The sequence below is a fragment of the Rhizobium sp. J15 genome (genome assembly GCF_002531825.1).
In the GTDB taxonomy this organism is placed as follows: domain Bacteria; phylum Pseudomonadota; class Alphaproteobacteria; order Rhizobiales; family Rhizobiaceae; genus Rhizobium.
The window spans coordinates 1-43,501 of the sequence record NZ_NWSX01000052.1 but is presented as its reverse complement, the minus strand read 5'-3'; the positions used below and the strand labels follow the sequence as shown (position 1 = coordinate 43,501).

Here is a 43,501-nt window from a genome sequence, read left to right as displayed (position 1 = left end):
TCTTCACGTTGTAGTCGACAACCCGTTTGACTGGGACCAGAACTCTCATTTACGCAATCCTCTCTCGATCCGCCATTGCTTGTCTATTTCGGCCAGTTCGTGGACGAGCCATGGACGCACGCATTGCGCACCCATCGTCATGGATTTCTGGACACCTCGGCTCATGACACGGGCGATACTAAGCTCCTTGGATTGACCGCCGCAGTATCCCTTCGTCAGCGAACGGTGTTGCGCAGGATACCTACATTCTCCAGCTCGACCTCTACAATGTCACCCGGCTTCAACCACAATGGCGGCTGCCGCTTGGCGCCAATACCCTGAGGGGTTCCGGTCGAGATGATATCGCCGGGAGAAAGGGTCAGGAAATGCGATATGTAGCTGACCAACTGATGCACTGGAAAGATCATGAGATGCGTATTGGATGATTGGACCTCCGAACCGTTGACGCGCGTCCGAATATCGAGATCTTGGATATCGCCGACTTCTTCCAGCGTAACAAGAGCGGGACCCACTGGCGTCGAACCGTCGACGGCCTTGCCTGCCAGCCACTGCGTTCCGCGATACTGGAGATCACGCGCCGTGATGTCGTTCAAAACGGTCACGCCGGCCACGAAATCCAGCGCGTCGTCAGCAGAGACGGAGCGGCATTCCTTACCGATGACGATTGCGAGCTCGCCTTCGAAATCCAGGTTTGGTGTAATGTTCGAGCAGCATATCTCCTCGAAAGGACCGATAAGCGTGCTGGCGAATTTCGCGAAAATGTCGGGATGTGTCGGGAGTGCGCGTCCCGTCTCGGCGACATGGTCGTTGTAGTTGAGACCGATGCAAAGGATTTTCGAAGGATCGGTAACCGGCGGACCAAGCCGAACCTTGCCAAACGGCCCTACTTCGGCTTTCGGATTCTTCCGAGCAGCAGCAGCGAGCTGTCCGGCGAGCTCTGACAGTGCTGCTCCGTGCTCCCGCAGCAATTCACGCACCGACAAGACAGATTTCGTGTTCTCGCCGCGTTCGCTTTTGAGGAGCGTATCCACGTCGAAAATCGAGGAATCCACCACAACACCTGCTCGCCAAGAGCCAGCCGAGTCATACGTCACCAGTTTCATTGGTCCTCCCCGCACCATGTTGGTGCTTTCGATTCAAGAGTGAGAAAAAAGCATTCAGCTGTCGGCAAAGACCGCAGACCGGAACCTCTCCGTTCACGGTCGACCTGTGAGGGCCTCGCGTCCCGTAGCTAAATTCGGTTCCCTTTCACAAAGTCGGCAGCGCGCTCACCGATCATGATCGCAGGAGCATTGAGATTGCTCGACGACACGAACGGCATAACGGAAGTATCGGCGACCCGGAGTCCGTCGATGCCATGCACTCGCAACTGAGGATCGACCACGGCCAACTCGTCCGTTCCAATTTTGCAGGCACCGCTCAGATGATACGCTCCTTGCGTATATTTCCTGACGAAAGCCTCAAACTCTGCGCGGGTTTTCAACGGCTTGGCCGGCAAATGCGATCCGCTTACAAACTTCTTCATCGATGACTGTTCCATGATCTCTTGTCCAAGCCGGACCCCATCGACAAGCCGATCAACGTCATACTGATGACTGAGATAGTTAGGATCCACTATTGGCGGAACGTTCGGGTCCGCTGAGCGAAGAGCAATTCGGCCGCGCGATTTTGGCCGGCAGGCATATACGTTCAAAGTGCATCCGTTGCCACTCGCCGTGGTTTCTACACCCTCCTCGATGCCGGCGCCGGCGAAGAAGTGATATTGGAGATCCGGGGTGGGGTCCGATTTGTCGCCCCACCAGAAGGCTCCGCCCTCGCAAATGTTCGATGTAATCGGCCCTGAGCCGAAAAGCGCATACTGAGCCGCCGCGGCAAGCTGCCACCGCAGTTTCTTGTACTTGTCGTAGCTCGTGTTCGACTTCAGATTATAAATCAGGAAGCAATCGGTATGATCCTGCAGATTCTGCCCAACGCCTGGCAGGTCGTGAACCACTTGAACGCCTGAGCGCTGAAGCTCGGCGGCAGGCCCAATTCCTGAGAGCAAAAGAAGGCGAGGAGATCCAACTGCCCCGGAGGATATGATAACCTCGCGTTCCGCCCGCATCGTTTCAACGCGGCCGTTTTCCACGTATTGGACGCCAACGGCGCGCCCGCCGTCAACCAGGATCTTCGTAACCTGTTTGTCGGTGACAATGTTGAGATTCCGGCGCTTTCGGGCCGGACGAAGATAGGCATCGGCCGAACTGCACCGACGACCATTCTTCGTCGTCAGCTGGTAAAGCCCCGCTCCTTGTAGCTCACCGGAATTGAAATCCGGATTATAGGGCATGCCTGCCTCTTGGCAGGCCTTTACCCAGGCTTTGGTCAGCGGCAACGTATATTGCTGGTTCGAAACGCTCAATGGCCCGTCCTGACCATGAGCATCGTTCGAATAAACCTCGTTGTTCTCTGCCTTGCGGAAGTACGGGAGCACATCCCCGTAGCCCCAACCTTCTGCTCCATGGGCGACCCAACGGTCGAAATCCGACGGCGCGCCCCTCATATAGATCATCGCGTTGAGCGAGCTGCCGCCGCCCAGAACGCGTGCCTGTCCGACCTGTGGCTCAGTATCATTTTGATGCTTGAGCTTCTCGACCTTGTACCAATGAAGCAAGGAACTCTTGAAGGATTTATAGAATGTTACCGGAAAACGGATCCAGATATTGTTGTCCTTCGGCCCGGCCTCAAACAGGGTCACAGATACATCTGGATCCTCGCTTAGCCGACCGGCTATAGCGCACCCGGCAGATCCCCCGCCTACCACGATAAAATCGGGCATTACACTATCCTAATCTGAGTAATAATACCGCATACGGCCCCGCCCATGATTATGAGGAGACGCTGACAAGGGCTGTTCCGCCTATCGGATACCCGAGAAAAACGCATCAACTTCTGCCTGACGCATGTCGCAGAACCAGCACTCCACGATCTGCTCGTTCTCGAAGCGGTAAGCTGCGAGACGGTCGGTGCGAACCTGCTTGTCACCGCGCGCCCAAATCTCATGAACCATGATCAAAATAGCCTCGTCCGACTCTGCGATCAGTTCATCATGTCCGGCTTCGCCGCCGACGATCCACTTGTCGGTATAGGCGGCGACCTTGTTCACCCAGCCTTCGACAAAGCCCTTGGCACCATGGAAATCGCGGGAAAGAACGGGGTGCGTTCCGCCCATGTGCACGACGAGGTTATCAGCATAGTAGCTGCAGCCCTTTTCTACATCGCCGCTCGACCAGGCTTCGTGATACTCACGAAGAATATCCTTTGCACGCTTCTTACTCATGTTGTTCCCCTTGAACGTTATATTGGACTTCATCGCACGGAACCATCAGGCAAACTATGCTGTCATGAGTCTCGCTTCGGTCGACAGAATGGATTTTCCGTCGGCCGAGATCGCGACTCCGTAGATATCCAGTGCCGCCTGTCGGGACACGACGCCGTCGCGGACATCCCGCAGGACGGAGGCGGGGTCACGCTGGTGTGGGTGTCCCCAGCCGCCACCGGCCGTAGCTTCAATTACCAGGTGGAGCGGTCTGACCTCTTCGACACCATAGGGCGGGCAGTATAGCTCTTCACCTGTCGCCAGATCGAAAGCCTTGATAGAGCCCTTCTCGCCCCAGTGTCCGCCGTTGACCCCCGCGGCTGTCTTCTTGCGCGCGCCCTCGCCTCGCAGGAGGTGTTCTCCACCCGCCAAGACATCGACCACGTAGTCGACGCCGGTTCCACCACGGTACTGACCAGCACCGCCGGTGTCGCATCGCATTTCGTAGCGATGCACGCGGATCGGATAGGACTGTTCGTAGGTTTCGACATTCGGGATGAACATCCCGCCCAGGGTCATCTGGTGGCTGGACGTTGGAAACCCGTCACGCCCCTTGACTGCGCCGCCACCGGAACTGCCGTGCCAGTGATAAAGAACAAAGACGTTTCCGTCAGGCTTCGTGCCCGACGAGATGCCGAACACCGACTTACCCCATCCCGCGCAGGCACGCTCGGGATCGGCCTGTGCCAAAGCTCCCCAGCATGCATTCATGATGTCGATCGCCGGAAACACCGTATTCATCGTCATTGGTGCTGGTGGTCGCGCGTTCACGACGCTTCCTTCAGGCGCGATGATCTTGACGCAGCGGTAGGTGCCCTCGTTGTGCGGAATGGCAGGGTCGAGAAAGGCGGAAAGAGCGCAATAGACAGCCGAATGTGTGTTGGCGATCCCGCTATTCTTGAAACCTTTGATCTGCGGCGACGTACCCGTGAAATCAAAGGTGATCGTGTCCTCGTCGATGGTCATCTTGATACGTGTTTCGATATCGACAAGCTCGAAGCAGTCGGTATCGCTGAAGTCCGATGCATGCCATACGCCATTAGGAAGCTCCGCGATGGCCTGACGCATCCGCCGCTCGCCGTAGTCAAGAAGAGCATCGAGATAGGCGCGGCCCTTCTTGAGTCCAAGTTGGGAGATGACGTCAGCCAAGCGCTGGCCGCCAATCCGTGTGGAGCCGATCATCGCGCCAAGATCGCCTTCCAGCAGGTCCGGGCAACGCGAGTTCAGAAGCAGCATGCGCCACAGGTCATCGCGCAACTGGCCCTTTTCGATCAACTTGAGGACGGGCAGGCGAATTCCTTCGTGGAAAATCTCGGTCGCCTTGGCATTGTAGGTACCAGCCGCGCCGCCGCCGATATCAGACTGGTGAGCACGATTACTGCAGAATCCGACCAGTTCGCCTTCCACGAAAACAGGGCGAATAAGGGTCCAGTCCGGCAGGTGGTTACCGCCAGCCGCATAGGGATCGCTGAGAATAAAGACGTCTTCCGGCTCGATACGCCCGGAAAAATCCCGCAAAACCGCGCGCACCGCAAATCCGCCACTACCGGAATGAATCGGCAAACCGTCCGCCTGCGCGATCGTCTCGCCATCCGCATTGCTCAGGAAGCACGAAAAGTCATGGCTTTGGCTGAAGATTGGACTGCGCGCAGTCCGAGTCATGATTGTGCCCATTTGCAGGCTGATATGATCCAGCTGTCGCTGCAGAATTGCAATGAGAACCGGATCGTATTCTGGAGACAAAACAGTACTCATGGTTTGACCTCATCAATTCTTGTAATAAACCATCCGTGTTTCGGGGCATTTGACTGCGGTCGCACAAGAGACGCAGCAGCTTTCGAAATGCGCCCAGGGACGCTTCGCTTGTTCATGCTGCCTCGCTCAGCAGAATGTCGACGTGATAGTTGCCTGCTTCGGTCATCGTCAGCTTGTCGCCGGCCCCAAGAATGAGCGTGGTCGTTGCTTCTTCGATGATCGCAGGTCCAGTCAGTTGCTGGCGCGAGGTCAGAGCCGTGCCATCGTAAACAGGCGTTTCGACGAAGCCTAACTCCTTGTTGACCCATACCGGGCGGCGCGAAATGGCCACTGGATCGGACACCGCGGCGGGAGCAGAAGCAACTTCCAACGCATCAAGCCTGCCGATCGCTGCCAATCGCAGATTGACGATCTCAATCGCACCTGCGGGCTGCACATAACCGAAAAGCCGTTGATAAACCTGCTCAAATGCTGCACGCATCGTCCCCGCATCCGTCGAGGCGCATTCCACGGGTATAGTCCACTGCTGGCCAAAATAACGAAGATCGTAGGCGCGTTTCAGAAGCGCCTTATGGCCTGTGAAGCCTTCGCGCGCAAGAACATCACTCGCTTCCGCTTGCATCTCGATAAAAGCGGCTTCGAGCAGATCCGGGCCTGAACTTTCGCGATTGTCCAGATCCTTGAGCCAGCTTCGCACGTAGTCATGGCGAAGGTCGGAATTACACATCCCGAATGCGCAAAACACACCGGCAAGGCGCGGGATATAGAGGCTTGAGCATCCGAGCAGCCTTGCAGTCGATGGACCGTGGAGCGGGCCTGCCCCACCGCAGGCCACAAGTGTAAATGCCTGTGGATTGTAACCCTTTTCGAGCGAGGCTTGCTCTACCGCGTGGAGAATATTTTGCTCGACGAGCTGTATGATACCGGCCGCCGCGTCGTTGACGCTGAGGCCAAGAGGCTTTGCGACATGCGTCTCGATCGCTTCGATGGCCTTCTCGAGATTCAAGGTGATCACTCCGCCAGCATATGGACCTGGCTTGAGCCGGCCGAGCACCAACTGCGCATCGGTCACGGTCGGCCGTGTACCTCCGCGGCCATAGCATGCCGGTCCGGGGGTGGAGCCCGCGCCTTCCGGTCCGGCCTTCAGGAGCCCGGCGCCGTCGACGGATGCAATCGTGCCTCCGCCTGCGCCGACGGTGTGGATATCAACGGACGGAATGTTCAAATGGTAGCCGTCAACCACGATCTGGTCAGTCATTGAGACCATCCCGTGTTCCATCAGCGTAACGTCGCAACTCGTTCCACCGATCTCAATCGACATAAGGTGCTCGGACCCGGTGTCCTGACCGAAAAACTTCAACGAACCCACACCGGCGGCCGGGCCTGACAGAACGAGGCTGGCCGGCGCTTGACCGATCTCATCTATGGAAATCGCTCCGCCGTTCGACTGGATCATCAGCAGCTTGCGCTTCAGTCCAAGCGAGGAAAGCCGCTGCGAAAGGCTTTCGAGATAAGGAACGACACGACGCGCAACATAAGCATTGACGACGGTCGTTGATGTGCGTTCATACTCGCCAATCGTCGGAGCGATTTCCGACGACGCGGTGACCCAGACGTTCGGGAGAAGCTTCTTCAGCTCTGCCTTGGCTGCTCTTTCGTGGGCCGGATTTGCGTAGGAATGCAGGAAGCAGATCGCAACCGTCTCGACGCCCTCGTCCTCGAAGACGCGCGCAGCGGCCGCGACAGAATCCGGATTGAAAGGTATCCTGACCGTGCCATCTTGCTCGAGTCGTTCGACGACCGGGAGGCGCAGATAACGGGGAACCAGGACTTCCGGGAACGGCTTTCGATGGTCCCAAACATACTCACGCATGGATCGTCGGATCTCCAGCGAATCGCGGAAACCGTCCGTGACCAGAAGCCCGACCTTTGCACCCTTCTTCTCAAGCAGGGTGTTTGTCGCAATGGTCGAGCCGTGAACAAACAGTTCAGTGTTGGAAAGGAAGGTTTCAACGTCGATTGCCAACGCATCGGCCGCCAGTCGAATCGCCGAAAGCACGCCTTCCGTTGGATCCGATGGGACCGAAGGCGCCTTGAACGCACGCACGGCCCCTTTGGAATCAACCATGACAAGGTCGGTAAAGGTACCGCCGATATCAACTCCGACGCGGTAGGGTGCAATTAACATCGGCTGTCCACTCATCGTTGCTTCACCATTTCCCTTATATCTCTGTCAGAGGCTGCTGAACCCTTTTGTCTCAGTTGGACGAGCCTTGGTAAGCGCCAAGTTCCTTTTCGACGACGTGCACCAGCTTGTCCGCTATCGAAAAGACCTCGACTTCGGTCATCGGGCTGGAAAGCGACCCGGAGCAGTTCGGCGTGAGCAGGACGTTTTCGTTCAACATGGCCAGCTGAATCCGACGGATGAGCTTTGCAGCCTCCGCAGTCGGAAATGCGCTCCGATAGCCGGTAACCTTTCCCGCGCCTATGTGAAGCCGAAACAGCGATCCCATTCCAGTGACCGTTGCGGCCACGCCAGCATCCGCAAGTCCATTGCTAATTCTATCGCGCAGGGCGTCGCCAAGTTTATTCAGCCGTTCCACGACCGGCCGCGAGTAGTGCTCGAGAGAGGCCAGTCCGGCAGCCATGCTGAGCGGATTAGCGCTGAACGTGCCGCCCATTGACACTTTCGGTTTGCCAGCGGAGTGATCGAAGACCGCCATATATTCGGCGCGCCCGGAGACAGCGCCGATCGGCAACCCGCCGCCAATGATCTTGGCCGTCGTAATCAGATCCGGCTCAAGACCGAAAAGCGGGGAAGCTCCTTCATAGGACAGACGGAAGCTGATCACCTCGTCGGCAATGAGAATGATGCCATCACGACGGCAAGCATCCTGGATGACTGCAGCTGTTTCTTTCGACATTGGTACCGTGCCGGCACGCGAGGCATTCGGATCGACGATAACTGCGGCCAGCGTAGCCCCTTCGCGGCGAAGGATGTCCGCGCAACGCTGCGGATCGTCGTAAGGGAGGACCACCACTTCTTGCAAAACCGATTCCGGTGTGCCGGCATTGCAGCGAACAGATGCAGGGTTGCCATTCTCGTCGTCCCAATTCGACGGCGTTGGATCAAGGCTAACCTCGACCCAGTCGTAGGCTCCGTGATAGCAGCCCTCGAACTTGGCAATCCTATACCGGCCGGTCAGGCCCCGTGCACCCTTGATTGCGGCTAGCACGGCCTCGGTTCCCGAGTTGCAAAAACGGGTCTGCTCCATCCGTGGGCTTCTGGCGGCGAGCGCTTCGGCAAGAAGGATTTCGCTCTCCGTCGGCATTCCGAACGCGGTGCCGGTGGTCATCGCGTCGCGCACCGCATCTAGAACCGGGCGAAAGGCGTGGCCATGGATGAGCGAGAAAAAGTTGTTTGCGCAATCGAGAAGCCGCCGCTCATCGATATCGATAACCCAGCATCCTTCGCCACGCGCGGCGTAAGGTGGGTGCGGCTGGAGCCAAGATGCCGCTCGCATTGACCCACCCGGGACCACCTTCCGTTCTCTCATATAGGCGGCTTCGGAGCGCTTGCCGATAACGGAGCCTGCTTCGTCAGTGCTCTGCCCTGAGCCAAGTTTCATCCTGTTCTCCATCCATTCTTGAGTGAGGAGCAATAAACACTATGATCCAATTCAATGTCAACAGGATCATGTGATCCAGATTCGTTTTTGATAATTGGGGGTGGGAGAGCTCCCATTCCACCATCGCAATGACGGAAGGGATTGCACGCGTCTCGAGCGGCTGCTGCGCTCATCTGGCGGTCGACCTGATTGACCGCTCTCTTGCACGTCATATGATCCGACCTGCAGTTACCTATCGCAGCTTCACGTCATGGATCGACCGTCGATTCTAAGCCATGAGCTAGACGACCCTGCAGCTGAACAATGGAAGCTACGGAGCGTGCTCCTGGATATTTTGATGAGCGCGGCCGCTGGTGCTCCAGCGGCCCAAGTTTCAAATCAAAATATTTGATAGGATCACTTGATCCTGTTGACACAATAATGGATCATAGTGTTCACTATGGCTTGCCGAACTCGAAATGGAGCGCAGTTGCCGTTAGGACGTCAAGGAATCGGGAGGCTACGGATCAGCCGACTTATTCAATGACATCGCGCTGCAAGCTCCCGAATTAGACGGCGGTTAAAATCGGCGTTTCCACGGCGACGCGAGATGTTACTCGGCATATGAAGCGCCGCCGGGCACGTACTGGACAGATATTAAGGAGTCAGGCAAATGGCCAACGAAAGCCGAACATCCGTGTATGACGTTGTGATTGTCGGCGCCGGGCCTTCCGGAGCGGTGGCTGCAAAACGGCTCGCAGAAGAAGGTATGTCCGTCGTTTGTCTCGAGCAAGGTGGTTATCCCGACTACACGAAACTTCGACACTCCGGCCTCGAGTTCGAACTGACAAAACAACAGCATTTTGCCACAAACCCAAATCGTCGCAAGGCGCCCTCAGACTATCCGATCGACGTCAGCAATGCCGATATTGAGCCATTGATGTGGAACGGTGTCGGCGGCAGTTCGGTACTCTACGCGGCTGCCTGGCATCGACTTAAGCCGAGCGATTTTCGAGTGCGCACGGTGGACGGAATCGCCGACGACTGGCCTCTCAGCTATGCGGAGCTCGAACCTTTTTACGCCCGGGTCGAGAACGACTTCGCGGTATCCGGTGTCGGGGGAGACCCGGCTTATCCGCCAGGTTTCGACATCCCGCTGCCGCCCTTTCCCATGGGAGCGATGGAACGGAAATTCGCCGCGGCCCATGACCGGCTTGGCTGGCATTGGTGGCCAGGCAGCAACTCCATCGCGACCGTGAAACATAATGGGCTGTTGCCTTGTGTGCGGCGCGGTGCGTGTACGTGGGGCTGTTTCGATGGAGCCAAAGCGTCAGTGGACCGGACGCATTGGCCCGCCTGTATCAAGCTTGGTGTGAAACTTGTCCAGAACGCACGAGTTTTGCGCGTGGAAACAGGATCCGACGGTCTCGCCACGGGTGTCACCTATGTGGATCGGGAAACAGGAACCACGCATTTTCAGCCGGGCCGTACAGTTATCGTTTCGGCTAACGGCGTGGGCACGCCGAGGCTGCTCCTCAATTCCGCCTCGAACGACCATCCAAATGGATTGGCGAATTCGTCCGGGCTGGTGGGCAAGCGGTTGATGATGCACCCATATGGTACCGTGAGCGGTCTGTTCGACGATTTCTTCGAGAATTGGCAAGGACCCTACGGTCAACGCGCCTATTCGCTGGAATTTGCTGAGACCCGCAAAGAGACCAATTTCTACCGAGGAGCAAAATGGCAGCTCATGGGAATGGGTGGTCCCCTCACGTCGGTAGGCAGTTGGCCTTGGGGCGGCAATGCCGACGTCTGGGGCGATAACTTCCATGCAACGGTACACAAGCGGTTCGGTCGTTCGGCTTATTGGGGAATCATGGCAGAAGACCTACCGAGTGAGGACAACATGATTACCCTCGATCCCGATGTGACCGACGCCCAGGGCATGCCCGCAGTGAAGGTGACATACAAGGCATCGCAAAATACCCTAGATCTGTTGGATTTCAATCTGTTGCGCGCTTCAGAGTCGATGAAGGAAGCGGGCGCCTATGAAGTGTCGGGAACACCGCTGATGCGCGAGACCGGCTGGCACATACTCGGAACGGTGCGAATGGGCAACGATCCACGCACGTCGGTCGTCGACTCGTTTGGACGCTCGCATGATGTGCCAAACCTCTTCGTCATGGACGGAAGCGTCATGCCGACCTCGGGTGCGGTCAACCCTACCGGCACCGTGACCGCGCTGGCATTGCGGAATGCTGAATCTATCATTGAAAACAGACGCTCCCAGCCGGTCAGTCGGACTGCTGAAGCGCGGAAAGCTGGACTCTAATCCATGACTAACATTGATGACTTTAGGACCAGAATCGCGTGGGTAGCAGATGCCCTGATCCCCTCAGACCCCAAGTTCGGCATGCCCTCGGCCACGGAAGCCGGCATGTTGGATCGTCTGCTACCCCGGGCGCTGAAGGAGCGCGACGATATGGCGCCGTCGTTCTTCAAGGCGTTGTCGCGTCTGCCTGAGGACCGTCCACGCGACCCGTTGGGCACCATCCGCGCTCTCGGTGCCGACGACTTCTACACGATATCTTTCCTGATCGCGGGGGCCTTCTTTCTGGACGAAGCCGTCACCCGGAAGTTGCGGTATCCGGGACAGGAAGCTTTGTACGAGACCCCGGATTACGACGAGATCATGGAGACGGTTGAGCGAGTGCAAGCAAGAGGAGCGGTTTACCTTGACGTACCGGCAGGGTGCGAGTCCATCTAACCGGTGTGGCAAACGTTGAACCCCGTACTTGCGACTTCCGTTCGATCCACTCAGCGGCAGAAAGCAAAGAAGGCGTTAGCCGATTGCAACGCCTCTGAGCGTAATTTTGAAATCAAGGAATTACTTTTCCAGGGTTGAGCAGGTTGTACGGATCGATCGACGTTTTTATCCGCTTCATCAGCGCGATCTTTCCTTCAGCACCGTAGTGCTGAAGCAGGTCGAGCTTGGTGCGCCCTATCCCATATTCAGCGCTGAACGTCCCCCCCATTTCGAACGCGAGCCTATAAATTTCCGGAGAAATGTCCTCCTCCACGCCGCGTTTGAAAATTGTCTTATCTGTCCCATCAGGAGGAACGATGTTGAAGTGAACGTTACCGTCGCCGACATGGCCATAGACTGACAGAATGGAACCTCTCCGATAGCTGTGAACGAGCTGGCACGCCGTTTCGATAAACTCTGCAAGGCGGGACGTTCGCACGGCGATATCGTGCTTGACCGATCCGCCGTGATAAACCTCGGCCTCAGGAATGTTTTCGCGCAAATGCCAGAGGTCCGCCCGTTGCCGCTGGCTTGCGGCAATTGTGCCATCGCTGATCAAATCGGCTTCGAAGAGCTCGGCAAGTAGCGCGCTAATACATTCTTCGAGGTTTAAAATTGGAGAGGCAGTCGCGGCCTCGAGAATGATATAATGCGCGCTTTCCTGCTGGAGCGGATTTCGAAGGTGGCGATTGGCATCGAGGAGTAGTTTCAAAGACGTGCTGGAAATATATTCAAATGATGTAATCGCTTCTCCACTTTGTGTTTGGGCTGCATCGAGGATGGTGGCGAGCGAAGCAATGTCGCGTATGGCCAGAAAGGCAGTAATCGTCTGTCGCGGTTTCCTAACCAGTTTAAGGGAAACGCCCGTGATGATCCCGAGCGTTCCTTCAGCCCCAATGAAAAGCTGCTTCACGTCATAGCCTGAATTGTTTTTCCGGAGCGGGTTTAATTCGCTAAACAGAGAGCCATCCGGCAACACGGCTTCAAGCCCGAGCACCAAGTCGCGTGCCATGCCATATCGGATGACGTTAATGCCGCCGGCATTGGTGGAGAGATTGCCGCCAATGCGGCAGGATTGCTGTGAGCCCAGAGCGAGGGGTAGCAAGAGACCCGCGACATCGGCAGCTTGCTGCAGATCGCTTAGGATCATGCCTGCATCTGCAGTGACCGAGAGGTTTGCAGGATCGAGCTCCCGGAGCTTGTTCATTCTTTCCAGACTGATGAGCAATTCCTGCCCATCGGCGCTCGGGGTCGCTGCCGTACAATAGCTCGTGTTGCCGCCTTGGGGTACAATACCAACCTTGTGCTCGGCACACGCACGGATAATCGCCTGAACTTCGGCCGTATTGCGTGGACGCAACACGGCGGTCGTCGATCCGATATACTGTCGGCGAAAATCCGTGAGGTATGAGGATATGATATCCTGATCCGTGGTCACCACCTCCCCAGGCAGCGTCGATAGCACGCTGTCGATATGTTGCATCACGAACTCCCCGCTTGTCGAAGTTTGAGCTTGCACCTGCATTCCAGCTATATCGCGGGCGACAATCGCAGGCCGTGCGGTGTACCCTTAAACGCAATACGGCCGCCACCAGCGCCGGCCGTATTCGTGGTCTGTGGCCCGCCGCGTCCTGGAGCTTGAGCCAATATCCTCCTGAGGAGGACGAAGCTGTTCATGAGCGGCCAGAACATCACCCCGTTACAAGATCTGGAAGGGCTTCTCCCTGGAGCGCCCGCCGCGCCCTCTCCACGGCTTGTTCCTGCAATGCATCCAATGACGTGGTGGAACGCCAGGCAACATGCGGGGTGAATATCGTGTTCGGCGCGTCGCGCAACGGATGAGCCGCCGGCAAAGGTTCCTGTGCAAACGTGTCAAGTCCTGCGCCGGCAATAGTGCCTGCGCGAAGAGCAACGGCGAGCGCTTCCTCATCGATCAAGCCCCCGCGGGAAACGTTTATGATCACTGCATTGCGACGCATCCGCTCCAATACGTCGGCCGAGATCAGGTGGCGGGTGTCCGCGGTAAGAGGCAGGTGAAGTGAGACGACATCCGACTCTTCGAGTACCTGCTTCAGGTTAGCTACGGCGACGTCTGAAAAGGTCGACATCGGGTCAAAGGCATGGACCTTCGCGCCGATCGCGCTCCACCATTTCGCGACTAGCCTCCCGATGCGGCCCATCCCTACTACGCCGACCTGAAGGTTCGACAGTTTAGGCGCATCCAGGCCGATCACTCCTGCCCACTCGCCCGCGCGGATGGCTGCCTGACCGTGCGGAATGCGCCGCGCCAGGCTTAACCCCATTGCCAATGCATGTGACGCGACTTCTTCGGACGCCGTGTCGGGAACAATGGTCACGGGCACGCCGACTTCGTTTGCTGCCGCGACGTCAATGTTATCGTAGCCGACGCCGTAGCGCACGACCGCCTTGCAGCGCTGCAACATTCCGAATTCCTCCGCCGTCATCTTGGCGTAAGGTGTGACCATGACAATCTCCGCGTCCGGCATGTGACTGCGGAATGACGCCTGATCCTCGGCAACCACAATCTTTCTGCCGAAGCGCTCAGCTAATGCACGCTCCCTGTTCACGTTCGGGAAGCGATGGGGAGCGACCAGGATGATCCCCGCCTCGTTTGCCATAGTCATCTTATCTTTTCTCCGCATTTTGACATGATTGGGTAGGCGCGGTCGGCTGCGTTTCGCAACCGATGCCGGGACTCGCACAACGACCGTTCGAAAGTTGATTGAGCTTCTGGCGAAGCTCAGCTCATTGTATCGAGGTCGATAAGTTCGATCTTGTACCCATCGGGATCCTCGACAAAGGCGATCACGGTCGTGCCGTGCTTCATGGGTCCTGCGGGTCGAGGAATCCGCGCTCCATTCGCCGCCAACTCATCGCAGATGTTGTAGATATTCCTGACGCCGAGTGCGATGTGCCCATAGCCAGTGCCGAGATCATATGCGGCTTCTTGATCCCAATTGTGGGTCAGTTCGATAACCGCGTGGGATTCTTCCGGACCATAACCCACGAATGCGAGTGTAAACTTGCCTTCGGGATACTCCAACTTGCGCAGCAACTTCATTCCCAGGAGCCGCGTGTAGAAATCAATCGACCTGTCAAGGTCCCTTACTCGCACCATTGTATGCAGTACCCGAAACTTGGGCTCACTCATCGTCTTTTCCTCTCGATTTTTTCGTATTGCTTGTCAGAAAAAGGCCTGCGTCCCAAGCGCGCCTTGGCGACGCTAAACGAAATCTCGCCTGCGCCGAAAAACCATCGCTACGGCCGCACAAACTTGAACTCAGTGAACACTATGATCCATTGTTGTGTCAATGGGATCATCTGATCCATGCTTCTTTTCTGCTCTGTCGCCAATGGCAGGGGGAATGTAGGCTGTCATTCGCAAGATCCTCTCTGCTCTGGAGTCGCATCTAAAGAGAGACGAAATCCCCGAAAGCCATTGCTGTGATTGGCCATGCACTAGCCATGGCTGAGAGTCTTGCCCGCTTTCGAAGCCCCTCTCCCAATCGCTTCACGATCGTCCTGCATTGCCCCTGGAGGCGACAGCGCGCAGCCGAAGCAATAAAAAATAAAGTGGATCACATGATCCTCTTGACATTAGATTGGATCATGTTGTTCACTGCATCCAATAAAAGGGGAATGAGGGCGAGAGAAGTTGGGTCTTACGCCTTATGGCGACTTAGCTGGGCACGCATCCGCAAGCGCTCCAAACGCAGGTTGGCCTTTCGGCTCATTCAGTTTCATCAACAAGACGACCCTCTGAAGGAGAGCCTATGACTTCCGTCACCTTCGCGAATGTCTGGAAGCAATTTGGTGCACACACAGCCATCGAAGACCTTAATCTTGAAATCAAGGACGGCGAGTTCATGGTGTTCGTTGGGCCTTCCGGTTGTGGAAAGACGACGACCCTGCGTATGCTTGCGGGTCTGGAAATCCCGACATTCGGTAAGATTTTGCTTGGCAACGAGGACGTCACGCTAACGTCGCCCGGACGCCGCAATATCTCGATGGTTTTCCAGAGTTACGCGCTTTACCCGCATATGACGGTTCGCCAAAATCTGGCATTCGGTCCAGAAATCCGTCACGAAAATAAATCCGAGATCGCCGCGGGCATCGACAGGGTTGCAAAACTTGTCGGCCTTCAGGCGCTGCTGCACCGCTTCCCGAGCGAGCTTTCTGGCGGACAGCGTCAACGTGTGGCTCTCGCTCGCTCGATGATCCGCCGGCCGCGCATTTTCCTTCTCGACGAACCTCTTTCAAATCTCGATGCGAGCCTGCGAACGCATATGCGCACCGAGATTGCGGAGTTGCAGCGGCAGCTGGGTGTCACGGCAGTCTATGTCACGCATGATCAGGTCGAAGCGATGACCATGGGACACAGGATAGCGGTATTCGATCACGGCCGCATACTTCAGGTTGCAACCCCCGCGGAGCTTTATCGCGCACCGGCTAGCAAAGCCGTGGGCATGTTCATTGGTTCCCCGCGCATGAATGTTCTTCCGGCCAGGGTAAGCGATGACGGAGGCCTAGTGAACATACATTGCTTGGGCACGACCTTCTCCATGGAAGCACGTCATTTTGTTCGGGATCGAGTGTCGGACAATATCGAATTGGGTATCCGTCCAGATGAAATTCAATGGGTGAAAGATGCCCCCTCTCGATGCACCCAAAAGATCACGGGCGTCGTGACATCTCTGGAAACGACGGGATCCGATACGTTCGTTGTAGTCGACGTTGAGGGAACAGAAGTGAATTCGAAATTTCCGAGCTTTGCTCCTGTAAGGCGCGGAGACACGGTCGATTTGATCTTTGATCCTGCGGATCTGCATTTCTTCGATGCGGGAACCGGAGCGAGCCTAAAGGTCAGGCCGGCCAACAATAACTAAACGGAACGCAAATCAAACTGGGAGAATGAGTTTATGTTGACATACCGAATTGGATCGGCTTCCTGCGGAAGGGATCATCAGGCCGCGGATCAGCCAAATGGCAATCGAACGGCTGTCAAACGAGCATTGCGTAACTACGCCTTGGCCGCTCTGATGGCCACAACGGGCTTTTCCAGCGCATGTGTTAACGCCGCCCACGCTGCAAATGTGAAGGTGGCCTTCAGTCTGAACTGGACCTTCGCTGATCCCAAACTTGCTCAAAAATGGTTCGCCGATATTAAGGCTCAATTCGAGAAGAAGCATCCGGGCGATACAATGGAGCTGATACCAGTTCCCGGCTCTTATGATGACTTTATCACCAAGTTGAGCCTGCTCTACAACTCGCCCGACACCAAACCTGATGTGATCCAATATTTCGACATCAATGTAGGTCAGTTCGCCGGGAGCGACCTTCTTTCGCCTATGGATGACAAAGTTGCCGACACACCATGGTGGAAGGATACCCCGGATGCCGTGAGGGATGCGGGAAAGTATGACGGCCAAGTCTACTCGGTCGCGCAAGGCATCAATACCTATGGCATTCTTTTTGACCGCACGCTGACCGACAAGGCCGGGCTGCCGAAGGATTGGAGCCCAAAGAGCTGGAATGACATTCTTGATGCCGCGCGAGCGATCAAAAAAACGTCTCCCGATGCTTCGCCGCTCTATGTCATAACCGGCACGTCGCAAGGCACCTTCGGCGTAGTGGCGGGGCCTGGCCTTCTACTGTCCGCATCCAGCACGCCGACGATCTACGACGCGGCCACCAAGAAATGGGTGGTCGACAGCAAGGGCATCAGGGAAGTCCTCGAGTTCTACAAGACTGCCGCCGCCGAAGGTCTCCTCGCTCCCACCTCGCAGATTATGGATCCCAATGGCGCCACGCATCCCGCGGAGGCTCTGCACGGTCACAAATTCGGTATCACGCTTACCGGCAACTGGATCCCGATTTTCTGGAGCAAGGATATCTGTGCCCCTTGCTGGGATGACAAGGAAGAAACGATCGGCTTCGCCAAAGTGCCGACTTCACAAGGTCAGGCACCCGGCACAGGGGCAAGCTTCAACGGGGTCGTCCTTTCGATGTCCAAGGACCCGTCCGATCCTGAACTTGCTTGGTCTGCAATCGATATCATGCAGCAAAAGCAAAATATGTTGAATATCGCAGCCTGGGTGGCGGTTGCTCCGCCCACGTCAGGGCTGACGAACGATGCGAGCTATCTTGCTCTCAGTCGAGCACCCTTCCAAAAGGCCTTCGCCGACCTGGCTTCAAGTTCGAGAGCCATGCCTTCCCAGCCGGAGTTTCCCATCTGGGGCAACGCCTTCCAACAGGCTACGCAAGCAATGGTGCTGAAGCCAGAGACGACGATCGACCAAGGCGTCGAAATACTCCGATCCTACATGGCAACTCAGGTGGGCGAGGATAAATTGGAGACCCTCCCTTGACCTCAAAGCACTCATTGAGCGCCAACCAGGAGCCGGTCACCCCGACCGGCTCCCAGGCGGAAGGGAGTAGAGTCAACCAGGAAAGCGCACGCATACGCCTGGATGAACCTCGTGTGGATCCAGTCAGCTTTGCCTTGCTCTCTCCGGCGGCGCTGCTGCTCGGCACGTTTTTTCTAGGCCCGGTAATCTTTGCGATCTATCTCGGCTTCACCAATCTGCAGCTTATCGGTATCCATGCGTTCAACTATCGTTTCACGGGGCTCAGCAATGTCGCATTTCTTCTCGGCGACGCGGTCTTTTATAAATCCCTCTGGCTCACTGTGATATTCGTGGTTGGATCGGGCGCAATCGCAACGACTTCGCTCGGTCTTGTTTTGGCCCTTGCGTTGCAGGATTGTCTTGCACCCATCAGATGGATCAGCAGTGCCGCGGCCATCCTGGCTTGGACGCTTCCTCCCACGACGATCGCTTTCCTTTGGATGGCGACGAGCACCCAGTCGGGTCTCATTGCCATGCTGGCAGGCGATATGCGCCTTGATCTTCTCTACCAGCACGCCATGCCGGTTGTTTCCACGGCTAACGCCTGGTCACTCGCAGGCCTTGCAATGACAATGTTTTCGGCTGCTCTTCGCAACATACCGGGCGACCTGATGGAAGCGGCGCAGCTGGAGGGCTCCTCGTCGGCGCAGACGTTGATACGAATAACCTTACCCATGCTCAAGCCGACGATCATCACCTGCGCTTTGCTGATGATGCTAATGACGTTCGGCAATTTTACCCTGATATATCTGATGACGGGCGGGGGGCCGGGCAATGATACAAATATTCTGCCCGTCTATACGTACCTGCAGGGCTTCAAGTTTCACAACCTTGGCTACGCCGCGCTTCTTGGAAATGTCATGGTGCTCCTCTCCGCGCTTCTCGGGGGCCTGTTCGTTTGGGCCACCAAGACTCGTCGTTAGTTTGGGATCCTTTCGTCAGGACTTCAGACCTTAGTGAAAGGTTATCAGGAATGCAGACACTCTCAGTTGCGCATGGTTCCAGAGCCCCTTTGGGACTGAAACTCAATAAGCCAAAAAGCATTACTGCGGATCGAGTTTTGAGCAATAGCACCGCACTCGTTCTGGCAGCTTTCTTCGCGTTGCCCATGATGTGGATGGTACTCGCATCGGTGGACAAAGGTGCGACAAACCAGTTAAGAGCCCCGGAATTGACAGCCGAGCATTACTGGGTTGCCTTTCAGGCAGACAACCTTGCTGCACTCGGCAACAGTCTGATTTTATCGACGGTCGCGACTCTGGTTGGTACGGCCGCGGCGTTTATCGCCGCCTACGCATTCTCGAAGCACAATATTCCCTTCAAGAACCCACTTCTATTGACTGTACTGTTTTTGTCCGGAGTGCCAATCTCGATCTTGATCGTGCCCGTTTACAAGATGTTTGCAACACTCGGCTGGTTATCCATCATCCCGACTGGAATTTTGCTTGGCGTAACCGCGATCCCTTTTCAGATTTACCAGTTGAAGAACTTCATCGACGCGATACCGGCGGAGCTGGAGGAAGCGGCCATTCTCGAACAGGCGAGCAGCCTACAGATTCTATATAGAGTGATCCTTCCGCTGACTAAACCGGGCCTGGCTTCCTCGGCGATCTTCGGCTTCGTAAATGCATGGGGCAATTTCCTGATGCCGGTGGTTTTGATCAACAGTCTCGATGATCAGCCGGCGCCGGTACACCTATTCGGTTTCATGGGATCGAACTCGATCGACTACGGCGCGATCGCGGCATACTCGATCATCTATTCCCTTCCGGTCATTCTCCTATTCTTAGGCATGGCCAGCCAGTTCAAGGCAGGGTTCTCGCTCGGCGGCGCCGTAAAATAATCGGCTGGAGAAAACGGCGTTTCGATGAATAGAGAAGTTCCCGGATTGGAGTTCGTTGAGGCGCTTACAACGAGGCCTCGGCCAATTCGCCGATCGCTACGCTGTTTTAGCGGCCCATTTCGGATAGACAAACGACTTGACGAGAGCATCCAGGCCAATCACAGAGTTTGTCCAGCGTAATTCTTAAATGTCGTGGGTTATGAGTGCGATGTTAAGTTCGATGCGTCACGGAGAGTGCCGATATTTGAGAATGGATCTGGGTCAAATTCCGAAACAATTCGTACTTGCTGTCCTTGCGGACAACATATCCGCTTCTGACAATCGAAGGCCTTTTTGTTCCGGAGAGGACGTATGACCAGACCAGAGTTGATCGAGCAAATTAAGGCAATATGCGTCGAGCTCTCGGGGCAGATGGTTGATGCGGCCCATTACGTCATCAACAATGCGGACGAAGTTCCATTTTATTCGATGCGAGAGATCGCGCGGCGGGCGAATGTTCAGCCGGTAAATCTTGTCAGGCTGGCTCAGAGGCTGGGTTTGGCGGGCTATGGTGACCTACGGCAGCAGTTCATCGACACGACACCAGAACGGCCCCAACGGGATCGCCAGTCCATCCACCGGAATGAGGCAAGCGCGCGGACGCTCATCGCCGAAATGGGCAAAAGCGCGGGGCTGAAGGCTTTCGTCGATTCCTTCTTTGCGACAGAGCAATCTGTCGTTGAGCAGGCAAGAGCGCATTTGTCAGAGGAAAGACTCGAAAGTGCCGTAGAACTGCTGGCTCGTGCACCGAAAGTCTATGTGATCGGCCGGCGGACGGCATTCACGCCTGCTTATACGCTCGCCTACACCCTGCAGAAAGCACGTCCCGACATCGTGTTGCTGGACAATCCAGGAGGAGCTCCGGAGGGCGCTTTGGACGATATCCGGCCCGGCGATGCCTTTGTCGCGGTCACCTTCGCGCCATTCAACCGCCTGGTGCACAGGCTGACTGAAAAGGCCTCGCTTTCAGGGGCGAGAGTTATCGCCATCACCGACAGCTTCGCCGCACCTATTAGCAAGTTTGCGGGGCCGCTGCATTTCGTGGCGCAGTCGTCCGGCCGGGCATTCCCCGAATCCACCCTCGGAGCAATTGCGATCGCCAATATCCTTGCTGCATTGACCATCAGCAAGCTCGGCGAGGCGGCACAACGCCGAATTCGTGACAATGAACATTTCCTCGTGAGTTCCGGAGAATATCTCCTGTCAGGTGGCACCAAAAACTCGCGGCGCCCGAAACGAATAGCCGACGCGACCTGATAACCCGTTCTGTTTGTTCGAAAAAATTCTAATGAACATCACCATCTGCGCCGACGCGCCTTTGCTGAAGTGCAGTGCCCATGTGACGCAGTTCAGCCCGTCCGTACTCTAGAGCCTTTCCTGGTTAGATTGAAGCATTCTGCCGGAGCAGGTTTTCGTCAGGGCAGAGGCGATTGGCGACGGGCATACCCTAAGGTACGTCCGAGCCGATCGCCTCTGATCCTGCGAAAAGATGCCCGGCCCTTCGGGTTGGCTGAAACGGGCCGGCTGATCGACCGGCCGGCTTGGCCGTAGAGCCGGGCTACGGCGCGCGCCGGCCGGTCGACCATCCGACTCCCTGGCATCAGAATGCGGCAGGCGGCCGGATCACGAAGTGCGTTGAGCAGCCGGCTGACGAGGTCTTTCAGCGGCTTGTTCATGGGGCCGCAGGTTCGGCATGTCGCCAAGGCTCTGCTCGTCGATCGGCCCTGCCTCAGGATTTCACGGCCAATGTCCATTGCCGCAGCAGGATCGAATGCGACGTGGATGCCGAGAAGTGGGCTTGTGGCGTCAGCATCCGTATCGATGCGAAGGCGACAGGCGCGGACGTTAGCAGAAAATGATCCCTGTCAACAATGTGAGCGTTACCAGCGCAGCACAGTCGTTTCCTGCCCTGGACCACGAACAATATGCCGGGATGCAGGAATTTCGGAATATTCGTGACCGCCGAGTCCGCCCGGAAAATTCCGACGCTGGGCGCCAAGGTTTTATGATGTCCGATATCGGGCGTGAGCGCGTCCGCAAGTTTTGCAACCTGATCCGACCAGTCATCCATCACGAAAACACAATCGTCCCAACATCATGATTTCAGACCATCGGCAGATGGACATCCGATTTCATGCTTTCGTATTCATAGGTCCTGTTCCGGATAACCGTGGAAGCCGGGGTCAAACCTGTGGGGTTCGCAATCGCGAGAGTCGCGATCGACGATTTTGGGGCGGATACAATGGGCAGCGACTACCGCTTTGAGGGCAAGCGGCCGATAGTGAGCCCTCAAATCGCAAGTCTGAACCTCGGCGTCTGCTTTCCCTGTCGTCATGGCGGCTCCATTAGTTTCAAGTTCATTTGTGCCCTGTTGATCCGACGGCTGGGATGGCTTCGTCGAGGCGCTTTCCGGCAAAAGCTGCCATATCAATCAGCGCTTCGGACGAAATCTCCGGCGTGACGATATGAGCACGGTTTTCTGTTCCCAATAAAAGCGGCCCGAACTCGCTCCAATCCGAGTTCGAGCGCAACACATCTCGCACTGTCGTGGCAATTCCGGCCCTGGAAAAAACGAGGACGTTGTAGGAAGTGCTCGTCCCTTGCGCCCGTCTTCCGCTCATAACGCCCATCGCATCCTTGAGAGCGACCGGACCATCAACGTCTATCTCGGCCGCCATTGTTTTTACGATCTGTGCGGCCGCGTGTAGTCTGTCGCCCTGGGACGAAATATCTTTCCCGCATCTGTCCAGACACAGGGCGATCTTTGGCCTTGCACCGATCGCAGAGACATGCTGCGCTGCGGTAACGGCGACTTCTGCAAGTTGGGAAGGATTTGCGTCACCGTCGATCAGGACGTCGGAGAGACATAGCAGCCGGTTGTGGGCAAATAGCAGGTGCAGCATCCCGGCCGTCCGCCGCTGCAGCGACGCCAGGGTCTCCTTCAACTGTACGAAATGCCAGGCAAACTCTCCCGAAGTTCCGCAAATCACACAATCCGCGTGCGATCCAGCCACGAGCCGTGCAGCAGAGGCCGTATTGCGACTGTCTCTGATGAATAAGGGCAGGTCCGGAACGCTCCACTTCAATTGCTGTGCCGAGCTGTAGGCCAGCCACTGGTCGAAACACTCGAACTCGTCGTTCGGCTCCACGATCTCCAGATCATGGCCGGCCCTCAAGCCGATATTGGCTTCCGAGATTCTTTTGCGAATATCTTTCTCTTGGCCCACGACGATTGGTATGGCGGACCGTGCTTCGACAATGCCCTGAATGGCGCGAAGGATCCGCAGATCGTGTCCCTCGGCAAAAATAACTCGCTTCCTCGAGCCGGGCATTTGTGGTGGTAGGCATGACCGATGCGCAGGAGCCTCAAGCGCTGGCATCGCTTCCTCCCTCGCGCTTGGTCCGCAAGTAGCGCGCCATATCGAGCATGCGCGCAGCAAATGCCCATTCGTTGTCATACCAACCGAAGAGCCGCAGAAGTCCCCCGGGTGCCAGCGAGATCTCAGGGCGGCAAAGCACGAGCGATTCCGGCCGTGCGCGAAGATCGACGGAGACAAGCGGCTTGTCCGTCCAACCTATTATCGCCGACGAGGCCGTCTTTCTTTTCAGATCTTCGCTCATCTCACGCTCGGTGCTGCTATGACGAACGGCGACAGTCAGATCGATCGCCGAAACGCTCGCGGTTGGAACGCGGATCGCGCGAGCCTCGACCAACCCGGCAAGATGCGGCAACACGTCTTTCAAAAGACGGTGCGCGCTGGTCGTCGTCGGCACCATGGACAGCGCCGCGGCCCGGCTCCGTGCAAAGTCTCCACGTGGCTGATCCACGCTTGGCTGGCTGCCGGTGTAGCAGTGAACCGTGGTCATCTGAGCCCCGATTACGCCGAAGAGTTCATCGACAAGCCGCAGGAGAGGAGCAAGCGCATTTGTCGTACACGACCCGTTCGAAATGATGCGCTCGCCTCGAAAGCAATCAGCGTTCGCTCCGAGTACCAATGTCGCGTCGGCCCAGGATGCCGGGCCGGAGACGATAACTTGCCCAACGCCTTTACCAATGCAGCAACGTGCATTGGCGGCGGCGGCGTCCGAGCCGGTGCATTCGAACAGGACATCGATGTCGTACAGGTCCAATTCGGCGAGGTCGGCACTGGTCGTCATTGGAATCGAGTGTCCATTGACGTGCAGCACATCGTTCTCAACGACGGCAGAACCGGGCCAGGGGCCAAAGACACTGTCATATTGGAAAAGATAGGCAGCAAGTTCCGGCGACGCGATATCATTGATCAGCACCACATCGACATCGACCCTGTCCATTGCCTGGCGTAGAAGAGTCCTTCCGATCCGACCAAACCCGTTGATGGCAACACGAAGCGGAGCGCGATTCATGGACGGTACCTAAAAATCAACCTCGACGGCGGTGCCCCTGGCGAGCGCCAGTCCGACCGCCGCCTGCGCAACAGCCAGATCCTGAAGGCCGACCCCGGTGCCGTCGAAGAGGGTAATCTGATCCGGCGAGGTTCGTCCGGGTTGTTGCCCATTGATCACGGCGCCGATCTCGACGATATCAATGGGAGCGATCAAGCCCTGCGCGACGGCATGCTGGCATTCGCCGATCGATATCGCTTGGGCGATCTCGTCGGTAAACAGCGTTGCCTCCGCGACGAGGGCAGCATCGACCTCCTGCTTGCCCTTCGTGTCTGTGCCCATACAAGCCAGATGGGTACCGGGCTTGATCTGTAGCGCCTTGAGAATTGGCTGGAATGAGGAGGTGATCGTGATGATCACATCCGCCTCGTCGCCCAGGCGGTCAAGGTCGACCGCTTCGAAGGGAACGGCGAGTTCCTGGGCGACAGCTGCGAGTTTTGGCAACATTTCCGGATGGTAGTTCCACGCAACCACCTTTTCGAATTGTCGTTGCTGCATGGCGGCGCGTAGCTGGAACGACGCCTGATGTCCCGCTCCAACCATGCCCAAAACCCTGGCGTCCCTGCGCGCCAGATACTTGATCGATATTGCGGACGCCGCGGCTGTACGAAGTGCCGTCAGAAGATTGCCTCCGACAACTGCGCGGCATCGACCGGTCTCCGGATCAAATAGAAACACGGTCGACTGGTGGTTCGTCAGCCCCTTGTCGGCATTGTTCGGCCAGAACCCGCCGGCCTTGAGGCCGAGGGCAAGTCCCTCGCGGTCGAAACCCGACTTGAACCCGAAAAGCGCGTCTGCGTAACCGGTTGCTTCGCGGACGACCGGAAAGTTATGTGCCGAGCGCTCCGCCATGGATACGAAGACTTTTTCGACGGCATCGACGCAATCTTCGAGCGAAACGAGTTCGCCTATGGCGCTTTCGGGAACGATGATCATGTTCGGTTTGATCCTGATAAAAGGGAAATTCGCGAGCTAGTAGGCTTTGCCGCGAGCCGATACGGGCCAGAGCGTCTCGACCTTGCCGTTGCGCACGCCGACATACCAGTCATGGATGTTGCAGGTCGGGTCGCAATGGCCGGGGACCAAACGAAGCTTCTCGTTGATCTTGAGAACGCCTTGAACGTCCTCGATCACACCGTGTTCGTCGGTTGCCTTGATGTATTTCACGTCGTCCCGCCCGTAGACGAAAGGCAATCCGGAATCGACCGACTGCACCTTGAGTCCAGCATCGCAGATCGCCTTGTCGGCTTTTGCATGGCTCATCACACTGGTGAGGATAAACAGGGAATTTTCCCATTCGCCCTTGTCGATACGCTTGCCGTCCTCGTCGAGAATGCGACCGTAGTCGGCATCCATGAACGCGTAGCTTCCGCACTGCAGCTCATTGTAAACACCGGACGTGCTTTCGAAATAATAGCTGCCGGTGCCGCCGCCGCTGACGAGTTCCGGTTCCAGGCCGGCCTTCTTCAAAGCGTCGACGGCTTCCTTCACCTGTGCCACGGCAAGATCGAGCTTTGCCTTTCGGTCGGCATATTTGTCGATATGCTGCATTGCGCCCTGATAGGCTTGTACGCCGGCAAAGCGGAGCCCCTGCGCACCTGCAATGGCCTTTGCGAGATCCACCACCGCGGCGCTTGACGACACGCCGCACCGTCCCGCGCCGACGTCGATTTCAACGAAGCACTCGATGGTCGTGCCGTGCTTGCGGGCAGCGCTCGCGAGTTCTGCGACGTTGGCCGGGTCGTCGACGCAGACGATTATTCTCGCGCCGAGCTTGGGCAGCCGGGCAAGCCGATCGATCTTCGCCGGATCGCGGACCTGGTTCGACACAAGGACATCCTTGATCCCGCCGCGCACGAATACTTCTGCTTCCGAAACCTTCTGGCAACACACGCCGATCGCTCCGCCGAGCTTCTCTTGCAGCCGCAGGACATCGACCGACTTATGCATCTTGCCGTGGGCGCGATGACGCATGTTGTGCGCCTTCGCATAGTCGCCCATCTTGCGAATATTTCTCTCGAGTGCGTCGAGGTCGAGGATAAGGCACGGCGTCTGGATTTCGTCTACGGACATGCCCGGTACCGCCGGTACATCATACCCAACGTCCAGCTGATTGAATATTGCATCTGCGTTCATGATATTCCCCTTCATTGCCAGGGCAGGGTGTCGAGATCGACATTTCCGCCGGTGATGATGACGCCGACACGCTTGCCGGCGAAGATGCTTTTGTTTTTCAAGATTGCGGCAAGCGGAACGGCGCTCGACGGTTCCATGACAAGCTTTGCTCTCTTCCAGATCAGCTTCATGGCCTCGATGATTTCTTCCTCGGAAGCGGTCAGGATATCGCTGACGTTATGCTTCACGAAATGCCACGTCAGATCCTTGAGCGGGACCTTGAGCCCGTCAGCAACCGTGTTCGGTGCATCGTCGGCGATGATGTGGCCCGCCTTGAAGCTTCTGTAGGCGTCATCGGCCTGTTCAGGCTCCGCAGCGTAGACTTTGACGTGCGGGGCAAGGTTGGAAACGGTCAGGCACGTGCCCGAAACCATGCCGCCTCCGCCGATCGGCGCGATGACGGCCTCGAGATTGCCGACCTGTTCCAGAAGCTCTCGCGAGCATGTCGCCTGGCCGGCGATAACGCGCGCGTCGTTGTAAGGGTGAACGAATTCCGCTCCGGATTTCGCGACGACTTCGGCAAATACCGCCTCTCGCGAAGAGGTCGAGGGTTCGCATTCGACCACCGTGCCGCCGTAACCGCGCACGGCGTCCTTCTTGGCCTGCGGAGCGCTGCGCGGCATGATGACCGTGCAGGGAATACCGCGGCGTCCTGCGGCATAGGACAGGCATGTCCCATGGTTGCCGGACGAATGTGTCGCGACGCCCTTGGCAGCCTGTTCGTCGCTCAGGCCGAAGACCGCATTTGACGCTCCGCGGGCTTTGAAGGCGCCAGCTTTCTGGAGGTTCTCGCATTTGAAGAACAGCTCGGCGCCGGCCAGCGAATTGATGTAGCTCGAGGTGATGATGGGTGTCCGGTGGATGAAGCGGCGAATACGGTCATGCGCCTCGAACACGTCGGAGATCGTCGGAATATACATGTTGGCCCCTCAGGCTGCGTTGCGGGCCGGCGTAGCGGCGGTGTTGCGGTAGATCTCTTGTGCCGCCGCCACACCGGAGCCCAGGCGGATCGGCAAGCCCAGATCGGCCATCGCCATCTCGGCGGCCGCGATCCCTGATAGAGCCATCACGTCGCTCATGCTTCCGAGATGGCCGATGCGGAAGACGCGGCCGGCGACGTCCCCTAAACCGGCGCCAAACGCAACGGCGTACTTCTGCGCAGCATGGGTGACGATGGAGGTCGCATCGAACCCTTCGGGGGTCTCGACTGCACTTACGGTATCCGAGTACGAGCTTGCTTCCTGCGCGTAAAGGCGCAGTCCCCAGGCTGAAACAGCGGCGTGTACGCCTGATGCTATGCGGGCATGGCGCTTGAAAACATTGTCCAGTCCCTCCCCGAGCAGCAACTCGGTCGACACCTTCAAGCCGTTCAGCAGGCCGATGGACGGTGTGTATGGGTAGCCGCTCGAAGGATAGGTTTTTGCCATCTCCCGGATGTCGAAAAACGCTCTATGGAGCTTTGCCGACTGGGCCGCCTGCATCGCCTTCGGCGACAGCGCAAGGATCGCCAGGCCCACGGGAAGCATGAAGCCTTTCTGGGAGCCGGTGATCGCCGCGTCGACTTTCCATTCGTCCATGCGGAAGTCCATGGATGCAATCGAGCTCACGCCGTCGACGAGAAGCAGCGCCGGATGCCTGGCTTCGTCGAGGAGACGGCGGACCGCACCGACGTCCGACTTGACCCCGGTCGCAGTCTCATTGTGCGTTACAAGCACCGCCTTGATGTCGTGCCCCTTATCGGCAAAAAGCCTCTTTTCGTATTCAGCCAGGGGAAGCGGCTGCTTCCAGGATGAGTGAACGGCATCCACCTGCAGTCCGTGGCGCTGGCACATATCGATCCAGCGATGACTGAACATCCCATGCCGGGCGGCGAGAACCTTGTCCCCCGGGCTCAGGAGATTGGTAATCGCGGCTTCCCATCCCCCGCTCCCGGTCGCCGGAAATACGACGATCTCCGCATTTTCGGACTTCACGACCTTCCTCACACCGGCGAGCGCCGGCTGAAGGATGTCTGCAAAGGCTGCCGATCGGTGATCGATCGTCGGAAGATCCGCTGCCCGGCGCAAGACTTCCGGCATGTTCGTCGGGCCAGGTATGAAGACGGGGTTTTGCGTATACATTTTTCCAAGCTTCCTGCTGTCGATAACCTATGAGTAGCACGACCTCGATCCGCAGTATATTTTTTTGAAAACATTTTTCAAAATTAGCAAAAAATACGTATGTGTGATATAAATCAGATACTTATATTTTTTCATTGTATGATGGTGTTTTTCAGTGCATCTCATATCCAAATTTGTTTCTGTAAGGAGAAGCCGATGACTGTGCCGGTACGTCGCCGGGGGCGGCCGAAAGGGTTTAACGATCCCCAGACGCAGAATGTTGTCCAGTCGCTCGATCGCGCCTTGGACGTCCTGGAAGCGCTTGCGTCGCCGGAGGGAATGACGCTGTCCGAGCTTGCGAAACATTTGGGCCAGTCCGCAGCGACCATGCACCGCGTTCTGGCAACCCTTGAACGCCGGGACTATGTCGAGATGAGCCCGGACGGTCAGATTTTCCATATCGGCCCGGAAGCCTATCGCCTCGGCGCGGCGTTCCTGAGACGGACGAACGTGATCGAACGAAGCCGTCCCGTCATGCGCGAGCTGATGCTGGAGACGGGCGAGACGTCCAATCTTGGAATAGAGAAAAATGGAAAGGTCTTGTTCGTGAGCCAAGTCGAAACCCATGAATCGATCCGGGCCTTCTTTCCGCCAGGCACGCTCTCGCCCCTGCACGCTTCCGGGATCGGAAAGGCACTTCTCAGCACCTATGACGAAGAGAGGTTCGGCGCCCTTTTCAAAGGCACGACGCTCCAACGCTTCACGGCCAATACCTTGCGTACGGTTGACCAGCTCAGGGAGGAATTGGAGATCACGCGGCAACGGGGTTATGCCTTCGATGATGAGGAAAAGGCCGCCGGAATGCGATGTGTCGCTGCTCCCGTTTTGAACGTCCACGGTGAAGCAGTCGCGGGGATCTCGGTATCGGGGCCTGCGCATCGGATGCCCGACCGGCAGGTAAAACGTATAGGTCAACGCGTTATCGAGGCAGCCAGGCTCGTTTCCAACCGGCTCGGCGCGTCGTAAGCTCCTCATCTCGACCCGCCCTCGTGCGCCTGCGGCCCGGCAGACGGCAGCGAACGCGGTCGTGGTCCCCCGGTCGCCCAGTCCAACAGTTCGATCGTATGAACCAACGGTATGTCGGTTCCCGAGCCGATCTGGACCATGCAACCGATGTTGCCGGCGCAAATGACATCCGGCCTGACAAGCTCGATGGATTTTACTTTTCGGGTTCGCAATTCTGCGGATATCGCTGGCTGCATGAGATTATAGGTTCCGGCCGATCCGCAACAGATATGAGCATCCTTCGGCTCGAAAACCTCGAATCCCGCGCTCTTCAACAGGTCCTTCGGAAGCGATTTGATCTGCTGGCCGTGCTGAAGCGAACAGGCGGCGTGATAGCCGACGCGCAACCGCTCTTTCAGGAGCGGTTGCCGAAGCCCGCCGAGATCATTCATCAGTTCCGTAATGTCCTTGGCCAGTGCCGCGACGCGCGCGGCTCTCCCGGCCAGCGGGTCGTCGCGGAACATATGGGCGTAATCCTTGACGGTCGTTCCGCATCCCGACGTATTGATGACGATGGCGTCGAGACCCTCCCTCTCGATTTCCGCGGTGAAAGCGTTGATCGCGGTGGCAGCAGCGGCATGGCTTTGTGCTGCCTTTCCCATATGATGGGTGATCGCGCCGCAGCAACCGAGACCCTTCGGGATCACGACCTCGCAGCCATGGCGCGTCAAAAGCCTGATCGTCGCATCATTGATGTCCGTGTTCAGCGCGCGCTGCGCACATCCGGTCAGAAGTGCCACCCGCTTTCGTCGCTCGCCGGCGGCGCGGAACACCTGCGGCCTGTCGTTCCGGCTCGGCGCTGGCACATGCTCCGGCACCATGTCCAGCATGGCTCGCAGCCGAGCGTCCGGAAGCAGGCTTTTGATCGGGCGAAGAAGCCTCGCTGAGCGGAGAGCCAGCCTGAACCTGCCGGGATAGGGCAATATCTGCGCCAAAATCCACCGAAGCGCTCGCTCGACAATTGGCCGCCTATAGTGGGTTTCGACATATTCGCGGGCATGGTCGATCAGATGCATGTAGTGAACACCCGACGGACACGTAGTCATGCAACTCAGGCAACTGAGGCAGCGGTCGATATGCGAGACCGTCTTCTCGTCCGGGACCCGGCTGTTTTCCAGCATGTCCTTGATGAGATAGATCCGCCCGCGCGGGCTGTCGAGTTCATCGCCGAGAACCTTGTAGGTCGGGCAGGTTGCAGTGCAGAAGCCGCAATGGACGCAAGAACGAAGGATTTCATTCGATCTTTGGATGGCCGGATCAGCGAGTTGAGTCTTGTCGAAATTTGTCTGCATGTCAGCGATCCAGCAAATCGGGATTCAAAATCCCGGCAGGGTCAAATGTCGCACGCAGCGACCGGCTGATGCGCGATACGAATTCGTTTTCAAGAGGAAAAAAGGACTTGGGGCCGAGGGTCGTGCCGCGGACTACCCTCGCCTGGCTGCGCCCGCAGACACGACGAACGTCGGTCGCAGAGGCCTCGCCGTTATACCAGATAAGTCCACCGCCCCAATCCAGCGAGGTAGTGCCGCCCAAGCGCTCCAGAGCCGATACAACATCGGGCGCATCCGTCGGCCGGGCCAGGATCTGCCAGACGGGGTGCTCGGTAGCGACAAAATGCCGAACGTCGCGGATGCCGATCCAATACTGCTTGCTTCGCTCCCCATCAAAAACATCGATGGAATAACTGCAAAACAGTTCCTTTAGCCGTTCTCGACGATAGGCAATCTGCTGCGAGAAACCCTGGATCCGGAGCGTTGCCGTGCTTTGGAAGTAGGTAGCGCCGGAAATCTCGAACGGCGTTGCGAGCGCCGTTGAAAAGATGGAGGTTGCCTCAGAAGCCGTGACGTCACTGAAAACCAGCGTTTCCTCTCTTTCCGGAGCGGGCGCTGTCTTGATGGAAGCCTCGGTCACAATTCCCAGGGTTCCAAACGATCCGCAGATCAATTTGCTGAGGTCAAGACCCGTGACGTTCTTCATCACGCGTCCACCGTTCTTGACAATGCGTCCCGATCCATCGACGAAACGAACACCGAGCAGATGGTCACGGCAGGCGCCGGCAAGCAATCGGCGCGGTCCGCAGACATTTGCGCCAACCACACCCCCGATCGTGGGCGTGCCTGTCGTTTCAAGCAAATGACGATGGTCCATCGGTTCGAAGGCCAGGATCTGACCTTCGCTTTGCAGCAAGGTCTCGATCTGATTCAGCGGCGTGCCGGCGCGCGCCACGAGCGTCAACGCGCCAGGTTCGTAGTCGACAATCCCGGAGATCAGTCGCGTGGATACGGCCCCGTGCCCGCTCGCCATGCTCACCGGTTCAACGCGCGTACCGCCGCCGATGACGCGAAGCTTCGTTCCCGACCGAGCGCTCTCAGCGACAAGCTCCGACAATTCGCCTTCAGACGTGGGCGCGAGGCAATTATCCTCGAAGCAAGGCTTAGCGACCATCGGCGCGCGCCTCGCGAAAAGTTCTGCTCGCATCCAACGGAAAAACCTTTGCCGGATTGAGCAACCAGCCGGGGTCGAAGACGCTCTTGACCTCCATCTGAAGGGCAAGATCGATGGATGTGAATTGTTTCGGCATCAGATCGCGCTTCTCGATGCCAATGCCATGCTCGCCGCTCAGGCATCCGCCGACATCGACGCAAAGCCGCAGAATGTCGGCGCCAAATCTCTCGGCCTTTTCTAGCTCGCCGGGAGTGTTTGCATCAAATAGGATAAGCGGGTGCATGTTTCCGTCCCCGGCATGGAAGACGTTTGCCACCTCCAGACCATAGTCCTTTGAAAGTTCCCCGATTCGTTTCAGCGTGTAAGGCAGTTGCGATACGGGAACGGTTCCGTCGAGGCAGAGATAGTCTCCAAGCCGGCCCATGGCCCCGAATGCCGACTTCCGGCCCTTCCAGATGGCGAGCGATTCCTCGGCATTTCTGCTGCTGCGAAATTCGACGGGATTGAGTTGGGAGGCGATCGAATGAATGGCTTCGGTTTGGCTCCTTATCTCATCTTCCGAGCCTTCCACTTCAACGATCAAGAGTGCGGCGCAGACAGGGTAACCGGCTTTGGCGAAGGCTTCGACGGCCCGCAGGCAGAGATCGTCCATATATTCGATCGCGACCGGCAGCAGGCCGGAGCGAATGATGCGCGCCACGCACTCACCCGCGACTTCCGCGCTATCAAAGGCGATCAGCATCGGTCGTGCCCCTTCCGGCTTTGGCACGATCTTCAGCACCGCCTCGGTTACGATTGCCAGCTGCCCCTCCGATCCGCAGATCAGTCCCAAAAGATCCAGACCGAAGGTGCCGCAGGTCGTTCCACCGATCTCGGCGATCTCGCCCGCCGCCGTCACAATGCGGACCCCCAGAAGGTTGTTGGTGGTGACGCCGTATTTGAGACAATGGGCGCCGCCGGAATTCATCGCTATGTTGCCGGCGATCGTGCATGCAAGCTGCGAGGAAGGATCGGGCGCGTAGAAAAACCCCCCTGCTTCCAGTTCCGCGGTAACCGCAAGATTCGTGACCCCGGTTTGGACGCGGATGTAGCGATTGGCTGTGTCGATCTCGAGGATGTCGTGCAGGCGTATCGTGCTGATCACGACACTATCGGCCGTCGGCAGCGCACCGCCCGCAAGTGATGTTCCGGCGCCTCGGGGGATGACGGGGACGCCGAGCTCGTGACAGGTCCGCATGGCGAGCGCGACCTCATCGGTGCTTCGAGGAAGAACCACGGCGAGCGGCGGGCACCGATAGGCCGTCAGAGCGTCGCACTCATAGGCCCGGGTTTCCTCGATATCGCAGATGACGGTGCCGGGGGGCAGGACAGCCTTGAGGCTTGCGACTATCTGAGATGCGCGCGAGAGAATGTCGGCACTCGCCGGTGGCATTGCAATCAGTGACATTCGTCCCCCCGGTTTTCATGTGTGACGACCTGCTCACCAGAACGTGGTCGCATCCGATCATCGTGACGCGGATCGTCGTTTGCTTCCTTCGATCGCTTCTCCCGCGCCGCCCGCAACCGGGCAAAATCATCGCCGGCGTGGTGGGAGGAGCGGGTCAGCGGGCTGGAGACGACCATCAGGAAGCCCTTGCTGTAGGCGACCGTCTCGTAGGACTTGAACTCGTCCGGGGTGACGAAGCCTTCGACCTTGTGATGCTTGCGGGTCGGCTGCAGGTACTGGCCGATCGTCAGGAAGTCGACATCGGCGGTGCGCAGATCGTCCATCAGCTGCAGCACCTCGTTGCGTTCCTCGCCGAGGCCGACCATGATGCCCGACTTGGTGAACATGGTCGGGTCGAGCTCCTTCACCCGCTGCAGCAGGCGGATGGAATGGAAATAGCGGGCGCCGGGGCGAACTGTGAGGTAATTGCCGGGAACCGTTTCCATATTGTGATTGAAGACATCGGGCTTGGCGGCGACGACGCGCTCCAAGGCACCCGGCTTCTTCAGGAAATCCGGCGTCAGGATTTCGATCGTCGTTGCCGGCGAAGCCGCGCGGATCGCCCAGATCACCTTTTCGAAATGTTCGGCGCCGCCATCTTCCAGGTCGTCGCGGTCGACCGAGGTGATGACGACGTGGGACAGGCCCATCTCCTTGACCGCCTTGGCGACGTTCTGAGGCTCGGCCATATCGAGCGCATTCGGCTTGCCGGTGGCGACATTGCAGAAGGCGCAGGCGCGGGTACAGATCTCGCCCATGATCATGAAGGTGGCGTGCTTCTTGTCCCAGCACTCGCCGATATTCGGGCAGCCGGCCTCCTCGCAGACGGTGACGAGCTTGTGCTCCTTCACGATCGCCCGCGTCTCGGCATAGCCCTTGGAGGTCGGCGCCTTGACGCGGATCCAGTCCGGCTTGCGCATGACCTCGGTATCCGGCCGATGCGCCTTTTCCGGATGGCGCACGCGCTTGGCGTCGGGACCAATAATATCAAAAACTGTCACCATCACGGATTTGCCTGATAAGCGATCAATGGATTGCCGCGAGCTTTGCACCAAAGCTCACCACGGAGCCCTTCTCGACGCCGATTTCAATCTGGCCGGATTTCGGTGCGTTGATACGTGTCTCCATCTTCATCGCCTCGATCACCGCCACCGGATCACCTTTTTCAACTTGAACCCCGTTTTCGACCAGCCATTGCTGGAGCGTCCCGGCTATCGGTGCGGTGACCGCGTCGTCTCCAGCGATCGTCACGTTGGAGACCCGCTCTGTTGGAACGGCGGCGCCGGCGAAAAGATGGGCGGGTAATGCGATCGAGTGGCGCTTTCCGTCGATTTCCATGAAGCTGCGGATCACACCGGTCTCGGCGACGGCGACCCGCGCATCTGGTTCAATTCCGCGAAAGCTGGTCTCGATCCAGTTCGTAAAGACCTTGAACCCCGAATCAGCGACAAAGTCAGGCTCATCGACCACTGCGCGATGGAACGGCAGGACCGAAGCGACGCCTTCAATACGAAATTCTGAAAGCGCTCGTCGCGCGCGCGCAAGCGCTTCGTTTCGTGTGGATCCGGTAACGACCAGCTTCGCCATCATCGAATCGTAAAGGCCGGGTATTTCCGATCCCGTCTCGACGCCTGCATCCAGCCGCACGCCCGGTCCGGAAGGCGGTCTGAACAGGCTGATGAGCCCCGGTGTCGGCAGGAAGCCACGTCCGGCATCTTCGGCGTTGATCCGGAACTCGAAGGCATGGCAACGCGGCGCCGGCGTCTGCGTGACCGAGAGGGGAAGCCCGTCGGCAATTCGCAGCTGTTCGACAACGATATCGATACCGGTTGTTTCCTCTGTGATCGGATGTTCCACCTGCAATCGGGTGTTGACTTCCAGGAACGAAATGACGCCGTTCTGCGCGAGAAGGAATTCTACCGTTCCCGCGCCGGTATAACCGGCCTCCACGCAGATCGCGCGGGCGGATTCATGTATCCGAGTCCGCTGTTCTTCAGTGATGAAAGGCGCAGGCGCCTCTTCGACCAGCTTCTGGTTCCTGCGCTGAAGCGAGCAATCGCGCGTCCCGAGCACGACCGTATTTCCTCGGGTGTCGGCGACGATCTGGGCTTCGACATGCCTCGGCTTGTCGAGAAATTGCTCGGCGTAGCACTCGCCGCGTCCGAAGGCCTCTGTTGCCTCGCGAACGGCCGAATCGAACAGTTCGCCAACCTCTTCCAGCTTCCAAGCCACCTTCATCCCGCGTCCGCCGCCACCGAATGCCGCCTTGATGGCGAGCGGCAAACCGGCTTTCTTGGCGAAGGCGACAGCCTCGGCAGCCGATGCCAACGGCCCGTCCGATCCCTTGACGAGCGGAGCGCCAACCTTGGCAGCGATGCGACGCGCTTCGACCTTGTCGCCCAGAGCGGTAATGACCTCCGGCTTCGGCCCCACCCAAATAAGGCCGGCATCGATGACCGCCTTGGCGAATTCGGCGCGTTCCGAAAGAAAACCATATCCGGGGTGAATTGCGTCGGCACGGGAGCGGACGGCGATCGCGAGGATCTTGTCTATATCGAGATAGGTTTCGCTTGGCCTGCCGGGCCCAAGACCGTAAGCCTCGTCGGCGACTTCGGCATGAAGCGAGCGGACATCGGCGTCCGAGTAGATCGCAACCGATTTTATCCCATAGTCGCGGGCTGCGCGGGCGATACGGACGGCGACCTCACCCCGATTTGCGATAAGAAGTTTTTTCATCTGCCTGTCTCCCCAACGATATGATTTTGATCGCCTGCCGCCTTGAACCGCACGCGTGCACCGATCGGAAGCTGGCCAGCAAGGTCCAGGTGGTGGGCGGCAACGACAGCGATGACCGGGTAGCCGCCCGTCAAGGGATGGTCGGCCGCAAAAAGGACGGGTTGGCCGCTGTGTGGAACCTGGATCGCGCCGAGCACCGTCGCTTCCGACGGGAGCTCGGCGTCGTCTTTCCGCTCGATGGTCCGCGCTCCGGCAAGACGAATGCCGACACGGCTGGATTCCGGCGTTACCACCCACTCCTGTCCGAGGAAGGTATCGACGCCGTTCGGGGTGAACCAATCCGCTCGGGGACCGAGGATGACATCAAGCGTCACCGGCAGCTTGTCGTCCGGCAACCGGGGTGGCGGTCCTCCGAAACACACCGCATTGGCCGGCCGGCCGGCAGGAACGAGAAAGTCACCTTCGGCGATCGGATCGGGTCCGATCTTGGCGAGCGTGTCCACCGATACCGAGCCGAGAACAGCGTCAACGGCGAAGCCGCCGCGCAACGCGAGATAACTGCGGCTGCCTCTGTCGGGGAAGCCGAGCACCAGCTCGTCACCCTCGTCGAGTGCGATTGCCTCACCGTGGGCGGCACCCAGTTGCCGGCCGCTGGGCGTGCGGATGGTCAGCGGGCATGTCGCCCCTGTCACCGCGACAGTGATGGGTCGGTCTGCCCTCAATTCAAAGCAACCGAACGCAATCTCGATCGCACCTTCCGTCTGCGCATTTCCGACAGCCAGGTTTGCACGCCGCAAGCTTTCGCGATCCATTGCTCCGGACGTCGAGACGCCCTGGCCGGATCGTCCGCTTCGTCCAAGATCCTGGTAGAGCGCCGGACGGTCGGCGCGAATGACACGAATGCCGCCTTTTGCCGGGGGCCGCTTTTTTGGAAGCGATTTTGCGAACTTCGGCGACTCCGAGGTGTCTATTTGTGCAAGGTCCACGAACCGGACCCGATCACCGGGCGTCAGCAGAGCGGCGCGCTCGCGTGACAGGTCCCACATCTCGAGCGGAGTGCGGCCGATCAGTTGCCATCCGCCCGGACTGTCGGACGGATAGACACCGCCGAACCTCCCGGCGAGCGCGACGGAGCCGGCAGGTATTCTAACCCGAGGGGTGGTTCGCCTCGGAACATTGAAAATCGGATCGTCACAGGTCATGTAAGCAAAACCCGGTGCGAAGCCCACGAACGCAACGATGAATGTCGCCTCGGTATGACGTCGGATTATCTCGGCTTGCGTGCAGCCGAGCAGAGCGGCCACGTCCGGCAAATCCTCTCCGTCATAGTTTACGGGAATCTCGAAGGTTTCACCATGACGCACCGCCTGCGAAGACAGGTCAAGACTGGAGATCAGGTGTATCAAGGCATGGCGGCTGACGATTGCCGGATCATAATCCACCATGATGGTGCGCGCGGCGGGGATGATGTCTCTTACGCCCTCGGGAAGCTGGGCACGCAGCGCGTCGAGAAGGCTAAGGGTCTCTTGTAACCCATCGAGTTCGACGAGTAGCGAACTTGATCCAGACGGCAGGAACCGGATGTTCTCAGACATTGTCTTCGACCCCCGACGCAAAGGACCGGATTGTAATCGCGTGTGTCGAGAAGGTTTCGCGCAATGACCTGGCGATAGCCACGGCGTCCGGGCTATCGCCGTGGACACAAATCGATTGTGCCTCGATTGCGATATCTGTCCCGTCGATGGCCGTTATCCGTCCCTCCTGCACGAGGCGCAGCATTCGCGCGCAGACCTCGCGGCTGTCATGAATGACGGCTCCGGGCTGCCGGCGGCTGACAAGGCTGCCATCGCGATTGTAGGCCCGATCCGCAAAGGCTTCACATATGACCTTCAAGCCAGCCGATCGTGCCTGCTCAACGAATTGCGAGCCAGACAAAGCAACCACCGCCAGCCCCTTATCGAGCTGCCGGATAGCACTGATCACGTCCGACGCCTGTCTCGAATCGTGGGCGATCGTATTGTAGAGCGCTCCATGCGGCTTGACGTAGCGCACCGATGTCCCAGCGGCGGCGGCCAGCGCTTGAAGGGCGCCAATCTGATAAATCGTATCGGCAATGAGCTCGGGACTTGCCGGGTCCATGTTTCTACGGCCAAATCCGACCAGATCTCTGTAGCCGACATGCGCGCCGACCACCACGCCGCACGCGTGGGCCGCATGCAGCACCTTGAGAATTCCGGCAGGATCGCCCGCATGGAAGCCGCATGCGATATTCGCGCTGGAGACAATCTTCAGCAAAGCGGCATCGTCGCCCATCTGCCATGGGCCGAAGCTTTCACCGAGATCGCTGTTCAAATCTATCGTCGCCATTTTGCGCCTGTTCTTGAGCGATTGGGCGATGGGATGATCCCACCGCCGCAGCCTTGTCCGTTAAGATCCCCTAGCCTGTCTTGATCGTCTGTATTGATCGATGACGACGGCGAGTACGATGATGGCTCCCTTGATGATCTCCTGGTAATAGGAACCGATCTTTAGGAAGGTGAAACCTGATGTGATGACGCCGAGGATGATTGTTCCGATCAGCGTTCCTGTTATGCGGCCGGAACCGCCGGCGAGCGATGTGCCACCGATGACGGCAGCGGCGATGGCGTCGAGTTCGTATGCGGTGCCCATGGTCGGCTGGGCGGATGCTGCACGCGCTGCGGTGACGACGCCGGCCAGTCCGGAGAGCACGCCTGCAACGATGTAGACCTTGATGAGATGGGATCCGATGTCGATGCCCGAGACCCTTGCGGCCTGCGGGTTGGATCCGATCGCATAGGTATATTTGCCGTAGCGGGTATAGCCGAGGGCAATATGCGAGATGATGGCGACGCCGAGGAAGATCAGCACCGGCAGGGGGACCGGAAAGCCGAGGATGAGATAGCTCTTTCCGATCCATGTGAACTGGGGCGTCAGAAGGCCGATCGGCTGGCCGAGCGTATACCACTTGGCGGCGCCTCTGGCACAGACCATCATGCCGAGGGTGGCGATGAAGGGCGGGATGCCGGTTTTGGCGATCAGGAAACCGCTGATCCATCCGGTGATCAGGCCGACGAGCAGGCCGGCCATGATCGGCCAGAGGGGGAAGAGATCGGTGAGGCCGGGATAGAGCGCGCGTACGTCCGCCGAGCCCTGCGCCAGCGAGGCGGCGACCATTGCCGAAAGGCCGACTACGGAACCGGATGCCAGGTCGATGCCACCGGTGATGATCACATGCGTCACGCCGACGGCCAGAATTCCGGTCACCGAGACCTGGAGAATGATGATCGACAGGCGCTGGTCGTTACCGAGGAACGACGTGCCCACGAAAATCCAACCAAGCACCTCGAAGATCAGCGCGATGCCGACAAGCACAAAGGCCATCGACATCTCGCTCTTGAACTTGCGCTTGGCAGCGCGCGTGTCTGCCAATCCTGCGGCGTCGCTCGTATTCATTGTGCGGCGAGCTCCATGATCTTAACCTGGTCCGCGTCCGCGCGGTCCAGGATGCCCGCCAGCCGTCCCTGACGGATCGTGGCGATGCGGTCGCTCATGCCGAGAATCTCCGGAAGTTCGGAGGAGATCATGATGACGGCGACCCCCGTGGAGGCGAGCGTGGAGATCATTCGATGGATCTCCGCCTTGGCGCCCACATCGATCCCGCGCGTTGGTTCGTCAAGAATGAGCACCTTGGGTTTAGTCAGCAGCCATCGACCGATCAGCACCTTCTGCTGGTTGCCGCCGGAAAGGTTGAGGATCTTCTCGCCCATGCTCGGAGTTTTCACGCGTAGCGTGGTTTTCATCTCTTCGCATTCTTTGGAGAGGCGCTTCTGCTGCACGAAACCGTGCTTGACATACCCACCACGGAGCGCGGCCAACTGCATGTTCTGTTGGATGTCCAACAGCAGGAAACACCCCGATTCCTTGCGGTCTTCGGTCAGGAACGCCATGCCGTTCTCCATGGCGACGCTCGGAGAGGTGATCTTGATCTCCTTGCCGCCAAGGGCGATGGTTCCCGAAGTTGCGGGGGTCACGCCGAAGATCGTTTCGGCGATATTGGAACGGCCGGCGCCGACCAGTCCAGCTAAACCGAGGATTTCACCGGCATGAAGATCGAACGATACGTCCTCGAACACACCCTTCAGGCCAAGATTTCTGACGCTGAGAACGACCTCTCCGATCTTCGATTCCACTTTGGGAAACATCTGCGAAATTTCACGCCCGACCATCATGCGAATGACCTCGTCGCGCGTGAGGTCCCTGGATGCCTTGGTTGCGATGTGCCGACCGTCCCGGAAGATCGATACCTCATCGGCAATCTCAAATAGTTCGTTCATCTTATGGGTGATGTAGATGATACCCTTGCCTTGCTCCCTCAGCGTGCGAATGATGCGAAACAGATGCTCGACTTCCCGTTCGGTCAGCGCCGACGTCGGTTCGTCCATAATGAGGACGTCCGACTGGTAGGAGACGGCCTTGGCGATCTCGACCATCTGACGGCTCGCTACCGACAGCTGTCCCACCCTCTCGTCGGGGTCGAGATCGATACCGAGCTCCTTGAACAGGCGGTATGTGCTGGCACGTAGTTCCTGATGATCGACAAGACCGAAGCGATTTCGCGGTTCGCGGCGGATCCAGATATTTTCCGCGATCGTCATGTGGTTCATCAGGTTGAGTTCCTGGTGAATCATCGCAATGCCGTTGTCGAGCGCGTCGAGCGGACTGCGCAGCTTGATCGGCACGTTGTTGAGATAAAAATCCCCCGCATCGGGCGTGTAGATGCCGGCGATGATTTTCATCAAGGTTGACTTGCCAGCGCCGTTCTCGCCCATGAGTGCGTGAACGGTGCCCCGACGAAGCCGGAAGGAGACGTTGTCGAGAGCGACGTTCCCGGCGAATTCCTTGCGGACGTTTTCGACCTGCAGGAGAAATTCGGCTGCTGGAACGGCCCCGCTCTCTCTTACGGCTTTGATAGTTGAGGGGGAGACCTTATTCATGTAACCAAACCCTTCCGTGACCCGTCTCATGAGGCTGGCAGGCGCACCATGGTGCGCCTGCGTGTTCATCCCGCGCTAGTTTTTGCTGAGGTAGGTTTCGACGTTTGCCGGATTGACCAGCTCGTAGGGAATCCAGAGCGGCGACTCGACCTTCTCGCCCTTTGCGAGCTTCATGGCCAGATCGACCGATCCGGCGCCCTGTCCGATCGCATCCTGAAAGACGGTGACCTGCAGGTCGCCGTTCTTCATGTATTGCATCGCTTCCTTCGTCGCATCGACGCCGGCGACGATCACCCCGTTGAGGCCGGACGCTTTGAGTGAATTGATGGCGCCGATCGCCATTTCGTCATTGTTCGAGATGATCGCCGCCGGCTGGTATCCGGCGGTAATCCAGTTCGTCACCAGATCCTGGGCCTTCACCGGATCCCAGTTTGCCGACTGTTCGTCGATGATCTTCATGAAACTGCATTCGGCCGTCGCGGCAACTTCGTGCACGGCCTGGCTGCGCAGCACTGCAGTTTCGTTGGCGAGTACGCCCTGAATGATCAGGATGTCGGCGGCCTTCGCCTTTCCGCGTTCCTTGAGAACACGGCATACTTCCTGCGCCTCGAGCGTACCGGCTACCTTCTCGTCGGAACCGACGAATGCAGCCTTCGGACCAAGCTCGTGAACGTCGCTCGGCGTGTTGTTCACGTATACGAGCGGGATGCCCGCGTCGGCTGCAAGCTTGGTCATGGTTGGCGTTGCGGAGGTTTCGACCGTATTGACGATGATGGCGTCAACCTTTGCCGCAATGAAGTTCTGCACCTGCGACAGCTGGCGATTGACGTCGCCTTCCGCAAACTCGATCTGCAGCGGCTGGTTCGATTGTGCAGCCCTGTCCTTGATACCCTTGACCAGTACGGCGAGATTTGAATCGCTGTGAGAGATGCTAACGCCGATGTCACCGGCGAAGGCCGTCGATCCAAGAAATACCATGGATGCTGTCAGTATAGTCATTCGCTTCATTATCTATTCCCCTTTAACGGGTGTCCGGCAGCACCCGATTGTTTGTCCGGAACGTCCACCGACACCGGGACGTCTCTTGGTTCAGGCGGATTGCCGAACCTTCAGCTCGAATGGCAAAATGATACTTCGACCATCCTCGAAACCGGGTTTGGGCATTTCGATCAGCTTGGCGATTGCCGGGCCGAATTCGAGTGCAGGGACCTTCACCGTGGTCAACCAAGGGGCCAACCACTCGTTCAGGCGGTTGTCGTCGAAGCCGAAGATGACAAGGTCGTCGGGCACACGAAGATTGCGCTCCATAGCCGCCCGGTAGAAACCATAGGCGATCATGTCGTTTGCGCAGAAGACGCTGTATTTCTTCGGTGCGAGGTCAAGAAGTCGGCAAGCATGCTCGTAGCCGGCCTGCATCGTGTAGGGGCTCTCGAACTGCAGCACGCGCGAGGCATCGCCCACGCCGGCAATAAAACCGTCCAGTCTTGCAGTACTGCCAAAATAATGGCGTGGGCCATGGATCGCGACCCAGTTCTCATAGCCACGCTCAATGAAGTATCGCCCGACCGCCAGTCCGGCTTGGAAGTTGTCGATCCCCACATAAGGGGCGACAATTCCCTGAGCCGGCCGCCGGTTGGCGAAGATCAGATTGCCCTGCTTTGCGACCAGTTCCCGGAGCCTGGGGGTGTCGATCGCACCCTGTAATACGATTGCGCGTGCGCGCAGTCCTTGAGCGTCAGCGAGAAGGCGATCTTGCTGCGCGGCGTTTTCACCGGTGTTTGCCAGAACCATCGACAGGCCAATGCCCTTGAGGGCACTTTCCACCGAGACGGCGATGTCGGCGGTGAAATGGTTGGTCGCGTCCGGCACCAGCATGACCACGACGCGGCTTTGAGCAAGCCGTAAAGAACGGCCGATTTCTGATGGAGTATATCCCAGGACCTTCGCCGCCTGACGGACGCTCTCGATCGTGCGAGGAGCGATCGCGTCGGTCTTTCCGGAGAAGTAACGCGAGACGGTGGCGGTCGAGACGCCCGAGAGACGTGCGACATCACGTATGGTTGGTGGTTTCGTCATATCGCATCCAAAGCATCTGATGTTAACGATTACATCCTCATTTAGCCGCAGGCTTATTTTGTTGATTTTGCCTTTTCGTTTGCGGCCTCGACGAGGGGCTTGAGATATTCGAGGCAGACGCGGGCGACCCAGTCCGGCTCGA

The 43,501-nt window shown here is 58.0% G+C and carries 36 protein-coding genes; 8 read left to right on the top strand and 28 right to left on the bottom strand.

The genetic code is table 11. The features are described from left to right. Positions 1 to 215 precede the first annotated feature (215 nt). From CO670_RS28225 to CO670_RS28200, 6 genes are all read right to left on the bottom strand, one after another. Positions 216 to 1,103 carry a fumarylacetoacetate hydrolase family protein gene (locus CO670_RS28225; RefSeq protein WP_097593272.1) on the bottom strand — a complete coding sequence of 296 codons (888 nt, stop codon included), beginning with the start codon at positions 1,101 to 1,103 and terminating at the stop codon, positions 216 to 218. Positions 1,104 to 1,231: 128 nt separating this feature from the next. After that, the gene (locus tag CO670_RS28220) at positions 1,232 to 2,818 is read right to left on the bottom strand and encodes a GMC family oxidoreductase N-terminal domain-containing protein (protein ID WP_097593271.1); all 1,587 of its coding nucleotides are present in this window, start codon (positions 2,816 to 2,818) and stop codon (positions 1,232 to 1,234) included. A gap of 81 nt (positions 2,819 to 2,899) precedes the next feature. Further along, a complete protein-coding gene (locus CO670_RS28215) occupies positions 2,900 to 3,319 on the bottom strand; it encodes a nuclear transport factor 2 family protein (protein ID WP_097593270.1) in 420 nt (139 codons plus the stop codon). Between the two features lie 54 nt (positions 3,320 to 3,373). Then, a complete protein-coding gene (locus CO670_RS28210; protein ID WP_097593269.1) occupies positions 3,374 to 5,113 on the bottom strand; it encodes a hydantoinase B/oxoprolinase family protein in 1,740 nt (579 codons plus the stop codon). A gap of 112 nt (positions 5,114 to 5,225) precedes the next feature. Next, entirely contained in the window at positions 5,226 to 7,301 is a 2,076-nt protein-coding gene (locus CO670_RS28205) for a hydantoinase/oxoprolinase family protein (RefSeq protein WP_097593267.1), read from the bottom strand. 70 nt (positions 7,302 to 7,371) lie between these two features. After that, positions 7,372 to 8,742, bottom strand: a complete 1,371-nt coding sequence (locus CO670_RS28200; RefSeq protein WP_097593266.1) for an aminotransferase class III-fold pyridoxal phosphate-dependent enzyme — start codon at positions 8,740 to 8,742, stop codon at positions 7,372 to 7,374. Between the two features lie 652 nt (positions 8,743 to 9,394). Here CO670_RS28200 and CO670_RS28195 point away from each other — a divergent pair. Both CO670_RS28195 and CO670_RS28190 read left to right on the top strand, forming a co-directional pair. Continuing rightward, on the top strand, positions 9,395 to 11,053 hold the full coding sequence (locus tag CO670_RS28195) for a GMC family oxidoreductase (RefSeq protein ID WP_097593265.1): 1,659 nt from the start codon (positions 9,395 to 9,397) through the stop codon (positions 11,051 to 11,053). A 105-nt stretch (positions 11,054 to 11,158) separates the two neighbouring features. After that, entirely contained in the window at positions 11,159 to 11,488 is a 330-nt protein-coding gene (locus CO670_RS28190) for a hypothetical protein (protein ID WP_245426044.1), read from the top strand. A gap of 112 nt (positions 11,489 to 11,600) precedes the next feature. Here CO670_RS28190 and CO670_RS28185 read toward each other — a convergent pair whose 3' ends face one another. The 3 genes from CO670_RS28185 to gloA all read right to left on the bottom strand — a co-directional run bounded on the left by CO670_RS28185 (position 11,601) and on the right by gloA (position 14,699). Continuing rightward, a complete protein-coding gene (locus tag CO670_RS28185) occupies positions 11,601 to 13,010 on the bottom strand; it encodes an FAD-binding oxidoreductase (protein ID WP_097593278.1) in 1,410 nt (469 codons plus the stop codon). Positions 13,011 to 13,218: 208 nt separating this feature from the next. Then, positions 13,219 to 14,172, bottom strand: a complete 954-nt coding sequence (locus CO670_RS28180) for a C-terminal binding protein (protein ID WP_176539039.1) — start codon at positions 14,170 to 14,172, stop codon at positions 13,219 to 13,221. Positions 14,173 to 14,288: 116 nt separating this feature from the next. Beyond that, positions 14,289 to 14,699 (bottom strand): lactoylglutathione lyase, encoded by a 411-nt coding sequence (gene gloA, locus CO670_RS28175; protein WP_097593263.1) that lies wholly within the window; start codon positions 14,697 to 14,699, stop codon positions 14,289 to 14,291. Between the two features lie 622 nt (positions 14,700 to 15,321). On the opposite strand from gloA, the gene CO670_RS28165 reads away from it, so the two are divergent. From CO670_RS28165 to CO670_RS28145, 5 genes are all read left to right on the top strand, one after another. Then, positions 15,322 to 16,434, top strand: a complete 1,113-nt coding sequence (locus CO670_RS28165; protein ID WP_097593260.1) for an ABC transporter ATP-binding protein — start codon at positions 15,322 to 15,324, stop codon at positions 16,432 to 16,434. Positions 16,435 to 16,467: 33 nt separating this feature from the next. After that, entirely contained in the window at positions 16,468 to 17,916 is a 1,449-nt protein-coding gene (locus CO670_RS28160) for an extracellular solute-binding protein (protein ID WP_097593259.1), read from the top strand. Next, positions 17,913 to 18,878: a sugar ABC transporter permease gene (locus CO670_RS28155; RefSeq protein ID WP_245426041.1), complete on the top strand. Its 966-nt coding sequence runs from the start codon at positions 17,913 to 17,915 to the stop codon at positions 18,876 to 18,878. The genes CO670_RS28160 and CO670_RS28155 overlap by 4 nt, the downstream gene beginning before the upstream one ends. Before the next feature lie 137 nt (positions 18,879 to 19,015). Next, positions 19,016 to 19,798 (top strand): carbohydrate ABC transporter permease, encoded by a 783-nt coding sequence (locus CO670_RS28150; protein ID WP_245426038.1) that lies wholly within the window; start codon positions 19,016 to 19,018, stop codon positions 19,796 to 19,798. 351 nt (positions 19,799 to 20,149) lie between these two features. Continuing rightward, positions 20,150 to 21,094 (top strand): MurR/RpiR family transcriptional regulator, encoded by a 945-nt coding sequence (locus CO670_RS28145; RefSeq protein WP_097593256.1) that lies wholly within the window; start codon positions 20,150 to 20,152, stop codon positions 21,092 to 21,094. Between the two features lie 158 nt (positions 21,095 to 21,252). On the opposite strand, the gene CO670_RS33745 is transcribed toward CO670_RS28145, so the two are convergent. The 8 genes from CO670_RS33745 to bhcA form a co-directional block, all read right to left on the bottom strand. Continuing rightward, the gene (locus CO670_RS33745) at positions 21,253 to 21,621 is read right to left on the bottom strand and encodes a hypothetical protein (protein WP_348628114.1); all 369 of its coding nucleotides are present in this window, start codon (positions 21,619 to 21,621) and stop codon (positions 21,253 to 21,255) included. After that, positions 21,567 to 21,908 carry an AraC family transcriptional regulator N-terminal domain-containing protein gene (locus CO670_RS33740; RefSeq protein ID WP_348628113.1) on the bottom strand — a complete coding sequence of 114 codons (342 nt, stop codon included), beginning with the start codon at positions 21,906 to 21,908 and terminating at the stop codon, positions 21,567 to 21,569. The genes CO670_RS33745 and CO670_RS33740 overlap by 55 nt, the downstream gene beginning before the upstream one ends. A gap of 286 nt (positions 21,909 to 22,194) precedes the next feature. Next, the gene (locus CO670_RS28130; protein WP_176539038.1) at positions 22,195 to 23,217 is read right to left on the bottom strand and encodes a phosphate acyltransferase; all 1,023 of its coding nucleotides are present in this window, start codon (positions 23,215 to 23,217) and stop codon (positions 22,195 to 22,197) included. Continuing rightward, the gene (locus CO670_RS28125; RefSeq protein ID WP_097593254.1) at positions 23,204 to 24,223 is read right to left on the bottom strand and encodes a glyceraldehyde 3-phosphate dehydrogenase NAD-binding domain-containing protein; all 1,020 of its coding nucleotides are present in this window, start codon (positions 24,221 to 24,223) and stop codon (positions 23,204 to 23,206) included. The genes CO670_RS28130 and CO670_RS28125 overlap by 14 nt, the downstream gene beginning before the upstream one ends. Positions 24,224 to 24,232: 9 nt before the next feature. Continuing rightward, a complete protein-coding gene (gene bhcD / locus CO670_RS28120; protein WP_097593253.1) occupies positions 24,233 to 25,198 on the bottom strand; it encodes an iminosuccinate reductase BhcD in 966 nt (321 codons plus the stop codon). Between the two features lie 36 nt (positions 25,199 to 25,234). Further along, positions 25,235 to 26,398, bottom strand: a complete 1,164-nt coding sequence (gene bhcC, locus CO670_RS28115) for a 3-hydroxy-D-aspartate aldolase BhcC (RefSeq protein ID WP_097593274.1) — start codon at positions 26,396 to 26,398, stop codon at positions 25,235 to 25,237. Positions 26,399 to 26,409: 11 nt separating this feature from the next. Next, complete coding sequence (gene bhcB / locus CO670_RS28110) at positions 26,410 to 27,357, bottom strand: beta-hydroxyaspartate dehydratase BhcB (protein ID WP_097593251.1); 948 nt, start codon at positions 27,355 to 27,357, stop codon at positions 26,410 to 26,412. Between the two features lie 9 nt (positions 27,358 to 27,366). Next, the gene (gene bhcA / locus CO670_RS28105; RefSeq protein WP_097593250.1) at positions 27,367 to 28,557 is read right to left on the bottom strand and encodes an L-aspartate--glyoxylate aminotransferase BhcA; all 1,191 of its coding nucleotides are present in this window, start codon (positions 28,555 to 28,557) and stop codon (positions 27,367 to 27,369) included. 195 nt (positions 28,558 to 28,752) lie between these two features. Between bhcA and bhcR the strand changes: the two genes are divergently transcribed. Then, complete coding sequence (bhcR, locus tag CO670_RS28100; protein ID WP_004668650.1) at positions 28,753 to 29,562, top strand: HTH-type transcriptional regulator BhcR; 810 nt, start codon at positions 28,753 to 28,755, stop codon at positions 29,560 to 29,562. A 5-nt stretch (positions 29,563 to 29,567) separates the two neighbouring features. On the opposite strand, the gene glcF is transcribed toward bhcR, so the two are convergent. The 11 genes from glcF to CO670_RS28045 form a co-directional block, all read right to left on the bottom strand. Beyond that, complete coding sequence (glcF, locus tag CO670_RS28095; protein WP_097593249.1) at positions 29,568 to 30,893, bottom strand: glycolate oxidase subunit GlcF; 1,326 nt, start codon at positions 30,891 to 30,893, stop codon at positions 29,568 to 29,570. Position 30,894: 1 nt separating this feature from the next. Continuing rightward, positions 30,895 to 32,046 carry an FAD-binding protein gene (locus tag CO670_RS28090; protein WP_097593247.1) on the bottom strand — a complete coding sequence of 384 codons (1,152 nt, stop codon included), beginning with the start codon at positions 32,044 to 32,046 and terminating at the stop codon, positions 30,895 to 30,897. After that, positions 32,036 to 33,493 carry an FAD-linked oxidase C-terminal domain-containing protein gene (locus tag CO670_RS28085; protein ID WP_097593246.1) on the bottom strand — a complete coding sequence of 486 codons (1,458 nt, stop codon included), beginning with the start codon at positions 33,491 to 33,493 and terminating at the stop codon, positions 32,036 to 32,038. The genes CO670_RS28090 and CO670_RS28085 overlap by 11 nt, the downstream gene beginning before the upstream one ends. Beyond that, complete coding sequence (lipA, locus tag CO670_RS28080) at positions 33,484 to 34,536, bottom strand: lipoyl synthase (RefSeq protein ID WP_097593244.1); 1,053 nt, start codon at positions 34,534 to 34,536, stop codon at positions 33,484 to 33,486. Before lipA ends, CO670_RS28085 begins: the two co-directional genes overlap by 10 nt. Positions 34,537 to 34,558: 22 nt before the next feature. After that, positions 34,559 to 36,268 (bottom strand): biotin carboxylase N-terminal domain-containing protein, encoded by a 1,710-nt coding sequence (locus CO670_RS28075; protein ID WP_097593243.1) that lies wholly within the window; start codon positions 36,266 to 36,268, stop codon positions 34,559 to 34,561. Next, complete coding sequence (locus CO670_RS28070; protein ID WP_097593242.1) at positions 36,265 to 37,863, bottom strand: urea amidolyase family protein; 1,599 nt, start codon at positions 37,861 to 37,863, stop codon at positions 36,265 to 36,267. The genes CO670_RS28075 and CO670_RS28070 overlap by 4 nt, the downstream gene beginning before the upstream one ends. Further along, on the bottom strand, positions 37,856 to 38,635 hold the full coding sequence (locus CO670_RS28065; protein WP_097593241.1) for a 5-oxoprolinase subunit PxpA: 780 nt from the start codon (positions 38,633 to 38,635) through the stop codon (positions 37,856 to 37,858). Before CO670_RS28065 ends, CO670_RS28070 begins: the two co-directional genes overlap by 8 nt. 60 nt (positions 38,636 to 38,695) lie before the next feature. Next, positions 38,696 to 39,742 (bottom strand): ABC transporter permease, encoded by a 1,047-nt coding sequence (locus CO670_RS28060; protein ID WP_097593239.1) that lies wholly within the window; start codon positions 39,740 to 39,742, stop codon positions 38,696 to 38,698. Beyond that, complete coding sequence (locus CO670_RS28055) at positions 39,739 to 41,283, bottom strand: sugar ABC transporter ATP-binding protein (protein WP_037114956.1); 1,545 nt, start codon at positions 41,281 to 41,283, stop codon at positions 39,739 to 39,741. Before CO670_RS28055 ends, CO670_RS28060 begins: the two co-directional genes overlap by 4 nt. A gap of 75 nt (positions 41,284 to 41,358) precedes the next feature. Then, a complete protein-coding gene (locus tag CO670_RS28050; protein WP_004673304.1) occupies positions 41,359 to 42,291 on the bottom strand; it encodes a substrate-binding domain-containing protein in 933 nt (310 codons plus the stop codon). 81 nt (positions 42,292 to 42,372) lie between these two features. Beyond that, a complete protein-coding gene (locus CO670_RS28045) occupies positions 42,373 to 43,359 on the bottom strand; it encodes a LacI family DNA-binding transcriptional regulator (protein ID WP_097593238.1) in 987 nt (328 codons plus the stop codon). Between the last annotated feature and the right edge of the window lie 142 nt (positions 43,360 to 43,501).

Coding starts and splice junctions, on each gene's coding strand:
- CO670_RS28225 (WP_097593272.1), bottom strand. CDS start 1,103: ATGAAACTGGTGACGTATGACTCGGCTGGCTCTTGGCGAGCAGGTGTT.
- CO670_RS28220 (WP_097593271.1), bottom strand. CDS start 2,818: ATGCCCGATTTTATCGTGGTAGGCGGGGGATCTGCCGGGTGCGCTATA.
- CO670_RS28215 (WP_097593270.1), bottom strand. CDS start 3,319: ATGAGTAAGAAGCGTGCAAAGGATATTCTTCGTGAGTATCACGAAGCC.
- CO670_RS28210 (WP_097593269.1), bottom strand. CDS start 5,113: ATGAGTACTGTTTTGTCTCCAGAATACGATCCGGTTCTCATTGCAATT.
- CO670_RS28205 (WP_097593267.1), bottom strand. CDS start 7,301: ATGTTAATTGCACCCTACCGCGTCGGAGTTGATATCGGCGGTACCTTT.
- CO670_RS28200 (WP_097593266.1), bottom strand. CDS start 8,742: ATGAAACTTGGCTCAGGGCAGAGCACTGACGAAGCAGGCTCCGTTATC.
- CO670_RS28195 (WP_097593265.1), top strand. CDS start 9,395: ATGGCCAACGAAAGCCGAACATCCGTGTATGACGTTGTGATTGTCGGC.
- CO670_RS28190 (WP_245426044.1), top strand. CDS start 11,159: ATGTTGGATCGTCTGCTACCCCGGGCGCTGAAGGAGCGCGACGATATG.
- CO670_RS28185 (WP_097593278.1), bottom strand. CDS start 13,010: ATGCAACATATCGACAGCGTGCTATCGACGCTGCCTGGGGAGGTGGTG.
- CO670_RS28180 (WP_176539039.1), bottom strand. CDS start 14,172: ATGACTATGGCAAACGAGGCGGGGATCATCCTGGTCGCTCCCCATCGC.
- gloA (WP_097593263.1), bottom strand. CDS start 14,699: ATGAGTGAGCCCAAGTTTCGGGTACTGCATACAATGGTGCGAGTAAGG.
- CO670_RS28165 (WP_097593260.1), top strand. CDS start 15,322: ATGACTTCCGTCACCTTCGCGAATGTCTGGAAGCAATTTGGTGCACAC.
- CO670_RS28160 (WP_097593259.1), top strand. CDS start 16,468: ATGTTGACATACCGAATTGGATCGGCTTCCTGCGGAAGGGATCATCAG.
- CO670_RS28145 (WP_097593256.1), top strand. CDS start 20,150: ATGACCAGACCAGAGTTGATCGAGCAAATTAAGGCAATATGCGTCGAG.
- CO670_RS33740 (WP_348628113.1), bottom strand. CDS start 21,908: ATGGATGACTGGTCGGATCAGGTTGCAAAACTTGCGGACGCGCTCACG.
- CO670_RS28130 (WP_176539038.1), bottom strand. CDS start 23,217: ATGCCAGCGCTTGAGGCTCCTGCGCATCGGTCATGCCTACCACCACAA.
- CO670_RS28125 (WP_097593254.1), bottom strand. CDS start 24,223: ATGAATCGCGCTCCGCTTCGTGTTGCCATCAACGGGTTTGGTCGGATC.
- bhcD (WP_097593253.1), bottom strand. CDS start 25,198: ATGATCATCGTTCCCGAAAGCGCCATAGGCGAACTCGTTTCGCTCGAA.
- bhcC (WP_097593274.1), bottom strand. CDS start 26,398: ATGAACGCAGATGCAATATTCAATCAGCTGGACGTTGGGTATGATGTA.
- bhcB (WP_097593251.1), bottom strand. CDS start 27,357: ATGTATATTCCGACGATCTCCGACGTGTTCGAGGCGCATGACCGTATT.
- bhcA (WP_097593250.1), bottom strand. CDS start 28,557: ATGTATACGCAAAACCCCGTCTTCATACCTGGCCCGACGAACATGCCG.
- bhcR (WP_004668650.1), top strand. CDS start 28,753: ATGACTGTGCCGGTACGTCGCCGGGGGCGGCCGAAAGGGTTTAACGAT.
- glcF (WP_097593249.1), bottom strand. CDS start 30,893: ATGCAGACAAATTTCGACAAGACTCAACTCGCTGATCCGGCCATCCAA.
- CO670_RS28090 (WP_097593247.1), bottom strand. CDS start 32,046: ATGGTCGCTAAGCCTTGCTTCGAGGATAATTGCCTCGCGCCCACGTCT.
- CO670_RS28085 (WP_097593246.1), bottom strand. CDS start 33,493: ATGTCACTGATTGCAATGCCACCGGCGAGTGCCGACATTCTCTCGCGC.
- lipA (WP_097593244.1), bottom strand. CDS start 34,536: ATGGTGACAGTTTTTGATATTATTGGTCCCGACGCCAAGCGCGTGCGC.
- CO670_RS28075 (WP_097593243.1), bottom strand. CDS start 36,268: ATGAAAAAACTTCTTATCGCAAATCGGGGTGAGGTCGCCGTCCGTATC.
- CO670_RS28070 (WP_097593242.1), bottom strand. CDS start 37,863: ATGTCTGAGAACATCCGGTTCCTGCCGTCTGGATCAAGTTCGCTACTC.
- CO670_RS28065 (WP_097593241.1), bottom strand. CDS start 38,635: ATGGCGACGATAGATTTGAACAGCGATCTCGGTGAAAGCTTCGGCCCA.
- CO670_RS28060 (WP_097593239.1), bottom strand. CDS start 39,742: ATGAATACGAGCGACGCCGCAGGATTGGCAGACACGCGCGCTGCCAAG.
- CO670_RS28055 (WP_037114956.1), bottom strand. CDS start 41,283: ATGAATAAGGTCTCCCCCTCAACTATCAAAGCCGTAAGAGAGAGCGGG.
- CO670_RS28050 (WP_004673304.1), bottom strand. CDS start 42,291: ATGAAGCGAATGACTATACTGACAGCATCCATGGTATTTCTTGGATCG.
- CO670_RS28045 (WP_097593238.1), bottom strand. CDS start 43,359: ATGACGAAACCACCAACCATACGTGATGTCGCACGTCTCTCGGGCGTC.